Source organism: Phaeobacter sp. CAU 1743 (assembly GCF_039839315.1).
Taxonomy (GTDB): Bacteria; Pseudomonadota; Alphaproteobacteria; order Rhodobacterales; family Rhodobacteraceae; genus Phycobacter; species Phycobacter gallaeciensis_A.
Genome location: NZ_JBDOQR010000022.1, coordinates 1 through 55,938 on the forward strand (window position 1 = coordinate 1; position 55,938 = coordinate 55,938).

Sequence of the window (55,938 nt, forward strand, 5' to 3'; positions counted from 1 at the left end):
GCCCTCACGGGCATGCTGGCTGCGGGTGAGTTCGGTCCAGGCCATCGTGGTCTCCGTTCAGTGTCGTACCCGAACAGAAACACAACCTCCTGAACTCACTCAATTAGTTTCAAATCGGGCTCTCAGCACTAAATGCATAGGCCCGCGCGGCTACTGCCAGATCCCGCGCCATTTCCCGGACCGAGACCGAGGCCGCCGCCGGGCGCAGCTGCATCAGGCAATGTAACTGGTCCTTGGGAGAGAAGAGACCCGCGCTTTCGGTGGTGATCTGCACCTTCATGCCGGGCGCCGCCTCCTGCACCGCTTCCATCGCCGTGCGATAGCGCCCGACGTCCAGGGAATGCTGGCCCTCCTCATCCCGCACATGCAGGTGCAGCGCCCCTGCCCCGGCCACATAACAGTCCGCGGCCGTCTGCGCGATTTCCTCAGGTGTCACCGGCAGGTTCAAATGATCCCGCTTGCCACGCCGTGCCCCACTCGGGGCAACCATCACTGTGAACTCCGCCACGCCCATTCTCCGCTGGCCAATGCTGCGCCCGACCATGATGGGAAAAATGCACGCTCTCAATCAACACACGAAAGAACACACGTTCTTTTGATCTGCACCGGATCGCGATATACTGGGAAAACCCGCGTTTATCCCCGGATCACCCACCCCGGAACACTGCCACGCCCGATTTTCGGGCAACCTGCCGGGCCACATGCGGAAAACCGCTGGAGCATAACGGCGCACCCAAGGCAAAGAACGGAAGTTCTGCCCTTGAAAACAGGGGCCTGATGCGGGCGGCGCAGGAAACTCGCTGCACTGGCCACAAAGCTCATCACCATCTGGACCTAGTGCAAGCGGCAGATTTGGCGTTTCGTCAAACTCAGAAAAGTCCGGCTTGCTGTTTTGCGGGCCGGACCAGAACACCACTATTTAGGGAAGGACATGTCATGGACGGCACGTTCAACGAAAACGACCTCAGCCGGGTGATTGACGCCGACAAGGCGCATGTCTGGCACCACCTGATCCAGCACAAACCTTTTGAGACCAGCGATCCCCGGATCATCGTCGAAGGCAAAGGCATGCGGGTCTGGGACCAGAACGGCAAGGAATGGCTGGACGCGGTCTCCGGTGGGGTCTGGACGGTGAACGTCGGCTATGGCCGTGAGGAAATCTGCAAAGCGGTCTATGATCAGCTGATGAAGCTTTGCTATTTCGCGCAGTCCGCAGGTTCTATTCCCGGCTCACTCTTTGCCGAAAAGCTGATCGAGAAGATGCCCGGCATGAGCCGCGTCTACTACAACAACTCCGGCTCCGAGGCGAACGAGAAAGCTTTCAAGATGGTGCGCCAGATCGCGCACAAGAAATACGGCGGCAAGAAGCACAAGATCCTTTACCGCGACCGCGATTACCACGGCTCCACTCTGGCGGCGATGTCGGCGGGCGGCCAGGATGAGCGCAACGCCCAATACGGCCCCTTTGCCCCCGGTTTCGTACGGGTGCCCCACTGCATGGAATACCGCAAGCACGAGTTGGGTCTTGAGCATCTGTCGGGCGAGGAATTCGGCATCGCGGCCGCCAACCTGATCGAAGAGGTGATCCTGCGCGAAGGCCCCGACACCATCGGCGCCCTCTGTCTGGAACCCGTCACTGCTGGTGGCGGCGTGATCGAGGCCCCCGAAGGCTATTGGCCGCGGGTGCAGGAGATTTGCAAGAAATACGACATCCTGCTGCACATCGACGAGGTGGTTTGCGGGATCGGTCGTACCGGCACCTGGTTCGGCTACCAGCATTACGGCATCCAGCCCGATTTCGTCACCATGGCCAAGGGCGTCGCCTCGGGCTATGCCGCGATTGCCTGCATGGTCACCACCGAAGAAATCTTCGAGATGTTCAAGGACGACGCGGACGATCCGATGAACTATTTCCGTGACATCTCCACCTTCGGCGGCTGCACCGCTGGTCCCGCTGCCGCGCTGGCCAACATGCAGATCATCGAAGACGAGGGCCTTCTGGACAACTGCACCGCCATGGGCGAGCGGATGATGAACAACCTCAAGGCGCTGCAGGAAAAACACCCCGTGATCGGCGATGTGCGCGGTAAGGGTCTGTTCCTCGGCGCCGAACTGGTCACCGACCGCGAAAGCAAGGAACCGGTGGACGAGAAACAGGCACAGGCCGTAGTGGCCGAGGTCGGCGCCCAGGGCGTTATCATTGGCGTCACCAACCGTTCGATCCCCGGCAAGAACAACACCCTCTGCTTTAGCCCAGCGCTGATCGCAACGGCCGAGGATATCGACGCCATCACCGATGCGGTGGACGTGGCCCTGACCAAGGTCTTTGGCTGATCAGGCCAATTGGACTACTTAGATTTTTGAAAGGCGGCCCTTTGCACCGGGCCGCCTTTCCTCTTTTGTGGCGGGGCGACACAGCACAAGGAAGCCCGCCATGCCCGGCCCTCTCTGGATGACAGCATCCACCCTGACCTCGGACAAGGTGACACTGGCACCGCTCACACAGGATCACGCCCCGGATCTGGCAGAGGCTGCGGACGATGGCGCCCTGCACCGGCTCTGGTACACTGCGGTTCCCGCACCGGACCGGGTCCCGGCAGAGATCGACCGCCGCCTCACGCTTCAGGAGGCAGGATCCATGGTGCCTTTCGCCATCCTCGACCCACAGGGCCGCGCCGTGGGCATGACTACCTATATGAATATCGACCACGGCAACCGCCGCGTCGAAATCGGCTCCACCTGGTACCGCAAATCGGTACAGCGCACCGGGATCAACACCGCCTGCAAGCTCATGATGCTGCGCCACGCATTCGAAGACCGCGATGCCATCGCGGTGGAATTCCGCACCCACCGCCTGAACCGGCAAAGCCGCGCCGCCATCGAACGGCTCGGCGCCCAGCTCGACGGTATCCTGCGGGCGCATATGGTCATGCCCGACGGCAGCCTGCGTGATTCCGCTGTCTACTCCATCACCGCCGCCGATTGGCCCGCGGTCCGCGCAAACCTGGAATTCATGACCCAAAGGTGATCCCCCCGCGGGTCAAGGAGGCCGCAAGGCCCCGCCGTCAGGCGGCTTGTCCTTGACGCGCAAATCTTAAGACACTCGAAAACGGCCCTTACGGGGCAGACCTGCCCCGTAAGGGCCATCTCAGCAAGAAAGAGCGCCGCGCGTCAGCGCGGCGCCTGGCCCAACGGGAGAGGGGCAATCTTCGATTGCCGCGATCCGGGCGGGAGCGCCCCGCCCGCGCCCCCTCACAGCATCTGAAACAGAATGCCGGACAGGATTGCACCGCTGACCCCCAGCCCCAGATAGGCGGCAAAGACCTGCGGCTTCACCAGCGACCAGACCGCTGCCATGGCCGGGATCGAACTCACCGCACCGGCAATCATAAAGGCCATGGCCGCCCCTGCGCTCATTCCCTGCTCCATCAGCCCCGCCAGCAGCGGCGGCGCCACGTAGGAGTTGAGGTAGGCCGGCATGCCCACCAGCGCGGCCACGGCAATCGGCACCACGCCTTCACCGCCGACCAGACCCGCAATGACATCCGCCGGGACATAGGACACCAGCAGCGCCTCCAGGACATAGGCCAGCGCCAGCCACTTCAGCAGGAACAGACCGTTGGCGACAAATTCGCTGCGGAACCGTTGCCGACGCTCAGGTTCGGACCAGAAGGCCCAGACCGGCTTTGCATCGGCCTTTGGCGCACCGCAGCCGCAACAGCTGGTTTTCTGCACCTGTTTTAGCGGGTTTGCAAAGACACCATGGCCCATCAGTGCCTTGATGGCAAAGCCCCCGAACAACCCCAGCGCCACGGCAGCAACCGCCTTGCCGATGGCAAAGGGCCAGCCCAGCGCCCCGGCAGTGATCAGCAACGTCGGCGGATCGATCAGCGGCGAGGACAGCCAGAAGGCCATGACAGCCGACAACGGCGCGCCCAAAGCCAGCAGCCCGGCGATAAAGGGAATGACCTCGCAGGAACAGAAGGGCGCCAACCCGCCAAACACCGCCGCAAGAAAGATCATCCGCACCTCGCGCCCCTCAAAGGCCCGCGCCACCAGAGCGTCGGCGCCGGTTGCCTTAAGATACGCCAGCAGCAGCACCGCAAACAAGATGTAACGACCGGTATGGGCCAGCGCATTCAGCGCAAAGATCACAATCGTCTGGAAATTTGCCGGATCCAGCACCGCAACAGAAACCAGCAGCGCCACGATCACGGCCCAGGGCGTTTTGAGCCAGCGCAGCAGCGCCTGCGAGGCCCCGAGATTTTGAGTGAGATCAGCCATCGTTTGCAGCCTCCTGCATTTGATCCGAGCAGCATTCACAGAGAATGAAGTCCGCCAGCGCCCGCAGCCGGTCAAAATCGGCCCGGCTAATCGTCGCGCGTCCCACCTTCTCCTGCACCACGACACCGGCGCCCGAAAGAAATTTCAAATGATGCGCCAGCGTCGAGGGCGCGATGCCCGTGCGGGTCTGAATGTCCTGAACCCGCAATCCATCGCGCCCTGCCCGGACCAGACAGCGCAGGACCTTCAGACGCGCCTCTGACCCCATGGCCGCAAAACCACCTGCTGCTTCTTCCCACTGCATGACATGCTCCATTAAAACCATAAAACTAGTTATTTCGATTCGACGCTCAAAATCAAGCTCAAAAAAACATCCGGGACGGTAAGTCCAGATTGCGCTCCCCCTAAGGCCAGCCTACTGTCCCGGAATGGCCATTTCCGTCGACACATTCTTTCTCAACCCGGATGCGCAGGGCACGCTTCAGGCGCAGATCCAGGAGATGATCGCCGAAGGCGTTCTGTCGGGCCGTTTCCGGGTCGGAGAGAAGCTGCCATCCTCGCGCAAACTGGCCAGCCACCTTGGCATCAGCCGCATCACCGTGACGCTGGCCTATACGGAACTTCTGGCCAATGACTATCTGACGTCGCGCGGGCGGTCTGGGTATTACGTCTCGGAAAACGCGCCGGTGCCGCCCAGTTACACGCCGCCGCAACGCTCTGATGACGCGGTAGACTGGTCGCAGGCCATTGCCCGCACCTTTACCGGTGGCGATACGCCCCGCAAACCGCGGGACTGGCGCAACTACCGCTATCCTTTCATCTATGGTCAGGCCGATGCCTCGCTGTTTGATCATGCCAACTGGCGGCTTTGCGCACTGCGGGCGCTGGGGCAGAAAGACTTTGCCGCGCTGACCAACGACTATTTCGATCAGGATGATCCCCTGCTGATCGAATATATCGCCCGCCACACCCTGCCACGCCGTGGTGTCACCGCTCGCCCCGAGCAGATCCTGATCACCCTCGGGGCGCAGAATGCCCTGTGGCTGGTGATCCAGCTTTTGCTGAACCGGGGGCGCAAGGCGGCGATCGAGGATCCGACCTATTACACCCTGCGCGATCAGCTGACCCATGTGCGCTGCCAGATGGATTGCATTCCGGTTGATGCCGACGGTCTGCCGCCGGAGCAGATCGCGGAAGACACCGACGTGATCTTTTGCACCCCGAGCCACCAAAGCCCGACCACCGCCACCATGCCCATGGCCCGGCGCAAGCAACTGCTGGAGCGCGCCCGCGAGATCGATGCGGTGATTGTCGAGGACGACTACGAGTTCGAGATGTCCTTCCTTGGCGCCCCCTCCCCGGCGCTCAAATCCCTCGATACCGACGGGCGCGTGGTCTATGCCGGCAGCTTTTCCAAATCGTTGTTTCCGGGGCTGCGACTGGGCTATCTGGTAGGCTCTGAAAGCTTCATCCGTCAGGCCCGCGCCCTGCGCGCCAGCGTGCTGCGCCACCCGCCTGGGCACATTCAGCGCACTGTCGCCTATTTCCTCTCCCTCGGTCACTACGATTCCCAGATCCGTCGCACCGCCAAGGAACTGCACAACCGCCGCCTGGTCATCGAAGAGGCCATCGCCGCGCATGGGCTGTCGATCTCGGGTGTTGGCGTCTACGGTGGCTCATCCCTCTGGATGCGCGCGCCGGAGGGCGTCGATACCGCCGCCGCAGCAGAGCGCCTGAGGGAAAAGAGCGTCATCATCGAACCCGGCGCGCCCTTCTTTGCGCCCCAACACCGCAAGCAGAACTATTACCGGCTGGGCTATTCCTCGATCCCGGCAAGCCGTATCGAACCAGGGCTGGCGCTGCTGTCCGAGGCGCTGAAACCGTCCTGAGGTTGCCGCGGCCACAGGCGCGCATGCGTTTTCTGCAGCCGTGATACACCCCCATCAGGCCGCGCCATATCTGGCCCTAATCCGGACAGGTATCTGGCCCTAACCCCTCCCCTTCCGACAGCCTAAACCGGATATAACGCCCGGCGCCGGCCCGGCCCTGTCAGCGTCTCATCAGGAGAACACACCATGAAAATGACCACCGAGGAAGCCTTTGTCAAAACCCTGCAAATGCATGGGGTTGAACATGCTTTCGGGATTATCGGCTCGGCGATGATGCCGATTTCGGACCTCTTTCCCAAGGCAGGCATCACCTTCTGGGACTGCGCGCATGAAGGCAGCGCCGGCATGATGGCCGATGGCTACACCCGCGCCACCGGCAAGATGTCGATGATGATCGCCCAGAACGGCCCTGGCATCACCAACTTTGTCACCGCCGTCAAAACCGCCTACTGGAACCACACCCCGCTACTGCTGGTCACCCCGCAGGCGGCGAACAAGACAATCGGTCAAGGCGGTTTCCAGGAAGTCGAGCAGATGAAACTGTTCGAAGACATGGTCGCCTATCAGGAAGAGGTGCGCGATCCCTCCCGCGTGGCCGAAGTTCTGAACCGGGTCATCATGCAGGCCAAACGCGCCTCGGCCCCGGCGCAACTGAACATCCCGCGCGATATGTGGACCCAGGTCATCGACATTGCTCTGCCCGCCATCGTCGAATTCGAACGCCCCACCGGGGGCGAAACCGCGCTAGCGCAGGCGGCTGAGCTGCTGTCGAACGCCAAGAACCCTGTGATACTGAACGGTGCCGGTGTGGTGCTGTCCAAGGGTGGCATCGCCGCCTCCAAGGCGCTGGCCGAACGTCTCGATGCCCCCGTCTGCGTCGGCTACCAGCACAATGACGCCTTCCCCGGATCGCATCCGCTGTTCGCAGGTCCGCTTGGCTACAACGGCTCAAAGGCCGGTATGGAACTGATCAAGGAAGCCGATGTGGTGCTCTGCCTTGGCACCCGGCTCAACCCCTTCTCGACTCTGCCCGGCTATGGGATGGAATACTGGCCCACCGAAGCCAAGATCATTCAGGTCGACATCAACCCGGACCGCATCGGCCTGACCAAACCGGTCACGGTCGGCATCGTTGGTGATGCTGCCAAGGTGGCAACGACGATCCTGAACCAGTTGAGCGACAGCGCAGGCGACGAAGGCCGCGCGGATCGCAAGGCGCGGATCGCCGAAGCCAAGTCCCGCTGGGCGCAGCAGCTCAGCTCGATGGATCACGAGGATGACGATCCCGGTACCACCTGGAATGAACGCGCCCGCGCCGACAAACCGGACTGGATGAGCCCCCGCATGGCCTGGCGCGCGATCCAATCGGCGCTGCCCCGCGAGGCGATCATCTCTTCCGACATCGGTAACAACTGCGCCATCGGCAACGCATATCCGTCCTTTGACGAGGGCCGCAAATATCTGGCGCCGGGACTGTTCGGTCCCTGCGGATACGGCCTGCCTGCTGTGGTCGGCGCCAAGATCGGCTGCCCAGACGTGCCGGTCGTGGGCTTCTCCGGCGACGGTGCCTTTGGCATCGCCGTGAACGAGCTGACCGCGATCGGCCGCGATGAATGGCCCGCTGTCACTCAGGTGGTATTCCGCAACTACCAGTGGGGCGCAGAGAAACGGAACTCGACCCTGTGGTTCGACGACAACTTTGTCGGCACCGAGCTGGATCAGCAGGTCTCTTATGCCGGGATCGCCAATGCCTGCGGCCTGAAAGGCGTCGTCGCCCGCACCATGGACGAGCTGACCGCGGCGCTGGCACAGGCGGTCGAGGACCAGAAGAACGGCATCACCACCCTCATCGAGGCGATGATCAACCAGGAACTGGGTGAACCCTTCCGCCGCGACGCCATGAAGAACCCGGTCGAAGTCGCCGGGATCTCTGCCGACGACATGCGTCCGCAGCAGGTCGGCTGAACGCAATGATGCTGCCCTTTGATCTGCCATTTGATCTGAATGGAGGTCTGGGCGCCTATCTGGCCGCCGCATTGTTTGTGGCGGCCTTTATCCGTGGCTATTCGGGATTTGGCTTCTCGGCGATCTTTATCATTCTAGCAGCGCTGGTGACCAACCCACTGCCGCTGATCCCGGTGGTCTTTGCTTGTGAAATCACGATGACCGCCTTTCAGGCGCGCGGCATCCGGCCTCATATCGACTGGCAGCGGGCACTGTTGCTGCTGGGCGGGGCCGCCATTGCCACGGTTCCCGCCATCGCCATCATGTCCCGCCTGGGCGAAGATCAGGCCCGGCTTGCCATATCGGCACTTGTGCTGATGCTAAGCCTCATCCTGCTCAGCGGCTGGCAGCTGCGCCGCCCCATCGGGGGCAAAGGCAACCTCGGCGTCGGTCTTGTGGCCGGCATTGCCAACAGCGCCGGTGTCGGCGGCCTGCCCGCTGCCGCGTTTCTGACCGCTCAGCCGATCCCCCCTGCAGTATTTCGCGCCACCATGATCGTGTTTCTGACAGGTATCGACATGATGGCCCTGCCGGTGATGGCGGCAAACGGGCTGACCGGGGTCGACACGCTTTACGGGGTGCTGCTTGCCTTTCCCATCCTTGGCGCCGGGATCTGGACCGGCAGCCAGCGCTTTGCCAGCGCCGACCAGAAGAATTTCCGCCGCGGTATCGTGCTGTTGCTGACCGTTCTTTCGGTGCTGAACATCGTGCGGGTGCTCTGATGGCCGATGCACGGGTTCTGATCCTCAATGCCGGATCCTCTTCCATCAAATTCGCTGTCTTCGACAGCGCGTTCGAAGAGCAGGTGCAGGGTCTTGCCGACGGGATCGGCGGCGCCTCGCGGCTGATCGTGGACGGCGCCGAGACCGAAATCCCCTTTATCGACCATAAGGCCGCGCTTTCGGCCATCCTGAACGCGCTGGCGGATCGCGGCATCACGGCAGGTAGCCTGACGGCGGTGGGTCACCGGGTGGTGCATGGCGGACGCAATCTGACCGCCCCCACCCGCATCACGCCCGAGGTCAGCGCCGAGATCGCCGATTGTACCCCGCTGGCGCCGCTGCACAATCCACATAGCCTGGCCGCCATCGACACCATGGGGGAACTCGCCCCGGACCTACCGCAGTTCGCCAGTTTCGACACCTCCTTCCACGCCACCAATCCCGATGTGGCGACCCGTTATGCCATCCCGCGCATGATCGAGACCAATGGCATCCGCCGCTATGGCTTCCATGGGCTATCCTACGCGGCACTGGTGCGGCGCCTGCCGGACCTCTCTGGTGATAAACTGCCCGCCCGGTTGCTGGCCTTTCATCTGGGCAATGGCGCCTCGCTTTGTGCAATCCGGGGCGGGCAATCCATCGCCACCACCATGGGCTATTCACCGCTGGACGGGCTGACCATGGGCACCCGGTCGGGCGGCATCGATGCCAACGCAGTTCTGCGCCTCGTGGAAGACAACGGGCTGGAACGCACCAAGGCGATCCTCAACCACGAAAGCGGGTTGCTGGGCCTATCGGGTGGCAAATCCGACATGCGCAAGCTGATGCTAGACCCCAGCGCCGACAGCGCCTTTGCCATCGATCACTTCTGCTACTGGACCCTGCGACACGCGGGCAGCCTGATTGCCGCGCTCGAAGGTCTCGACGCCATCGCATTCACCGGCGGTATCGGAGAGAACGCCACCGCCATCCGCGCGCGAGTTCTGCGGAGCCTTGAATGGATTGGTGTGCGCATGGACCCCGATGCCAATGAGGCCCGCCAGATGGCGCTACATTGCCAGTCTTCAGCGGTAAAGATCTGGGTGATCCCAGCTGACGAAGAGCGCCAGATCGCCATGGACGCCCTTACCCTGATGCCGGAGGCGACATGAGCCGCGCCCAGCATATCCCTCAGACCTGCGCGGCGGTCAGCACCGTTGCCGCGACGATGTCGTCAACGCTGGCGCCCCGACTAAGATCGCAGACCGGGCGGGCAAAGCCCTGCAGGAACGGCCCCAGCGCCTGCGCACCTGCCAGTTCCTGGCACAGCTTGTACCCGATATTGCCCGCATCCAAGCTGGGAAAGATCAGCACATTGGCATCCAGAGCCTCGATCCCCTTCTTGGCAGCGATGGCACCGTTCAGCGCCGCATCCGCCTGCACCGGCCCAGCAAAGCCTGCAAGCTCGGCTGCTTCGCGCACCCGCGCCACGCTGTCGCCGTCACCCGATGTGCCGGTGGAAAAGGACAGCATCGCCACCCGCGCCGTGCCCAGCAGGGCCTTGGCGGAGGCCGCCGAAGCGCGTGCGATATCGGCAAGTTGCGCCGCATCGGGTGCTACATTCACCGCGCAGTCAGCAAAGACCAGTTCGCGCCCATCCGGGAACACCATCAGGAAGAACGACGAGGGCAAGGACACCCCGTCGGCCAGCCCGATGCCGATGCTGGCGGCCTCGATCACCCGGCGGGTGGGAACATCGGCGCCTGCGACCATCGCATCTGCCTCGCCCAGCGCAACCATCGCGGCGGCACGGTACAAGGGTTTGGAAACCATGCGTTTTGCGATCACCTCTTTCAGACCGCGCGCGGTAACCAAGGCCTCCACATGGGCCTCGGACGGCTCCGCCAGCGGCAAGGGTTCGCACAGGCCTTCGGCCCGCAGGCGCTGCGTGGCCTCTGCCACCCGTGCGTCTTCCATTTCCGGGAAAACCACCCGCGCCCGCCGTGCCTTTGCCGCTTCAAATGCATTTTCCAGAACAGTCATATCATTCTCCCTTGCCACACGAAGGAGCCAGCAATGAGCGAAAACGTCAAGATCAACCGCGGCCTGAAGGGCGTCTACTTTGAACGCTCCGGCGTTTCAGATATTGATGGGGCCAAGGGCGAGTTGAGCTATCGCGGCTATTCCATCCACGATCTGGCTACCCATTCCACCTTTGAAGAGGTCTGTTACCTACTGATCTACGGCGAGCTGCCAACCGCAGGGCAACTGGCGGATTTCGATGCCGATCTGAAAGCGGCGCGGGTGCTGCCGGATGAGATCCACGCAATCATCCGCGCCTGCAAGGACGGCCACCCGATGGATGTGCTGCGCACCTGTGTGTCGGCCCTTGCAGCGTTAGAGCCTGCCAGCCAGCAGGTCGGCGAGGAGGCCTTCCTCGCCAATGGCGTGCGTCTGACCAGCCAGGTGCCGATGATCATCGCCGCGCATGAAGCAATCCGCAACGGCCGCAATCCGGTGGCGCCGGACATGACACTGGGTCATGCAGCCAACTGGCTGTGGATGCTGAAGGGAGAGAAACCCAGCGCGGATGCCGCGCGCCTGGCGGATGTGGATTTCATTCTGCACGCCGAACACGGCTCCAACGCCTCCAGCTTTGCTGCCCGCGTCACAGTCGGGACCGAGGCTAATCTTCATGGCGCCATCGTCACGGCGCTGTCGACCCTCGCAGGTCCAGCCCACGGCGGCGCCGCCGAGGACGTGATGAAAATGGTCCACGAGATCGGCACCCCGGACAAGGCCGCCGCCTACGTGAAGGCCAAGCGCGCGGCGAAAGAAGCCGTCACCGGCTTTGGCCACCGGGTCTACCGCAAGGAAGACCCCCGCGCCCGCCACATGCGCGAAGGCGTGCGCAAGCTGGGCGAGGAAATGGGCGCCCCCGAGTGGTATGAAATCCTACAGGCGGTGGTCGAGGCCATGTCTCCCTATGCACGCCATGGGCTCAATGTGAATGTCGATTTCTATTCCGGCGTGATCTACCAGCTGCACGGCATCCCGATGGACCTCTATGTGCCGATCTTCGCCATTGGGCGCATGCCAGGCTGGGTGATCCAATGCATCGAGCAACAGCGCGGCAATATCCTTATCCGACCGCTGACGCTGTACAACGGGCCGGAACCGCGCGGTTATGTGCCGATTGCAGATCGCTGATCCCCACCAATACGATTTCAAAGAACAGATTCCCGGAAAAGCCGGGAAAAACAGAAAACTCTCGCGCGGCAGACTGATCCGACCTAGCCTGCCCCGACGCGACGAACAGGGATGACCCATGGGTTTCAACCAGCCTCAGATCGACACCTCGCCCCCGGTTTCCGAGGAGATCCGCCAGACCACCTGCTACATGTGCGCCTGCCGCTGCGGCATCAACGTTCATATGAAGACCGGCAGCGATGGCAAGAAACAGGTCGCCTATATCGAGGGCAACCGCGACCACCCGGTGAACAAGGGTGTCCTTTGCGCGAAGGGCAGCGCTGGCATCATGCAGCACAACGCGCCCTCGCGGCTGCGTGCGCCGCTGAAACGGGTCGGCCCGCGCGGGTCAGGACAGTTCGAGGAAATCACCTGGGACGAAGCGCTGGATCTGGCGGCCTCCTGGATGGAGCCGCTGCGCAAGAATGCACCAGAAAAGCTGGCGTTTTTCACCGGCCGCGATCAGTCGCAGAGCTTCACCAGTTTCTGGGCGCAGAATTTCGGCACCCCCAACTATGCCGCGCACGGCGGCTTCTGCTCGGTCAACATGGCGACGGCTGGCATCTACACCATGGGCGGTGCCTTCTGGGAATTCGGTCAGCCCGACTGGGATCACACCAAGCTGTTCATGCTGTTCGGCGTGGCCGAAGATCATGACAGTAACCCAATCAAGATGGGTATTGGCCGGATCAAGGCGCGCGGCGCGCGAGTGATCGGCGTCAACCCGATCCGCACCGGCTATAACGCGGTGGCGGATGACTGGGTCGGCATCACGCCGGGCACCGACGGGCTGTTCATCCTCTCCATGGTGCACGTGCTGCTGAAGGCCGGTAAGATCGATCTAGATTACCTCAGCCGCTACACCAATGCGCCGGTGCTGGTAAACGCCAGCGACGGACCTGAACAAGGCCTGTTCCTGCGCGATGAGACTGGCAAGGAGTTGGTGATCGACCGCAATACCGGCAAGCTGACGCCCTTTGACCAGCCAGGCGTGCGCCCGGACCTGCATGCCACCTATCGCCATGCCGGTGTCACCCACAGGCCGGTGTTCCACCTGCTGGCCGAGCGGTACCTGTCTGACGAATACGCCCCTGAAACCGTGGCCGAGCAATGCGGTATCCCCGCCAGTCGCATCCGCGCCATCGCCGCTGAAATTGCCCGTGTCGCCTTTGACGAGGCGTTCGAGCTTGATCAGGAATGGACCGATTTCCGCGGCGAGACTCACAAGACGATGGTGGGGCGCCCAGTGTCCTTCCACTCCATGCGCGGGGTGTCTGCTCATGCCAACGGGTTCCAGACCTGCCGCGCGCTGCACGTCCTGCAGATCCTTCTGGGCACGGTCGAGGTTCCCGGCGGTTTCCGCTTCAAACCGCCCTACCCCAAGCCCGCGACCGCGCATCCCAAACCGCACTGCGGCGTCAAACCCGACTGCGCCCTGGACGGCCCCCATCTGGGGTTTGTGCATGGCCCCGACGATCTGGCCCTGTGCAAAGACGGCAGCCCAGCCCGCATCGACAAGGCCTTCACCTGGGAAAACCCGATGAGCGCCCACGGGTTGATGCATATGGTGATCTCCAACGCCCATGCAGGCGATCCTTACAAGATCGACACGCTGTTCATGTATATGGCGAATATGTCGTGGAACTCCTCGATGAACACCCGCGGGGTGATCGAGATGCTGACCGACCGGGATGACAACGGCGAATACGTCATCCCGCGCATCATCTACTCGGACGCCTATTCATCCGAAATGGTGGCCTATGCCGACCTGATCCTGCCTGACACCACCTATCTGGAGCGGCACGATTGCATCTCGCTGCTGGATCGCCCGATCTGCGAGGCGGATGCCGCCGCCGATGCCATCCGCTGGCCGGTGGTGGAACCCGACCGGGATGTGCGCGGGTTCCAGACTGCGCTGGTGCAACTGGCGAACCGGATGAAACTGCCGGGCTTCACCAATGAGGACGGCAGCGCGAAATATCAGGATTACGCCGATTACATCGTCAACCACGAGCGTAAGCCCGGTATCGGCCCACTGGCGGGATGGCGCGGCGATGGCGAACAGTCCGGGCGCGGCGCGGTGAACCCTGAACAACTCGACCGCTATATCGAGAACGGCGGATTTCACGTCAGCCACATCCCGGATGCGGCGCTCTATTACAAACCGTGGAACAGCGCCTATCAGGACTGGGCCGTGGGCATGGGGATCTATGACAAGCCCGAACCCTATCTGTTCCAGCTGTATGTGGAGCCGATGCGGAAATTCCAGCTGGCCGCCGAAGGATATGGGGAGCGACAGCCCCCCGACCATCTGCGCGACCGGATCAAGGCCACGATGGATCCGCTGCCGATCTGGTACGAGACCGATCAGCAGGGCAACGAAGGTTTCACCATCAACGCCCTCACCCAGCGGCCCATGGCGATGTATCACTCCTGGGGCAGCCAAAACGCCTGGCTGCGGCAATTGCACGGGCGCAATCCCCTGTATGTGCCAACCAAACTGATGCAGCAAAACGGCTTGTCGGATGGCGACTGGGCGCGGGTCACCTCTCCGCACGGAGAGATCACCGTGCCGGTGATGGAGATGGCCGCGCTCAATGAAAACACAGTCTGGACCTGGAACGCCATCGGCAAGCGCAAGGGCGCCTGGGCACTGGATAAAAACGCACCAGAGGCCACAAAGGGCTTCCTGCTCAATCACCTGATCCACGAGCTCTTCCCCCCCAAGGGCGATGGTCTTCGCTGGGCAAACTCGGATCCGATCACCGGACAGGCTGCCTGGTTCGATCTGAAGGTGAAGATCGAAAAGGCCGCCCCGCCAGACGACATCGCGGAAAGCCAGCCCGCACTTGATCCGATTGCATCTCCGGTGGGCACCGGTCCGGACACACTGACATGGAAGGTAGGCAAATGACCGAGCTTCCCACACAGACAAATCGCAAGATGGGGCTGGTGATCGACCTTGATACCTGCGTCGGCTGCCATGCCTGCGTGATCTCCTGCAAAGGCTGGAACACCGAAAACTACGGCGCGCCGCTGTCGGATCAGGATCCCTATGGCGCCGATCCCTCGGGCACCTTCCTCAACCGGGTACATTCCTATGAGGTGCAGCCACAGTCCACAGGCGCCCAGCCCGCCCCCGCTGCCCAGCTGGTGCATTTCCCGAAATCCTGCTTGCATTGCGAAGACGCACCCTGCGTCACCGTCTGCCCCACCGGCGCCAGCTACAAACGGGTCGAGGATGGCATCGTGCTGGTCAACGAAAGCGACTGCATCGGCTGCGGCCTCTGCGCCTGGTCCTGCCCCTATGGCGCGCGTGAGCTGGATCTGGCTGAGGGGGTGATGAAGAAATGCACTCTTTGCGTGGACCGGATCTATAACGACAACCTGCCCGAAGAGGATCGCGTTCCGTCCTGCGTGCGCACCTGCCCGGCGGGCGCGCGGCATTTCGGCGATCTTGGCGATCCCGATAGCGAAGTCTCGCAACTGGTCGCAGCGCGCGGCGGCATGGACCTGATGCCGGAAATGGGCACCAAGCCTGTGAACAAATACCTGCCGCCCCGCCCCAAGGACCGGATCGAGGATCAGATCGACGTGCTGGCGCCGCTTCTGGCCCCCGTCGCGGAGGAACCCAGCGGTTTCCTTGGCTGGCTCGACAAGGCGCTTGATAAACTGCCCGGAGGAGAACGCTGATGCATCCGGCCCCTTCCGTCATCATCTTCACCACCCTGTCCGGCCTCGGCTTTGGCCTGCTGGCCTTTCTTGGCCTTGGCATGCCTTCTGTCACCGGCTGGGTCGCCCTTGTCTTCTATCTCATCGCCTATGCGCTGGCCGTGGGCGGGCTTCTGGCCTCGACCTTTCACCTCGGCCATCCCGAACGCGCCTGGAAAGCCTTCAGCCAGTGGCGCACAAGCTGGCTCAGCCGCGAAGGCTGCACTGCCGTCGCCGCGCTGCTGGTCATGGGGCTGTATGCGGCTGGGGCTGTTTTCTGGGACGCTGACTGGCGCCTCCTCGGCCTTCTGGGCGCTGCGCTCAGCATCGGCACCGTTTTCACCACCGCGATGATCTATACGCAACTAAAGACAATCCCGCGCTGGCACAGCCCGCTGACGCCGCTGGTCTTCCTCAGCTTCGCGATCGCGGGCGGTGCACTGCTGGCCGGACAAGAGAGCCTCGCGCCATGGCTGCTAGCACTCGCAGGCGCGATCCAGCTGGCCTATTGGGCCAAGACGGACAAGGCGCTGGCGCACTCCGGCACCGACATTGGCACTGCCACGGGGCTGGGGAATCGCGGCAGCGTGCGCGCATTCGAGCCGCCCCATACCGGCAGCAATTACCTGCTTCGGGAATTCGTCTATGTGGTGGGCCGCAAACACGCGCTGAAGCTGCGCGTCATCGGCTTTGGCCTGGGGTTCGCGCTGCCGATTGCCCTGATGGTAATGCCGTTTGACAGCGTGATGATGAAACACCTGATGGCAGGCGTCGCGGTGCTGGCGCATATCGCAGGGATTGCCTGCCTGCGCTGGCTGTTCTTTGCCCAGGCTGAACATGTCGTCGGCCTCTACTACGGCAAACGCTGAACGCATCTGATTTGAACAACAAAAAAGGCGGCCCCGAAAGGAGCCGCCTTCTTAAATCGGAAAACCGGTTGGCCTTACAGCAAGCCCGCGTGCTTCATGGCCGCGTCGATCGCTGCCTTGGTGCTGTCTTCCAGCGTGGTCAGCGGGCAGCGGACCTCTTCGCTGCACAGGCCCAGTTTCGACAGGCCGTACTTCGCGCCCACAAGGCCTGGCTCGATAAAGATCGCCTCGTGCAGGGGCATCAGGCGGTCCTGGTATTCCAGCGCGGTCTTGTAGTCGCCTGCAAGGGTCGCGGCCTGGAACTCAGCGCAGAGTTTCGGCGCCACGTTTGCGGTGACCGAGATGCAGCCAACGCCGCCATGGGCATTGAAGCCAAGCGCGGTTGCATCCTCGCCCGACAGCTGGATGAAGTCGGGACCACACGAACCGCGCTGCTGGCTGACGCGGGCCAAATCGCCGGTGGCATCCTTGACGCCAACGATACGGGGCAGCTTGGCCAGCTCGCCCATGGTGGCCGGTGTCATGTCGACGACCGAGCGGCCCGGAATGTTGTAGATCACGATCGGAATATCGGCGCAGTCGTGCAGGGCCTCAAAATGCGCCACCATGCCGCGCTGGGTCGGCTTATTGTAATAGGGCGTCACCACCAGCGCCGCATCTGCACCGATACGCGCCGCAAACTCGACAAAACGAATCGCTTCGACGGTATTGTTGGAGCCAGCGCCCGCGATGACCGGCACCCGGCCTGCCGTCGCCTTGACCACCTCGGCGATCACGGTCTCGTGCTCTTCATGGCTCAGCGTCGGGCTTTCGCCTGTGGTGCCAACGGGCACAATACCGGTCGAACCCTGCTCGATATGCCATTCTACCAAGTGTTTGAGCGTATCCAGATCCAGCTCGCCGTTGCGAAACGGGGTGACGAGGGCTGGCATAGAGCCTTTGAACATGGGCACGCTCCCTTAGTTGCGAATGGTCGGCAGGCAAAGCGCCGCCGGAATAGTGGACTTGACCGGGTTTTGAGTTGATACCGGCGCGTCACGGATTATCGTCACAGCCTCTATCCCCGGTTCACGAGAAAATGCAAGACATGACACGCATTCTGGCCTTCATTCTGCTGCTCCTGCCCCTGCTTACTCCGCAGATAGCCCGGGCAGACAGGCTTGCTGACGCTCTGGAGCTGATCCGGGGGCAGCAATGGGACGCTGCCGGAGAGATGGCAGGCCCCGAAGCCACCGTCGCCCGCGACGTGATCGAATGGCACCGTCTGCGCGCGGGCGAAGGCTCGGCGCGCGATGTCATGGCCTTTTTGGCGCGTCGCCCCGACTGGCCCGGCCTGCCCTATCTGCGGGAAAAAAGCGAAGCGGCACTGGCCACGGCCGACCGCGAGACCATTCTGTCATTCTACTCTGGCAACCGCCCCCAGACAGCCGAAGGCGCGCTGAGCCTTGGCCGCGCGCTGATCGCGGCGGGGCGCCGGGGCGATGGTGAGGCCGAAATCGTCATGGCCTGGCGCACCATGCCGATGACGCCCGAGGTACAGGACGCCTATCTGGCCGATTTCAGCGCCCTTTTGAAACCGCATCATACGGCGCGGCTGAACCGGCTCTTGTGGGACCGCCACCACGTCAGCGCGCCGCGCATGCTGGATCTGGTACCGGACGGTTCCCGCAAGCTGGCCGAGGCCCGTCTGGCCCTGCAGCAGCGCACCCCGGGCGTTGATGCCAAAATCGCGGCGGTCCCGGCGGATCTGCAGGATGATGCCGGCCTGGCCTACGACCGGTTTGACTGGCGCGACAAGAAGGGCCGCCGCGAGGACGCCATCCAGATGCTGATGGATCGCAGCACCAGCGCCGACAAACTGGGAGTGCCGGAAAAATGGCTGCGCCGCCGCCGCGATCTGGCCCGGCAAGACATGCGGGACGGCAACCACGAACGCGCCTACCAACTGGCCGCGCATCATTTTTCCACCCCTGAGGCGGGCTATGGCTATTCTGACTGCGAATGGCTGGCTGGCTATATTGCCCTGCGCAAGCTGAACGATCCCGGTCTGGCCGCAAAGCATTTCGAGCGCTTCCTCGCCTCGGTCGAAACCCCGATCTCGGTCGGGCGCGGCGGCTACTGGTTGGGCCGTGCCTATGCCGAGATGGGAGAAGTGAACAGGGCGCATGATGCCTATTCCCGGGCTGCCGCCTATCAAACCTCCTTTTATGGGATCCTCGCCGCCGAAGCGCTTGGCCGCCCCTTTGATCCGGATCTTGCCAATCCGCCTGCGCTGCCAGACTGGCGCAGTGCCCCCTACCTCAATTCTTCGGTCACCGAAGCGGGTCTGCTGCTGCTGCGCGCCGGAGAGGATGTGCTGGCCGAACGGTTCCTCACCCACCTGACCGAAAGCCTGCCGTCCGAGCAGGCCTTTCAGCTGGGTCAAATGGCGGTGGAAATGGACCGGCCACACCTGGCAGTGATGATCGGCAAACGCGCGGCACAATCCGGGATCGAGCTGAAGGGCGCCTATTACCCGCTGCACCCGGTGGCGAAAAAGGACCTGCCGATGGCGCCCGAGATGACCCTGGCCATCGCCCGGCGCGAAAGCGAATTCGACCCCGGTGTGATCAGCCACGCGGGCGCACGCGGGCTGATGCAGGTGATGCCCGCCACAGCAAAACTGGTCGCTAATGAACTGGGCATCCTGTCCGAGCACGAGACCGCCCGCCTGACCGCTGAATGGGACTATAACGCAACTCTTGGCGCGCAGTATCTTGCCCGTCTCGCCGAAGAGTTCGGTGGTAACGTGGTGATGATGGCAGCTGGCTATAACGCAGGCCCGCATCGCCCTGCGGCCTGGATGGAACGCTATGGCGACCCCCGCGACGGCACCCCGAACATCATCGACTGGATCGAGCACATCCCCTTCAACGAGACCCGCAACTACGTGATGCGCGTCACCGAAAGCCTGCCGGTCTATCGTGCACGGCTGGGGCAGACACCGCTGCCGGTGCCGTTTTCGCGGGAGTTGACCGGATCAACTCTGGCGGCGTTCGCGCCATAGGGTGAACAGCCCCGCCGCCACCACGATCCCGGCGCCCAGCGCCACGTTGAACCGGATGGTTTCCGAAAAGATCACAAGCCCCAGCATAGCTGCCCAGGGCAGTTGCAGATAGGCAAAGGGCTGAACCGCGCTTGCCTCTGCCGCCTCATAGCAACGGATCAGCAGGTAGTGCCCCAGAGCGCCGGTCAGGCACAATAGCCCCATCCAACCCCAGTCCGGCGTGCTCATCGCCTCCCAGTTCCACAGGCCGATCGGCGTCATAAAGACAACGCCGACAACGCCCACGTAAAAGAAACTGGTGGCCGAATTGTCCTTGCGCGCGGCATAGCGCGTCAGAAGCCCATAAAGAGCGAACATCAGTGCAGCCAGCAGCGGTACCAGTGCAGCCGGTTGGAACACGCCGATCCCAGGCTCCAGAATGATCAACACCCCAAGGAAACCGATAAGAATGGCGCTCCACCGCCAGATCCCGACCTTCTCCCCCAGGATCGGCCCGGACAGGGCCGCGATCATCAAAGGGTAGGAAACAAAGACCGCGTGGCTTTCCACCAGCCCCAGCAGGGTAAAGGCCAGAACCATGACACAGATTTCCGCCGCGCAGACAAAGCCGCGAAAGATCTGTAGCCAGATCTGCCGGGTCCGCGCTACCTTTTTCAGACCGCCCGGCTGCCGCAAAGCGATGGAGACGACAAACAGAGACAGGAACCAATAACGGATCATCACCACCATGTAGACGTTGTATTCCCCGGCCAGATGTCGCGAGATCCCGTCCTGAAGCGCGAACACGATGGTGGCGCCAATCATCAGCATCACACCCAGCCGCGTGTTATTGCCTGCCTCGTGGACTTCTACGCTGCTCATACCAGTTCCGCCTTTGTCATATGCCGTTTGCGCCCATAGCCGGGGATGCGTGTGACGGCAAAGCCCGCCGCCTCCAGGCCCCGGCGCACGAAACCCGCCGCCGTGTAGGTCGCGGCGCTGCCGCCCGCGGCGGTGTGCCGGGCCACTTCGGCCATCAGATCCTCACCCCACAGCTCCGGGTTCTTGGCCGGGGAAAACCCGTCCAGAAACCAGGCATCAGCACGCCCCGTCCACTCTGGCAGCGACAGGCGCGCGTCGCCAGTGATCATCTCGAAGCAAAGCGTGCCCAGATCGCAACTGCCCTGTCCCGTCCAGACCGCGAGGAACCTTTCAGCCCAGGGTGCGACCGCAGGAAAGGCCTCCAGCGCCCGGGCCATATCGGCAGGCACCATTGGGAAGGCTTCGAAACTGGTGAATTGCAATGCGCCCACCTGCCCGCTTTCCTCCCAGAGCTTCCAGGCGGCGAGCAGGTTCAGACCGGTCCCGAACCCCAGCTCGGCAATATGGAAACCGGGGCGGAACCGCGCAGGCAGATCATTCCCGGCCAGGAACACATGCCCCGTCTCCGCCAGCCCGTCGTGAATCGAAAAATAGGGGTCATCGAACTGATCGGACACCGGAATGATGCCATCACGCCAACTGAGCCGGGCCTGCTGGTCTGCCATGCTGTTTTCCCCTAAGTGATGTCACGGAACGGCGCGACACTGGCGAAAGGGCGGGCGAATGGCAATGGCAGATATCACGGTGCGCGGCGCGGGCATTTTTGGTCTTTCGATCGCCTGGATCTGCGCCCGGCGCGGCGCAAGGGTACAGGTAATCGACCCCTTCGGCCCCGGCGCCGGTTCCAGCGGCGGCCTTGTCGGTGCCCTCGCCCCGCATGTGCCGGAAAACTGGAATGCCAAGAAACAGTTCCAGTTCGAAAGCCTTTTGATGGCACAAGATTTCTGGCGCGATGTGGAACATGCGGGCGGTGTCTCCCCCGGCTATGGCCGCACCGGCCGTCTGCAGCCCATCAATGACGATCGAGTGCTGGACCTGGCCCGCCAGCGCGAAAGCACCGCTGCCCAGCTTTGGCGCACCGATGCCAGGCAACAGGCCGAATGGCGCATTTGCGCGGCAGAGGAGTTTGGGGGGTGGGCCCCACCCAGTGCCACCGGCCTTGTGATTCACGACACGCTCAGCGCCCGCATGCATCCGCGACGGGCCTGCGCCGCGCTCGTCGCAGCGTTGAAGGCACAAGGTGTGACTGTAGGCGCAGACGGTACCGATCAGGGTGAGGTTGTTCACGCCACCGGCCATGCAGGGCTACTGGACCTGAACCAAACGCTTGGCAAAACCGTGGGAAAAACCATCGGCAACGGTGTCAAAGGACAGGCCGCCCTGCTGCGCCATGATGCCGGAGAGGTTCCCCAGCTGTACGCCGACAGCCTGCACATCATCCCGCATGCGGATGGCACAGTGGCCATCGGCTCCACCAGCGAGCGGGAGTTCGAAAACGGCACGGAGACGGACGCTCAGCTCGACGACATCCTTGCACGCGCCCGCGCCGCCGTTCCCATTCTCCAAGGCGCCGAGCTCATCGAACGCTGGGCCGGGGTGCGCCCGCGCGCAAGATCCCGGGCGCCAATGCTTGGCCCCTGGCCGGGCCGCAGCGGGCATTTCATCTCCAACGGAGGCTTCAAGATCGGCTTTGGCATGGCCCCCAAGGTCGCCGAGGTCATGGCTGATCTCCTGCTGGACCAGATCGATGCCATCCCTGCAGGCTTCCGCGTCGAAGACAACCTCTGACACCGCCGCCTCTGCCCCACCGTTTCGCTCCGGGTCAAGGGAGGCGCAGCCTGCGCGCATCGCGCGCCTTGCCCTTGAGGCGGAGCGGAACATCCCAAACTGGAACAGGCGCTTTTGAGGGCAGATCTGCCCCTCAAAAAGCTTCTCAGCAGTTTTTTTCACGCCGCGCAGCGGCGCCGGGCCCAACTGGCAGCGCCCTATTCGCAGAATATGGCCCGGCAGGCGGGAGCCTCCCCCTCATGCGAACTCTGCCGTGGCGCTCATGCATTGTCGTCCATCCGGGGCTCTGACCCACAGATCCGCACCATTGCGGCAAAACGTAGCCGTTTCAAAATGCATCAATGGCGAGGAAGCGCGAAAGGCAAAGCGGCGCAAGGCACCCCCCACCTCCTCGGCCAGCAACATCAGGTGTTGCGCCAAAAGCGGACCATGCACCACCAGACCGTCATAGCCTTCGACATCGCGCGCATAGTCGAGATCATAATGGATCCGGTGCCCGTTGAAGGTCAGCGCCGAATAGCGGAACAGCAGCGTCGATGAAAACGCCGCCTCCCGCGCATCATGCTCGTCCGTCCGCGCCTCAGGCGGCACCGGTTTTGGCGCCTGTGGGTCCGGATCCTCGCGATAGACAAGATCCTGCCATTCGGTGAGGCACAGTTGTCCCTCCTGCCAGATCTCATGGCGCAGGGTCACGAATGCCAACGGCCCGCTGCGCCCGTTTTTATGTTCGGCCTTTTCCAGAACCGAGCGTTTTTCTGCCGGACTGCCCGCCCGCAGGAGCGCGTCGAACTGCAGCTGCCCGCCAGCCCACATGCGCCGCGGCAAGCCCAGATCCGGGATAAGCCCGCCCGTTCCGCCGACCCGCGGATGACCATCGCGGCCCAACGCCTCGGGCGGCTGCGGGGTCCAGAAGTACAGCTGATGAAAGAACGGCGGCAGAACGCTGCCCTCGGTGATGTCCGCTTCCTGCCCCAGCGCCACCTGAAAGGCTGCGGCGCGGGCCGGGTCCATGACATCGGTTTGCCGGATTTCAGAGCTGGTATAGGGGCCAGGTTCGGTAAGGGGGGCGGGATTTGTGGGACTGAATTCGCTCATCCCGTGACCTTAGCCACGTCTTCGGAAAGGACAAGCCGCCGAAGGCCGGGAGGACCACTGGCGCGCCCCTGCCCTTTGCGGTTTGATCAGCGCTCGATTTCGCGGCGCAGGTTCTGCATCAGCGTTTCCAGCGTGCCCCGGTAGATCTCGCTTGTCAGCTGGCCGCTTTCGTCGAACTCCTTCGACGAATTGGCCAGATGCACCTCGGGCCCGGACACAAGGCGCGGCTGAAACGGCACCATGAAACCGCGCAGCACCATCTGCGCCCGCTCACCACCCGAGCGGCCACCCGCCGCCGACATGACTGCCACGGGTTTACCCGCCCAGGGCTTGCCCTTGGTACGGCTAACCCAATCCAGCGCGTTCTTCAGAACCCCAGAGGGGCCTTTGTTATACTCCGGGGTCGAGATCAACACCGCATCCGCCGCAGCGATCTGATCAGCCAAGAGCTGCACCCCGGCAGGCACACCATCGCGATCTTCGTCATCGCCATCGTACAGCGGCAGGTTCAGGTCGCCCTCCACGTAGGAGCAGGCACCGAACAGACGCACCGCCTCTTTCAGCAGCATGCGATTGGTTGCAGCCCCACGTAGGGATCCGGAGAGAGTGAGAAGTAGCGGATCGGACATCAGAACATTCCTTGACTAACACATTGGCACGCAAGGCCCTGTCATGGGCCTGACTTACCAATAGCTTAAGCAAAGACCGGGATGCCTCATACCCGAATGACCGCGCAAGTGTTGTGCATCAACTGGCAAAGCCCGCGCCCGGGGGCGCGGAAATGCACAGCCTGCGCGCGTCCTAGCGCAGATCACCCGGCCTGCCAGGTTCAGCCGCCGGTGGGGATGACGACGATTTCCACCCGCCGGTTCTGCGCCTTGCCAGCTTCGGTCAGATTGCTGGCCACGGGCTGCTCTTCGCCGCGCCCGATGGTGCGGATCCGGTTGTAGGGCACACCGCCAGCCTGGATCTGATCGGCCACGGCATTGGCGCGACGCTCGGACAGGCCCTGATTATAGGCCGCATCGCCGTCACTGTCGGTATGGCCGATGACCTGCACGGTGCTGTTGGGATAGCGCACCAGACTGTCCGCCACTTTCAACAGGTCAGAACGAACCGACGGGCTGATTGCGGAACTGTCGGTGGCAAAGGTCAGATCATTCGGCAGCGATACCACCAACCTGTCGCCGGTGTTAACGATCGAGATGCCGTCGCTCGAAATCGACTGACGCAGCTCGGCCTCCTGCTTGTCCAGTTGGCTGCCGATCAGCCCGCCCGCAATCGCCCCGACCGCAGCGCCGCCCAGAACGGCGCCCGTCTTGTTGCTGGAATTCGAGAGGGCTCCGATACCCGCACCCAGAATGCCGCCTGCGATCAGGCCCTGCTTTTCCTTGCTGGGCGTCCCATCGCTGTTCAGCAGTGCCGGATCGGTGCAGGCGCCAAGGCCCAGCGCAACCGTCACTGCCGCAACCGTCGAGAATTTCAAAATCGTCATTTTGCCAACCTTATTGCCTGTTTCGCGCGCCTCTGTCCGGGCTTGGCTCGTCCTTGCCCGGCGAAGTCTCACGCACCGCTGATTTCATTTGATTATATCATCGCTGCGACGCTGCTGCTCAAGCGCAGAGTGCAAAACCTAGGCGGTTTGCCGCCCAGTTCCTTCGGCTTCGCCTGCCACAGCCGGAAAGTCCGCTTCCTTCTCCGACGCGCTGTCATCACGCGCGGCCTCAAAAGCCAGCATCGCGCGTTTGACCGGCACTCCCCAGTGATAGCCACCGATATCGCCGCCCTTGCGCAGGACCCGGTGGCAGGGAATGAGCCAGCTCATGGGGTTCTTGCCCACAGCCGTCCCCACGGCCCGCACCGCGCGTGGGTTATCAATGGCACGGGCGAGTTCGGAGTATGTGGTGACATGGCCCGACGGGATCCGCAGTAGCGCCTCCCAGACCTTTATCTGCAGCGGCGCGCCCATCATGTGCAGCGCAGCCTCGCCTTTTTGGGCAAAGATCGCCTCGGCCAAGGGGCGCAGCATCATCGGGTCTTCGACATAATCGGCATTTGGCCAGCGCGCGCGCATATCGGCCAGGGTCGGCTCAGCCCCGGTTTCGGCCGCAAAAGCGAGACCACAGATCCCCTTCTCGGTGCCCATGACAAGCGCCAAACCGAATGGACTGTCGAACCAACCCCAACGGATTGTCAGCCCCGCGCCTTTGCGGGCGTATTCGCCGGGGCTCATCGCCTCCCAGCGCAGAAACAGATCGTGCAGCCGCCCGGAGCCGGACAGCCCCACCGCGTGGGCCGTTTCAAGGGTTGAAAACCGCTCTTGCAGCAGGCTCTTGGCGTGGCCCAGCCGCAGATATTGCTGATAACGTTTGGGCGAAACACCGACCCAGGCCGAAAACACCCGCTGGAAATGCGCAGGGCTCATGTTCATGTGGGCGGCCAGCTCTGCAAGACCCAGGTCCTCTCCGCCTGCGTCGATCAGCTCAATGGCCCGGCCTATGACGCCATAGTGATAGCTCTGTTCACCCGCTTCGCGCATCTTTCCCTGTTCTCCTGCAAAGGGTCCAGCAACACAGTAGAGCGGACACCGGCGACCAGCGACCCGGAATTTGCGCATTGCGGGGGCCCGAGCGATCTGTTGCAAGCACAACAGCGCCTGCGGCACGATGAAACCATTGGAGTTTTTTCATTTGCGCCCTTCGCCGCAGACCGGCAAAAGGAGCAGCATGGCCAAGCAACTCGACTATCATACACTGCGCGAAATCTTTTCGCGTTTTCAGGCCGCCGAGCCGGAACCCAAGGGCGAATTGGATCACGTCAACGCCTATACGCTGGTGGTGGCCGTCGCCCTGTCGGCGCAGGCGACGGATGCAGGCGTCAACAAGGCAACGCATGAGCTGTTCAAGATCGCCGATACGCCGCAAAAGATGCTCGACCTCGGCGAAGAGGGGCTGATCGAACATATCAAGACGATCGGTCTTTACCGCAACAAGGCCAAGAACGTCATCAAGATGGCCCGCATTCTGGTCGACGACTACGGCGGCGAGGTGCCCAATTCCCGCGCCGCATTGCAATCCCTGCCCGGTGTAGGCCGTAAGACCGCCAATGTGGTTCTGAACATGTGGTGGCATTACCCGGCACAAGCGGTGGATACGCATATTTTCCGGGTTGGCAACCGCTCGGGCATCTGCCCGGGCAAGGATGTGGACGCGGTCGAACGCGCCATCGAAGACAATATTCCGGTCGATTTCCAGCAGCATGCCCATCACTGGCTGATCCTGCACGGCCGCTATCACTGCAAGGCACGCAAGCCGATGTGCGGCACCTGCATCATCCGCGACCTGTGCCAATATGAGGACAAGAATCTATGAAGACCTACCAGATTGTCGGCATCGGCAATGCCGTCGTCGATGTGATCAGTCAATGCGATGACAGCTTTCTCGATCACATGGGGATCGAGAAAGGCATCATGCAGCTGATCGAACGGGATCGCGGCGAAGTGCTTTATGGTGCGATGGAAGGCCGCGTGCAAACCCCCGGTGGCTCGGTCGCCAATACCATTGCCGGCGCAGGTGCGCTTGGCATCGATGCGGCCTTTATCGGGCGCGTGCATGACGATGCTCTGGGCCGGTTCTACGCCGACGCGATGAACGAAGACGGCGTCGATTTCGTCAACCCGCCGGTCCCGGGGGGCGAGCTGCCGACGTCGCGCTCGATGATCTTCGTCTCCCCGGACGGGGAGCGGTCGATGAACACCTATCTTGGCATCTCATCCGAGCTCAGCTCTGCAGATGTGCCGAATGAGGTGGCCGGGCAGACCCAGATCATGTTCCTTGAGGGCTATCTCTTTGACAAGGACAAGGGCAAGACCGCCTTCATGGAGGCCGCCCGCGATTGCCGCAAGGGTGGCGGCAAGCCCGGTATCGCCATCTCAGACCCCTTCTGCGTCGAACGCCACCGCGCCGACTTCCTGTCGCTGATCGAGAATGAACTGGAATTCGTGATCGGCAACGAAGCCGAAATCCGCTCGCTGTTTGAAACCGAAGATCTGGAGGAAGCCCTGGCCAAGACCGCCGCAATCTGTCCGCTGGTGGTCTGCACCCGCTCCGGCGACGGGGTTTCGGTGATTGCGGGCGAGACCCGCATCGATGTTCCGGTCACCAAGGTCGTGCCCGTCGATGCCACCGGTGCTGGCGATCAGTTCGCGGCCGGGTTCCTCTTCGGTCTGGCCACGGGCCGCGATCTGGAGACCTGCGCCAAGATCGGCAACATCTGCGCCGCCGAGGTGATCAGCCATATCGGCCCGCGTCCCGAAAAGGACATGCGCGCGGTGCTGCAGGCCGAAGGGCTGCTCTAAGTCACAGAGCCAAATCCGTGGGCGGGAAAACTCCCGCCCATCGAATATGCCCCAAGGGGCACTCCCTTTCGTCGGGCGTAGAACGCAAGGGCATTAGCCCGCGCAGGGCCTCAATCGCTTCCGGCCGAGATCAATGCCTTGGACAGCAAGCCTTTGAACTGGTCCAGCTCCTCTGCCTTTAGCCCTTTAAGCAGCCCCGACTGGGTGGCCACATGCGCCTCCAGGGCCTCGTCGATCAGCGCACCGCCCTTTTCGGTCAAGGCAATCAGGAAACTGCGGCTGTCCGCCGGGTTCACCTTGCGGCGCACCAGCCCGTCTGCCTCCAGCCGGTCAATCCGGTTGGTCATCGTGCCCGAAGCCACCATCGTCGCCTTCAAGAGATCCCCTGGAGACAACTCATATGGCGCGCCCGCCCGGCGCAGCGTCGCCAGCACGTCGAATTTGGCGGCGTTGAGACCAAAACGTTGAAACGTCTTCTGCATCTCTGCCTGATAGGCCAAATAAAGGCGTCCCACCCGGCCGATTATTCCCATGGCGGACACATCAAGGTCCGGCCGCTCCCGTTCCCATTGCTGGGTGACAAAATCCACATGATCCATCTTTCCTGTTTTGCGGAGAGACATCTTGACGTCAAGATTAAATATTGTTACTTCGATGTCGAGATAATTTTGGAGAAGACCCCATGCTGTCCCGCGACCTCTTTCTGACCGCGCTGGCCCCTGCCATTTGGGGCAGCAGCTATATCGTGACGACCAACCTCTTGCCCGGTCATTCACCCTTTGTCGTGGCGCTATTGCGCGCTTTGCCGGCGGGGCTGTTGCTGCTCCTCTTCGTGCGCAGGCTGCCACCACTCAACTGGGTGCCAAAGCTCATGGTACTTGGCGCGCTGAATTTCTCTCTGTTCTGGAGCTTCCTGTTTCTCTCCGCCTACCGCCTGCCCGGCGGGGTGGCTGCGACCCTGGGCGCGATACAGCCGCTGGTCGTGGTCTTCCTGTCGGCGCTGGTTCTGCAATCGCCCATCAGGCCTGCGTCGCTCCTGGCGGCGGCGCTCAGCATCGCAGGGGTTGCCCTGCTGGTGCTGACGCCCGCGGCCAAGCTGGACATGGTCGGAGTTCTGGCAGGCCTTGCTGGCGCCCTGTCTATGGCGGCCGGGGTTGTGCTGACCCGCAAATGGCAGCCGCCTGTGCCGCCCCTAACCTTTACCGCCTGGCAGCTGACTGCAGGGGGAATCCTGCTGATGCCCGTCACACTTTGGGCAGTGCCCGAAATGCCGGTCTTCACCGCAGAGAACATCCTGGGCCTTGCCTATATGAGCCTGATCGGCGGCGCGCTGACCTATATTCTGTGGTTCCGGGGCTTGTCGCGCATCGAACCCTCAGCCGTATCGCTTCTGGGGGTACTCAGCCCGCTGACGGCTGTCATCCTGGGCTGGCTCTGGATGCAGGAAACCCTCAGTATCTACCAGCTGACCGGCGCCATCTTTGCCCTGTTCAGCGTCTGGCTGGGTCAGGCTGCAGCCAAACCGGCACGCCCGCGCCCCGCGCCTGCGGAGTGACCCCGTCTACTACTGCGGCGCCAGAGGCACACAAGCCTTGCCGCGGTGGCAGTCCAGCACCTGCTTGCGAAAGCTGTGCACATCGCCGCCAAAGGCAAAGCTGCCGCAGGGATCGAAACGGACGATCAGGTCCCTGCCCCGCTGTTCGGCAAAAATCAGATACTCGACACCGGATTTGGCCTTGCCGCACCACGGCCCCATGCATTGCACCTCGATCACCACATCGGCGCGCACGGCTTGATCGAAATCCCGTGCCCCCAGAAGGTCCCCGTTGAAACTTCCGCGAAACTGGGTGACCGGCGGGGCCGCATTAGGGTTTCCGGCAGGCGGTCGTGGCAGGCGACGTTCATCAAAAGACAGGCGCCCCTGCAGGATTGCGTAGGAGCGGTTGGAATTCGCCGCCGCAAGATAGGCATCCGGAACGCCCCAGGGCACACAGCTGAGCGCGGAAGCAGAGGTGGCAGCGCCGAGCGCCACACAGGATACAAACAACGACGCCGCCCGGCGAACCAGCTTGGGAAGTCGTACCATTCTATAAGTACCTTTCGAATTCCTCGACCACCCGCGCATAGACCTCGCGCTTGAAGGGGACGATCTTCTCCACCAGATGCTCTACCGGCTGCCAGCACCAGGCGGAAAATTCCGGATGTTCGGTGTCGATTCTGACCTGATCGTCAGTGCCCAGAAACCGCATCAGGTACCATTTCTGCTCTTGTCCGCGATAACGCCCACCCCAGAAGCTGGGCACCACGTCATGTGGCAGATCATAGGGCAGCCAGCCTTCCGATTCGGCGACAATCTCGACCAGAGAGGGCAGAACGCCGGTTTCTTCCTCCAGCTCCCGCAGGGCCGCGGTGCGCGGGTCCTCACCCTCGTCGATCCCGCCCTGCGGCATCTGCCAGGCATCCTTGTAGCGGTCCGCGCGCTGTCCGACAAAGACCGCCCCGTCGGTGTTTATCATCATAACGCCGACGTTGCGGCGGTAGGGCAGCTTGGCGATGTCTTCCGGTGTCATAGGCATTCCCTGGGTCTGTTCCCGGCGATTAGACCTGCTGCCGCCGGGGCACGCAAGGGGGTGACGCCGCGTTGACAGGTGACAAACGCCCGCCGTGGCGCGATCCTGCCCGGCAAACGATAGGGAGAGTGTCATGACTGCGTACCCAAACCTTCTGGCGCCGCTGGATCTTGGCTTTACCACGCTGAAAAACCGCGTGCTGATGGGGTCCATGCATACGGGCCTTGAGGAGACCCGCGACTGGAACCGGGTGGCGGAATTCTACGCCGAACGCGCAAGGGGCGGCGTTGCCCTGATGGTGACCGGCGGCATCGGTCCCAACCTCGAAGGCTCGGTCCTGCCCGGGGCCGCGATGATGACCACCGAAGAGGACGTGAAGAACCACAGCATCGTCACGGACCGCGTGCACACGGCAGGCGGCAAGATCGCCATGCAAATTCTGCACGCCGGGCGCTATGCCTATGGGCCAAAATGCGTGGCGCCCAGCGCCATCAAATCGCCGATCTCGCCCTTCCCGCCGACCGAGCTGGACGAGGACGGGATCGAGAAACAGGTCTCGGACATCGTGAATGCAGCCCGGCTGGCAAAAGAGGCTGGCTATGACGGGGTCGAGATCATGGGCTCCGAAGGGTATTTCCTGAACCAGTTCCTGGTCACCCATACCAACAAACGCACCGACCGCTGGGGCGGATCTTATGAAAACCGCATGCGCCTGCCGATCGAGGTGGTGCGCCGCACCCGCGCGGCGGTCGGCAGTGATTTCATCATCATCTACCGCCTGTCGATGATCGATCTGGTGCCGGATGGCTCGACCCATGATGAAGTGGTGCAGCTGGCGCAGAAGATTGAGCAGGCGGGCGCTACGATCATCAACACTGGCATCGGCTGGCACGAGGCGCGCATCCCTACCATCGCAACATCGGTGCCGCGCGCCGCCTTTGCCTGGGTCACCAAGAAACTGATGGGCAAGGTCTCCATCCCCGTCATCACCTCGAACCGGATCAACACGCCCGAGGTCGCCGAAGACGTCTTGGAAGCCGGCTGCGCCGATATGGTCTCGATGGCTCGCCCGCTGCTGGCGGATGCGCATTTCGTGGCCAAGGCCGAGGCCGGGCAAGCCAGCCATATCGCGCCCTGCATCGCCTGCAATCAGGCCTGTCTGGATCACACGTTCGGGGGCAAGCTGACCTCCTGCCTGGTGAACCCGCAGGCCTGTCACGAGACCGAACTGGTGATCGAAAAGGCCGCTACGCCCAAAACTGTCGCCATCGTTGGCGCTGGTCCTGCGGGCCTCTCGACCGCCCTCACCGCTGCTGAGCGCGGACACAAGGTGACGCTGTTTGACAAGGCGGATGAAATCGGTGGCCAGCTCAACATGGCCAAGCAGGTGCCCGGAAAAGAAGAGTTCTGGGGGCTGGTGGACTGGTACCGCGCCATGGTCGCAGATGCCGGTATCTCGCTGGAGCTGGGCCGCGAGGCCCAAGCCGAGGATCTGACCGGGTTTGACGAGGTGGTGATCGCAACCGGCGTCATCCCGCGCGATCCGGGTATTCCCGGGCAGGACCGCGACAACGTGCTGAGCTATATCGATGTGCTGCGGGGCAAGGCCCCGGTGGGTGCGCGCGTCGCTGTGATCGGTGCAGGCGGGATTGGTTTTGATGTCTCCGAATACCTGCTGCACGAAGGTACCAGCCCGACCACAGATCTGCCGCTGTGGATGAAGGAATGGGGCGTCACCGATCCGGCCGAGCACCGCTCCGGCCTTGCCCCCGAAGGGCCGCAGCCCGAGGCTCCAGCCCGCCATGTTACCTTGCTGCAGCGCAAGGCCGAGCGTCATGGCAAAAGGCTCGGCAAGACAACCGGCTGGATCCACCGCGCCGCGCTGAAGATGAAGGAGGTCGAATTCGTCGGCGGCTTGAATTACGAGCGGATCGACGATGCGGGCCTGCACGTCAGCTTTGGCGAGGCGCGGGAAAACCCAACTGTGATCCCGGCCGACACCATCGTGCTTTGCGCGGGTCAGCTTTCGGAACGCTCCCTGGCCGATGCGCTAAAGGCGAAAGGCATCACCGCCCATGTGATCGGTGGCGCCGATGTCGCAGCGGAACTCGATGCCAAACGGGCGATCAACCAAGGCACCCGCCTCGCCGCCACCCTCTGACGGGTCCGGCAGGTCACGATCAGCAGCGGTGCGCTCCCGCATCCGCTGGCAGCCCGATTGCACCGCCCCACTTGGCGGCCTTGGGCGTGGCACCGCGCGATGCGCGGTGCCGTGGCACCGCGCGATGCGCGGTGCCACGCCCAACGGGAGCTGGTCTTTTTCAAAAGTCCAGGCGACAGGCGGGAGGAACGCGCCTCTCGTTGCTATGATGGCTCGCCTCTCCAAGCCTCAAGCGGATCGGAAATCCTGTCCTACAGGCGCATTCTACCGCCTGTTCAGCCGTGCACCTCGAGGCTGTCTTCAGGCGCCTGATCGCGCTCTTCCATACCATAGTCCCGGACCACCCCGGCCACGCGCAGGCGATACCCGGCAAAGAGATTGTCCCGCCCCTGTTTCTGTGCGCCCCGATGTTCAGACAGCGCGCGCCAGCGCGCCACCGCCTCTTCATCCTCCCAGAAGGACAGCGACAGCAGCTTTTCGGGGTTCGTCAGGCTCTGAAACCGTTCGACCGAGATGAACCCCTCCATATCCTCCAGCAGATCCCGCATCCGGGCTGCGACCTGCAGATAAGGCTCCTTCTTACCAGCTGCCGGTGTGACTTCGAAAATTACCGCGATCATGCGCTGTCTCCATGTGGTTCAGAAACCCGTTTGAGCCACGTCCTGTCCTCGCGGACAAGGAATTTCTCCCGCTGGGCAAATGCGTAGTTCTCCCGCCCCAGAGGATCCTCTGCCAGACGGGCACGGTAGTCTTCATAGGCGGCAAGACTGTCCACGTTATAGATCCCGTAGGCCAGCGTTGACGACCCTTCGTGCGGCGCGAAATATCCGATCAGGTCAGCGCCACAGCGCGGGATCGCCTGCCCCCAATTGCGGGCGTATTGCGCAAAGTTATCGCGCTGGGTGGGATCGATGTGATAACGGATGACGCAGGTCAGCATGGGAAACTCCTCTTGAGATCGTGATTGGATGGCAGGGATTTACCGCCCCCTGCCCGACAAAGGCTTCGGTGCGGAGCGAAGCATCGCCTTTTGTCCAGCCCCCGGCCCCTCCCGCGCCTCAGGATTTCGTTTCGCAAGCGTAAACGATGCAGTAAAAACCCCGCAATTATCCCAAGCTCGCCCCGTTCTTGCCCGAATTGCCCGTCAAAACCTGAGGTCAGACAACAGGACGAGGACGGGCAACGATGGATCGACTGACCGAAATGGAGGCCTTCGCAAATGTTGTGGACCAGGGCGGGTTCACCGATGCGGCGCGCAAGATGGGGATCTCCAAATCCGCTGTCTCCAAACACGTCTCCAGCCTCGAAGCCAGGCTTGGCGCACGTCTTCTGAACCGCACAACCCGGCGGGTATCGCCGACCGAAATCGGGCTGGCCTATTACGACCGGGCGCGGCGCGTCCTGAATGACGCAGGCGAAGCCGATGCGCTGGTGACCTCGATGCAATCCGCGCCCTCGGGCCTGCTGCGGATCTCGGTTGCCACCGATTTCGGCGTCAATCACCTGTCGCCGGTCCTGTCCGAATTCCTGCGCGATTTCCCCGAGATCACCGTCAACATGGTGCTGAACAACCGCTATGTCGAACTGATCTCGGAAGGTTTTGATATGGCGCTACGGATCGGCGAGCTGGAAGACAGCTCTCTCAGAGCCCGCAAGCTGACCGAAACCACCAAACGTATGATCGCCTCGCCCGCCTATCTGGAGCAATACGGGCGGCCGCAAAAGATCGACGATCTGAACACCCACAAGTTGCTGCATTATTCCAACCAGTCGAGTGGCAATGTCTGGAAGATCACCGCCCCCTCTGGCGAGAAACGTCAGGTTCGCACGACCGGCTGGCTGTCGGTGAACGACGGACAATCGCTTCTGAATGCGGCCATCTCCGGCCTCGGCATCGCCTACCTGCCTAGCTACCTCTACTCGGAAGCCATGTCAGAGGGGTTGATCGAAGACGTGATGCCCAACCTGCCGGTCGAGACTCTGGGCATCTATGCCGTCTACCCGCCTGGGAAATTCACCCAGCCCAAGGTGCGCGCCTTCATTGATTTCCTTGTCCATGCCTTTGCCGACCGCGACCCGGTGAAGTGGTGACTGGCCCCTGAAACACACGACCCTCCCTCGTGAAACTGCCCCCCGCACACTGCGGGGGGCTTTTTTGTCTTGGGAGCAAGATCTCAGATCTCGATCACCAGATGCGGCGTCCCGTCCGAGGTCCGCTCCCGCGAGGTGCCCGAGGGGCCGACCGTGCCCCGGATTCGTTTGCGGAAGTTCGAGAAACTGTCGAATGTGACCACGTCGACCGCCTCGTCCAGATCCAATTCCAGCCGGAACCAGCCGGGCCGCAGCATTTCGACGGCCAGAACCGTTGCCGCAAAGGGCTGCGACAGATAGGTCCCCTCAATCCGCCCGCCGGGGGTAAATCCCTCTGGCGGCCGGTTGCCCATCGCGGCGTGAAAGGTATTCCAGTCGCGAAACCCATGCTGACGTGCCACCAGCTCAAGGCTCTGACTGTGGCTGATCTCGCGCCCTTCGGCCTCCAGCCCCATGCGCAGACGTTTGGCCTGTGCTTTGGCCTCAACCAGTGTCGGTAGTGTTGCGCTCATGACCGCGCCTCCTCGGTTGTCGTGAATACGCCCCAGCTGAGCCGGGTGCTGCGCGCCCGTGTCCACAGGACCCAGACCGCCAACAGCAGCAGCAGAACCTCAGACGATGGCCCCGCCCACCATATCGCCATTTCACCAAACCACAGCGGCAAGGCAAAGGTCAGTGGAATGGCAAAGGCAAAGGGCTTTGACAGACTCAGCACAGCAGCGCGTCGCGCGTCACCGATGGCCTGGAAATGGGCCGCCAGCATCATCAAAGGTCCCGACAGGACAAACAAGGCCAGCATTACCGACATGATAACGGCCACCTTTGCCACCACGGCAGGGTCGGTCACAAAGGCCGCTGCGATCTGCGGCGCAAACAGGCTGAAAACCGCCTGCGCAGACAGGCAGAACCCCAGTGCCACCAGAACGGCGATCTGCAGACTGTTATCACTGCGCTGCCACAGCCCCGCGCCAAAGTTGTTGCCGGTGATCGTCTGCATCGCTTGCGACACCCCCAAGAGCGGGAGGAAGGCAAAGGTGACGACCCGCGTCACGATCCCATAGGCTGTGACCGTAACCTCGTAGTCCGGACTGCCCACCATCTGCAAAGCTGTCAGGATTGCCGAGGAGCCAAGCGCAATACCAATAAAGCCAAGGCTTTGCGGAGCGCCCAGCGCCAGAATGCGCCCGCTGCCCTGTAGGATCACGTTGCGCAGCACCATGACCGGATGCAGCAGGGTGCCACGACTGTGACGATAGGCAAGGATCACGCCCAGCGCCAAAAGCTGCGCCTCGACCGTGCCATAGGCCGAACCGGCAACGCCAAGATCCAGCACTGCGATCATCAGGTAGTTGAAACCGATATTGCCTATCGACACCAACAGGCTCATCGCGGCCATCATGCCCACATGCCCCTCGTTGCGCAGGGCGTCAGAATTGACCGCCAGCACAAAGGTCAGCGGCGTGGCAAAGATCAGGATGCCAAGATAGCTGGCCGACAATTCGGCAAGCGCGCTGTCGCCGCCGGTGACCAGCCAGATCAGCAGCCCACCCAGGCCAAGGTAAAGCAGGATCAGTATGCCCCCCACGACTAGGGCCAGCCAATGCGCAGCGGCATAGATACTCTCGGCCTCATCAAAGCGGGAGCCGCCAAGGTGGCGGGCCAGAAGGCTCGACATGCCGGCAGAGACCAGCGTGGCGCAGGCCACGATCAGCATGTAAAACGGAAACACCACGGTGACCGCCGCCAGCGCCTGCGGGCCGACGAAATGCCCCAGAAACAGGGCATCGGCGACCGTCAGCAGGCCGTTCATGCTCATGACGAATATGATGGGTATCGCGGTTTTCGCGAAAATGACCGGCAATCGCCCGGTCAGAAATGTATTGGGAGTCGGATCTTGCATCGCTCTGAAGCCCTCATGCGTCGATCTCGCTCAATGGATGGGACCCGCGTTACCACCCGCGCGAGACGCGGAGAAGGTGACAGAAACAGTAGCAATAAACAGAACTTCACCTCGACGAGTACACGTCTGCGGGGGGCGGGCGTCTGCGGCCTGCCCTTGGGGTAGAGCAGGCTTTTGCGCCGGTCAAGCCCTTTTCCGGCGGCCAGTGATGGCCCTGCCTCAGGGTTTTTGCCGTGGCAGCAACACCGCCTCGACCCGGCGGTTTGCCTCCCGCCCTTCGGCCGTGAGGTTCGATGCGACCGGCACCAGATAGCCGACACCGGCCACCTCAATCCGGGTTTCATCCACCCCAGACTTCTCCACAAGATGGGTCTTCACGGCCTCGGCCCGGCGCCGCGACAGGTCGGTGTTGTCCTGCAACCCGCCAACCGTATCGGTGTGACCAACCACAACCACGGAATAGTCTGGAAATTCGGCTAGGAACTCGGCAAGTGCTTTCAGGCTTTCATAATTTTCCTGGCCCAGCGCCACATCTCCGGTCCCGAAATCAAGCCCCGGCAGGATCGCCCGGCCCTGCTCCAGCAATGCCTGCGCCAGATCGGTAGGGTCGGCATCTGGCAGGCTTTCGGTGCCTGCTCCGACAGCTTCTGCCGTCTCGGCCTGCTCTGCTGGAATGGATGGGGCCAGTTCCAGCGCCGCGGCTTCGGGCGGTGAGACCTCGATGATCTGAAGATAGGCCGAGGTGCCACTGCGCGAGGCCAGCAGAGTCACGGCGCTCTCCCCCTTCACGGCGGACAGGAAGTGATAATCGCCAATGCTGACGGCCATATCCGGGGCTGGAACCACCTCAATGCCGAACCGGAAATCAAAGCCGCCGCACTGGCGCGCCTCGCATTGAAAGAGCAGCTCGTATCCTGTCTCCAGCAACTGCTCCCGCAAGGGCGCCAGAACCTGCAAAACAGTCGCCTCGCCCCGGATCCGATAGGTGCGGCGCAAAATCCGCCCTTCGATCGCGCGGGACGGCACCCCATCGGCGCCCACAGGGCCGGTTGGCAAGGCATAGGTGCCCAGTGGGGTTTCCCGCAGCGCTAGCGCCTGGGCGCCGACCGGTAAGGACATTTCAGCCTGGGCCAAAGGTGCCGAGACAAAAAGCGCGGCCCCGGCAAACAGGGCCGCCGCCAATGATATGAAAAACCGCCCAATCACCGGTACTGGGCGTGGTAATCGTCGTTCGGGACCATAGCGGTGCCGCTGGCCACCCGGTTTGTCATGTTGAAGAAGGCTGCCACATTGGCAATGTCCCAGATGTCACGATCGCTGAAACCAACATCGCGCAGAGCCTGCCGGTCGGCCTCTTCGACCTCGGCGCTGGCGCGGGTCAGTTGCAGGGCAAAATCCAGCATCGCACGCTGGCGCGCATCCAGCGGCGCGACCCGGTAGTTCATTACCAGCATCTCGCCCAGCTTCGGATCACCCGACAACTGACGCACCGCCGCGCCATGTGCCGCAAGGCAGTAGAAACAGCGATTGTAGGAAGACACCACCACCGCGATCATCTCCCGCTCCAGCTTACTCAGGTTGCTGTCGCCCAGCATCAGATCGTTATAAAGCGCGGTGAATGTGTTCAGCTTTTCGATGTCAAAGGCATGCGCCCGCAGCACATTGGGCACCATGCCCAGTTTGTCCTGACAGATATCGAAATACTTCTGCGTCGCAGGCGGCAGCGGATCCACCTGCGGCAGGTCAAGCGCTGTTGGGTTTTGCTGATCGGTCATGGTCTTCTTTCTCCTCCCTCAAGGTTTGTGCCTGTAGTGGTACTGCCCGCTGCAGGTCATTCCAAGTGAGGCATAAAGACCATTCGCCCCGGCGTTCGCCTTGGTGCAGACCAGTGCCAGCTCGCGCGCGCCCTGTTCAGCCGCCCAAAAGGCCGCCTGCCGCACCATCCATGCGCCCATCCCCTTGCGCCGCTGATGCGGCAGGATTTCCAGCGCGTGCACCATGGCAACCTCATCGTGGATAGCCACGAACCCCGCCCCGGCGGGTTTGTCGTTGAACCGCCCAAGCAGTGCCGTCTTCGGCCCCGGTGCGCGCTCCATCACCGCCATACGCCCCGGCCCGATGCCACCCGCGATCCAGATCTCGCGCTGGATTTCCAGCGGCTCCCAAACGCAGAAGGTGGTGACCCGCGGGATCGGCACATCGGTCAGCTTTGCCGGTGGGCAGGTCCAGATATTGACCGGATCCTTGATCTCATACTCCAGCGCCGCCAACTGCGCATCCAGCACATCATCGCCATCGCGGATCATGAACAGGGGCTCCTGCCCCATGGCGCGCATGGCCTCTTCGGCAGCGGCAATCTGATCCTTGTTGACCGGACCATTGGTGGTGGCCGCCGATACCCGGCTGCCGCCACCCTGCCCTTCGCGCAGGGTGATTGGGCCAAGATCGCGTTTTGAGGCCGCTGGCCAGGTGCCATCAACCACAGCGTAATACAGGGGATCGGTGCTCACAGGTCCAGCTCCTGTGCAAGGCGCGTGACCGCCGCGTCGACGCGGGCTCCATCGGCGCCGCGCACAACCACATTGGCCCCGAAAGCCCCGTCCTTCTGAAACGGGTAGCAGCCGATCGACAGATCAGAGAAATCCGCTGCCAGTGCCGAAAGATTGCCTGCGATCTCGCCCTCGCCGCGCATCACGCGCAGGGTCTGTGACAACAGCGGGCTGCCGCCGGTCAGGGTGGGCAGGACGCTGGCCACCATCGCCTCGAACACAGACGGGACCCCGGCCATCACATGCACGTTCTTGAGCGTAAAGCCCGGCGCCGCCGACACCGGATTGTCGATCAGCGCAGCGCCATCCGGGATTCGGGCCATGCGCAGGCGTGCTTCGTTCAGCTCGGTTCCCGATTTGTCGTAATGGGCCTGCAGGATCGCGCGAGCGTCATCCCGGACATCTAGATGCGCGCCAAATGCCTTGGCGATGCAATCGGCGGTGATGTCATCATGGGTTGGCCCGATGCCGCCGCTGGTGAAGACATGGTCATGGGTTTCTGACAGCGCGGTGACACCTGCGATAATCGCCACCTCGTCGTCGCTGATCATGCGAACTTCACGCAGGTCGATGCCGTGTTTGGTCAACTCTCCGGCCAGAAAATGCATGTTCGAATCGCGCGTGCGCCCCGATAGGATTTCGTCCCCGATAACCAGCATTGCAGCGGTTGGATTGCCCATGGCGCCTCTCCTCTTGATCCGGTGTTAAGGCAGGTATAGGCCCAAGAACATGCGCTTTGGAACCCCTCTGATCCCCGCCCGGCTGATCCGCCGCTACAAACGTTTCCTTGCCGACTGTCGGCTGGAGGATGGACGCGAGATCACAGCCCATTGCGCCAACCCCGGATCGATGATGGGGCTGGCCGAACCTGGGATGAAAATCTGGCTGGAGCCGAACGACGATCCGAAGAAGAAACTGAAATATGGCTGGCGCCTGGTCGATCACGAAAACGGCCATTTCACGGGCGTCGACACATCGGTTCCGAACCGCGCATTGAAAGCCGCGCTGGAGGCCCGCGAGATTGCCGAGCTTGCCGCCTATGAAACCGTGCGGGCCGAGGTGAAATACGGCGAGAAGAGCCGTATCGATTTCCTGCTGAGCCAGCCAGGTCTGCCCGATTGCTATGTCGAGGTGAAAAGCGTGACCCTGTCGCGTCAGCCAGGTCTGGCGGAATTTCCCGACAGCGTCACCGCGCGCGGCACCAAACATCTGGGAGAGCTGGCCAGTATGGTGGCCGAGGGGCACCGGGCGGTGATGCTCTACCTCGTGCAGCGCACCGATTGCGACCACTTCCAATTGGCGGCGGATATCGACCCGGCCTACGCCGCGGCCTTTGATGACGCGCAGGCAACCGGGGTCGAACGGCTGGTCTGCACCACGCGGATTTCACCCGATGGCGTGTGGGTGGAGGCAGCCAAAAGGCTGCACTCCTGAGAAATTGCAAAGGGCTGGGCTCAGCCCATGACGTAAAAGCAGAGCTTGTTGCCGTCCGGATCGCGCACATAGGCGCCATAGAAGAAGTCCGGCACACGCTCGCCCGGTTCGCCTTCGTCGGTGGCGCCAAGGCTGATCGCCTTTTCATACATCACCTGCACGTTGTCCTTATCCCCGGCCGGAAAGGCCAGCATGCCGCCGTTGCCGCTGGTGCAGACATCGCCGTTATGCGGGGTGCAGACGGCCAGCATCGGCGCCGTACGGTCCTTGCCGATAAAGGCGATGCGGCCTGCGTCCATCAGGACTTTGGCGCCTTCAGCCGCGAAGAGTTCAGTGTAGAAATTTTTGGCGTTCTCCATATCCGAGACACCAATCGTGACGTAGCCGATCATGATGTTTTCCTGTCGTTGATTTCAGATTCGGTCGCACGCTCGGGGAAAGCTGTGGCGTATTCAAATCACGAAACCGGCACCTGCAGGTCCGCCCCTGCCTGCCTGATATGCAGGGGATGCAGCGGCCTTGTAGTCACTGCACCGCCCCCTCTGGCCCTTTTGGCCAAGACCGCTTACATAGCAAGACAACAACACCCGAGGGAGCTCCGCCCGATGAGATCGAAAGACGGCCGCACCACCAAGGACGGCATCCGCATTCACGAACCCGCCGATTTTGCGGGCATGCACACGGCGGGCGCTCTGGCCGCACGCATTCTGGATGATATTGCCCCCCATGTCTTTCCCGGCCAGACCACTGGCGAAATTGACCGCATCATCACCCAGATGGTCGAGGATGCAGGCGCGAAATCCGCCACCATCGGCTACAAGGGCTACCAGCACGCCAGCTGCATTTCGGTGAACCACGTGGTCTGCCACGGCATTCCCGGCGACAAGAAGCTGAAGGACGGCGATATCCTCAACATCGATGTGACGGTGATCGTCGATGGCTGGTTTGGCGACACCAGCCGCATGTATGTGGCAGGCAAGCTGTCCCGCAAGGCCGAGCGGCTGATCCAGGTCACCCATGATGCCCTGATGAAGGGGATCGAAGCGGTGAAACCCGGCAATACCTTTGGCGACATCGGCCACACCATTCAGGCCTATGTCGAAGCCCAGCGCATGAGCGTGGTGCGCGATTTCTGTGGTCACGGACTGGGGCAGGTATTTCACGCGCCGCCCAATGTGCTGCACTATGGCCGCCCGGGCACCGGGCCGGTTCTTGAGGAAGGCATGTTCTTCACCATCGAACCCATGGTGAACCTGGGCCGCGCCGAGACCAAGATCCTCGCCGATGAATGGACCGCCGTCACCCGCGACAAATCGCTGTCAGCACAGTTCGAACATTCGATCGGGGTTACCGCGGATGGGTTCGATATCTTCACCCTGTCGCCTGCGGGCAAGTTCCACCCGACCTACGGCTGATCAGGTTAGCCCAATCAGGGCTGGCACCTCCTGCATGCCGGTAAACACCTCTGCCCCCTGATCGGCCAGCTTTGCGCCCTGCCCGTGCGGCGCAAAGCCAAGGCAGCGCATGCCGGCCCGGGATGCGGCCTGCGCACCGGTCGCACTGTCCTCGATCACCAGACAGGAGCGCGCCTCTGCCCCGAAATGGCTGGCTGCGGCCAGAAACAACCCCGGTTCCGGTTTCGCAACGCCCAGCGCATGGGCCGAGAACATCGCTTGCGGATGGAACCGCTCCCACAGCCCGTTCTGTCCGAGCGTGATGCGCATCTTCTCTTCGCTGCCGTTGGAGGCAACGCAAGTGGGAATGCTATGCTGATCGAGCCGCGCCAATAGATCCGGGATCCCCGGCACCAGCCCAACGCCTGCACGCAGCCGCGCATAGGTCTCGGCGTAGATTTCCTCGACCCAGCCCTCTGGCAGATCCGCGCCAAGCCCGCGGGCCTTCTCCATCACCCCCGCCATGGTGCCGCCAACAAAATGCCCCATGGCCTCTGGCAGGGTCAGCGACAGGCCGTGGCGCGCCAAATTGTCCACCATGGCCTGATTGGACACGGTTTCGCTGTCCACCAGCACCCCGTCGCAGTCAAAGATCACCAATTGCGGCGTGGGAAATGTCTTGGGCATCTGAGGCTCCTTCAATGCAACCTGAACAAATACCGCTAAGGGCTATTGCCTGAACCGTCACATAGCAAATCTAACACAGGCCGTTTCCTGCCCACCCCATTTCAACCTGAAACACTTCGCCACATCAGGGAGATATGGGTATCGCCGTATTTGCGGCTGTCCTGCGCCTCATACCCCTCGGGCGGCGTCATCGGAGCATTTTCCTCCCAGACGATGAGGGCGCCAGGCGCGATCCAGCCGCCAGCATCGGCTACGGCAAGCGCCTTTTGACCCAGATCCTTGCCATAGGGCGGATCGAGGAAGATCACGTCATAGGGGGCATCGGGGTTCTGCCCCAGCTTCAGGGCGCTGCGGCGGATCAGGGCCGTGCGATCCTCGGCCCGGCAAATACCGACATTCTTGCGGATCAGCCCCTGCGCCACGCGTCCATCATCGACAAATGTGACCACAGCCGCGCCGCGCGACAGCGCCTCGAGCCCCAGCGCGCCAGTTCCGGCAAAGAGATCCAGCACCCGGGCGCCGTCGATGGCACCGGTGTGCATCAGCACGTTGAACAGGCTTTCGCGCACCCGGTCGGTCGTCGGGCGCAAATGTGCGCCCGCATCGCCCTTGCCCACGGCCGCCAGCGCGCGACCGCGAAACTCACCCGCGATGATCCTCATGCCCGCAGCAGCGGTTTCAAGTCTGCTTCAGGGTCGGCGACCACGGATTTGTCAGCCGTTTTACCCGCATCGATCAGCCGTTTGCCGACCATATAGGCGCGCGGATCGTTCATCGCGTCGACCGCCACCAGCTGATCACCTTTGTAATACCAGAAGGACACGCTTTGCCCCTCGCCCTGACGGGTGACCACGTTGTCATAGCCGCTGTTGAGGCCCGCGATCTGCAGTTTCACATCATATTGGTCGGACCAGAACCAAGGCTGTGCCGCGTAATCCTTGCCTGCACCCAGCATGTTCTGGGCCACAATTTCGGACTGGTCGATGGCATTGGGCACGCTTTCCAGCCGGATACGTTCCCCCTTGTAGGGGAACGAGGCGCAATCGCCCGCCGCCCAGATCGAAGGGTCCGAGGTCCGCCCCTGCGCATCGACCCGGATGCCGTTTTCAATCGTCAGCCCGGCCTGCTCGGCCAGGGTGGTCGCCGGGGCGATGCCCACACCAACCACCACGAAATCCACGTCCAGCGTGCTGCCATCGCCCAGAACCGCCCGGGCAACCTTCCCGTCTTCGCCTTCCAACCGCTCCAGCCCCGTGCCTTCGCGGATGTCGACACCGTGCCCCTTGTGCAGGGCGCGGAAATAATCGGAGGTCTCGGGCGCTGCCACCCGTTGCAGGATGCGATCTGCCATCTCGACCAGGGTCACCGACAAGCCACGCTTGGCGCAGACCGCTGCGGCCTCCAGCCCGATATAGCCACCGCCCACGATCAGCACCCGCTTGCCTGTCCTCACATGCGGCGCCATGGCATCCACATCGGACAAGCCACGGACAACGAATACCCCATCAAGATCGCCGCCGATGACGGCCGGAAGGCGGCGCGGATCGGAACCGGTGGTCAGGGCCAGCTGATCATAGGTGATCACCTCATCCCCAAGGCTGACCGTCTTTGCCGCCGGATCAATCCCTGTGACGGTGGCGCCCAGTTTCAGGGTGATGTCATTGTCGGCGTAAAAACTCTCGGGGCGCAGGAACAGGCGCTCTTTCTCCATCTCACCCAGCAGGTAAGCCTTGGACAGCGGCGGCCGCTGATAGGGCAGCGCGGTTTCGGCTCCGATCAGGGTGATCTCACCGTCAAATCCATCTTTGCGCAATTTGGCCACAAGAGACGATCCCGCCTGCCCTGCTCCGATTACCACGATGTGGCTCATGTCCCCTCTTGCCTCCTGCGCATGTTCTGGTCACGGTCTGACCGGACCCTATATGGGGGACCATAGATAACGCAATCACGACAGAAGAGGAACGCGCGATGATTTCAGTCGGAGACACCCTGCCGGACGCCACCCTGGTGCAAATGGGGGCCGAAGGGCCCGAGCCGGTGCAGATGGCCGAGAGGGTCAAGGGCCGCAAGGTTGCCATCTTTGCCGTTCCGGGCGCCTTTACCCCGACCTGCCATTCCGCCCATGTGCCCAGCTTTATCCGCACCAAGGATCAGTTCGATGCCAAGGGCGTGGATGAGATCATCTGCATATCGGCAAACGATCCCTTCGTGATGAAGGCCTGGGGCGAAGCAACCGGCGCGGACAAAGCAGGTATCACCATGCTGGCCGACGCCCAAAGCGAATTTACCGATGCCATCGGCATGCGCTTTGATGCGCCGCCCGCCGGGCTGATCGGTCGCTCGCTGCGCTATGCGATGCTGGTCGAGGATGGCAAGGTGACGATCCTCAACCGCGAGGAAAACCCCGGCCAGTGCGAACTCTCTGCCGGTGAGGGCCTGCTCGACGCGATGGGCTGAGGCGGCGGTCTCTCCGCGGCACGGATGCGCCAGATCAGGATGGGGATGGCGCTCTTCGCCACCCCGAATTTCGGACCAACCCATCTGCAGAAAACTAATGCAGCCCGTTCATTTCGACCACTGGAACGGGCTGCATTTGTCAGATCGCGGCGCCTGATGGCGCGCCTCTGGAAATCGTTTCACCGGCCCGGCTTGCCCTGAAGCAGCCCGTGACCTTCCAACAAAACATTGTTTTTCAAGAATATATTTTTGTTAAACGTCCGCAAATTACAAAGCGTCAGGTCCGCATTCCTTACCAAAAGTTCAACGCCTCGTTTGTCTGCGGCTCAGATTTGATGTTACGCTCCTCAAGGAGGAGACAGATCAAAAATCACTTTCACCCCAGTGATCGATATGTGATGGGCGGTTTTTCAACCCCGCCGGGGTCGGCTGCGACACATGAGCCGCCGAAAATTTCAAACTGAGAGAAAGGACAACCGAGTGTTCAAGAAAATCATGGCGCCGGTGGACTTGGCGCATCAAGGGCATCTTGAGAAGGCCCTAAAGTGCACGTCAGATCTCGCAAAGCATTACGGGGCAGAAGTCGTGTTTGTTGGGGTGACCGCCTCTACGCCCAGCGCCACTGCGCATAATCCGGCCGAATATGCCGTCAAACTCGATGACTTCGCCAAGGCACAAGCGGCAGAGCACGGGTTCACCGCATCGGCAGTGCCGGTGGTCAGCCACGATCCGACCACGGATGTCGACGATGCGCTGCTGAAAGCCACCAAGGACACGGGTGCAGACCTGGTAGTGATGGCCAGCCATCTGCCCAATGTGCTCGACTATATCTGGCCCTCGAATGGCGGAAAAATTGCCGAGCATGCGAAATGTTCGGTGTTTGTCGTGCGCGGCTGACCACAGAGCCGCGAACAGCATTTGTAAGATCTGATAAAGGGAGGCCTCCAAAATGGCCGACGAAACGACCAACCAGGGCATACCCGAGCCCGAAGGGACAGCAGAAATCATCGATACCGACTACACGATTGGTCAGGACAATATCGAAACGACAGTTGGACCGTTCGGGCTCGATGTTCACAACCCGGTTTTCCTGATTTCCGGGCTTTCCATCGTAGCCTTTGTTTTCTACGCGCTGGCCCTGCCAGAGCAATCCGCCGATATCTTCGGCAGCTTGCGCCCCTATCTGACCAGCACCTTTGACTGGTTCTTCCTGGGCGCGCCAACATTTTTGTCCTATTCTGCCTGCTGCTGATCGTGCTGCCTCTGGGCAAGGTGCGGCTTGGCGGTGCGGATGCGACACCGGATTACAGCTATATCGGCTGGTTCGCGATGCTGTTCGCCGCCGGCATGGGCATCGGCCTGATGTTTTATGGCGTCTCGGAACCGATGAGCCATTATTCGACCTCAATGGGTGGCATTGCCACTGGAGAGGATGGCGCGCGGACCGATTGGGCACCGCTGGGGGCAGCCGCCGGGGATCAGGCGGCTTCGGTCCGCCTGGGCATGGCAGCAACGATCTTCCACTGGGGACTGCACCCCTGGGCGATCTACGCGGTTGTCGCTCTGGCACTGGCGCTGTTTTCCTACAACAAGGGGTTGCCGCTCACCATTCGCTCGGCTTTCTACCCGATCCTGGGCGAACGTGTCTGGGGCTGGCCGGGGCACACCATCGACGTGCTGGCGGTTTTCGCCACCCTGTTTGGCCTTGCAACCTCGCTTGGTTTTGGTGCGACACAGGCGAATGCAGGTCTGAATGAGCTTTTCGGCATCCCCGTGGGATCGACGACCGAGGTTGTTTTGATCACCGGCATTACGGCAATCGCACTGATCTCGGTGATCCGCGGCCTCGACGGCGGGGTGAAAGTGCCGTCCGAAATCAACATGGGGCTTGCGGCCCTGCTGTTGCTGTTCGTGTTGATCGCCGGACCCACGATCGCGATCCTGACCGGCTTCGTGGACAGCCTTGCTGCCTACATCCAGTATCTGCCCGCATTGTCCAACCCCATTGGCCGCGAAGACACCAACTTCAGCCAAGGCTGGACCGCCTTCTACTGGGCCTGGTGGATCAGCTGGTCGCCCTTTGTCGGCATGTTCATCGCCCGCGTCAGCCGTGGCCGCACCGTGCGCGAGTTCATCATTTGCGTACTGCTGATCCCCTCGATGGTCTGCGTTCTGTGGATGAGCGTCTTTGGCGGCACAGCCATCCAGCAGGTCATTCAGGATGGCGTCACCACCGTGACCGAAGCGCCGCTTGAGCTGAAACTGTTCAAGATGCTGGCCGAACTGCCGCTGGCCTCGATCACAAGCTTCCTTGGGATCATCCTGGTGGTTGTGTTCTTCGTCACCTCTTCGGACTCCGGCTCGCTGGTGATCGACACCATCACCGCAGGCGGCAAGGTCGATGCGCCGGTTCCACAGCGTGTGTTCTGGTGTGTCTTCGAAGGCGCGGTGGCGATTGCCCTGCTCATCGGCGGCGGTCTGGCCTCGCTTCAGGCAATGGTTATCTCGACCGGCCTGCCCTTTACCGTGGTACTGCTTCTGATGTGCTGGGCGATCTGGCGTGGTCTGATTGCGGAAACACGCGCATAGGTCACCCACCACATGTGAGAGAAACGAAAGGGAGCCCACATTTGGGCTCCCTTTTTCGTGGTGGCCCCAGGTAGACAGTCAGCGTGGCGCTGCCACTCCCTGACACAAAGCCTTGCCCCCGGTTCACGCCGCCCGACGACGAAGCCTCTTGGCATCAACCGTAAGATGGTAGGCTTGGCAGGTTTCGCCTTCGATCTCAAAGCGCAACCCGGCCGGGGTAATGTTGATCCCCGCCTGACGCGTCAGCAACGCAGCCGAAACAGAGGTCAGGCAAAGGAACGCATCAATGTTCCAGTCCTTCGCCAGTCGGGCGAAGTTCACCCCCAACTGCCCGCGCACACGCATGCGTTCGCGGCTGCTGAGCCTATCATCGACGAAGACCCTGCTGACCTCCCAGATCTTCGGGTCCTGTGGTGCGGGCGCATCCAGAATGTCCGCAGGAAGATCCGGCAACAGGCCCAGTTGCGCATCGCGCAGCATATAACTCGCGCTGCCGCAGCGTGCGGTGGTGGGCGTCACCCGGAAACCGCCACGGATCGACATGCCATCATGAATCGCGCAATAGATGCTCTCCGGGGTATCATATTGATCAAACTCAAGCCCGCGCACGTGGGGCAGGTCCCAGCCCCGCGCCTCGACAAAATGATGATAACGCGCGCGCAGGAGCTCGGTGAACAAAGCACCGGTCTCTCCTAAGTTGTCGAACGATATTTCTGTCGACTGCATCGGGTTGTCCCGCCGCCTTTTTCCATATTCTCAATGTACCGCTGAAAACTTTCAGCAAATTTGAATCAACTCTCACAAGAAATCGTAAATTTTAAATTAACCGTGATAAGGGTTGCGCTCTCAACATCGCACAACCTTTGGGCAAGTGCGCGTTATACGCGCCTTTTCTGTAAGGGTGGCTCAAGAATAAGCGCCATTCAGCCGACGCCCAGGCAACGATGCGGGACATTTCCCACCGGGACAGATTTATTTCAGAGAATATGAAAGCGCCGTCGGCTGCGGCCGAACTTGACCAGCAGGCCTATATTGCGGGGTGGAACGATCAGACAGCAGGCACGCCCAGCACCGGAACCGGATCATTCCCCACGGCATCGGTTAGGATCGCAGCCTCTGGCCACCGCACCCCGCCCCGCGCACCATAGCCAGCGGGGTACGATCAGGCGGCACGGATGAAGCGCTCGGTTGCGACTCTGCGGATTTCAGACAGCAACACGGACTTCTTGACCGGCTTTGCCAGATACCCGGCCGCCCCAAGTTTGAGGAACAATTCCTGATCCTCTGGCGCTGCATTGGCTGTCAGCATGATCACCGGCGTGTTGCCCATTCTCCCGCCACGACGTGCCAGCTCCGCCAGGGTTTCGCGCCCATCCATCACCGGCATCTTCATGTCGAGCAACACAAGATCCACCGATCGTTTCTCAAGACAGGCCAGAGCTTCGACACCATTCCCTGCCTCGACGATCTCAATGTCGCTGTTTTTCAAAAAGGCACGCACCACCACCCGGTTCGACGCGGTATCATCAACCAGCAAGATCGAGCGAACACCAAGATCGCTGCGGTCTTCATCCGGGGTTTGCGGCGACAGGGCCTCGATCTCCGAATTCTCAAGAACCCGGACCGGGCATGTAAAGGTGAAACAGCTTCCGCGGCCAGGGCTGCTCCTGACTGTAATTTCACCCTCCATCATATGCGCAAAGCGCCGCGCAATCGACAGACCAAGACCCGTGCCCGGCACGCTGAGGGCGTTCTTGTCCTCTGCCCGGTAGAACTCCGTGAACAGTTGAGCAGTCTGATCCGGCGTCATGCCGCGTCCGGTATCCGACACCTCAACGGTGAGAACCGTCTGACCATCGACCTGTTCGCCGCGCGCACCGACCAGCACCTGCCCTGTCTCGGTGTACTTGACCGCATTCGACACCAGGTTCCCGATGATCTGGCGTACACGCAGCGCGTCAAATTCCGCATAGGCAGGCATGTTGTCTTCGATATCGACGATTAGTTGCAGCCCCTTTTCATCGGCGGGCGCCCGGAACATTTCAACCGCGCTGGAGATTTCGGACCTTGGCTCCGCATTTGTCAGGTTCAGCTCGAACTGTCCGGATTCGATTTTCGCGTGATCCAGAACATCGTCCAGAATACCGGTCAGCGCCTGGGCAGACTTACGCAGCAGATGGGTGCGTTCGCGCAGCGTCTGCCGGTCGGTGCGTTCATCCTCGATCAGTTCGGACATGGCGCAGATGGCATTGAGAGGGGTGCGGATCTCATGGCTCATCGCCGCAAGGAACCGGCTCTTGGCCCGGCTTCCGGCCTCTGCTTCGCGCAAGGCCTCGCGCAGGCGGCCGGTCAGCCGGTGCTGCACCCACATGGCATGCAGCATATAGGCCGACCCCAGAACCACCACGATGGTCGCGATCACAATCTCCACCGGGCTTGCGAAATTATAGAGGAAGCTACCAATCATATAGCCAAAGACGCAGAGGATCGGCACCGCCGTCAGAATGCCAAAGAACATCCAGGCAGAGCGCGCCACCACACTGTGATTGAGCGCGATGATCAACAGCATTGAGCCCATCAGCTTGGGAAAGGGTTCCGACTGAAGAAACAGAAGCAGCGGGATCGCATTGAATACCCAGACGCCAGCGAAGGCAGATCCGGCAAACAGAAGGACCGAACCGATTGTGACCTCTTTACTCAGCCTCTTGTAGACGTAGACGCCGATGATCTCGATCAGCCCATAGACCAGATATATGGTGGCCACCACTGGGATTGGCACGAAGAAAAGGGATAGGAGCGAGACAAGCGTAATCGACGCGAAACGGGATGGCAGATCCGCGCGGACGAGATCGTTCTGAGTGGCTATGGCGCTTTTGACGTCTGGCGGCAAAGCAAACATACGCATCCTCCTTCCATTGTCCGTTCCCTCGTTCCTTGTGATGGCTAACGGACGCCGAAGGTCTTCAATCGCCCAACGGAACACGGGCGACTGAATAACTCTACGTTGAGATTACGGCCAAATGATGACCAGCGTTCAAAATAATACGCACTGACGGCGAATTATCGCCGATCTATGCTCCCATTGCGTGTCCAGCGGGCGAATACCCCCGTTACCCATTGGTGTCGCAACCGCAGGAAGTCCCGCCCGAACAGGGGGCAAGGGGCCGCAGCGTCCCGTACCCTTTGCCCGGGCACCTCTCTCTTCTTCCTGCCAACGTTGTGGAGGAAAGCTCGAAGGGGGGGGCAGCATCCCGCCGAAGCTGCACCCAGGACAGCCGCAAGCCAAGTGAGCATTTGCGAACTGTTTCCATAACGACACTCCGGTTTTCCATCACCTGCAAGACGGTTACTTGGTATGGCGACAAACGGCATCGACAGAAAACATTGCGTTACGACCTCTCACCTCAAAATCTCGCAAAAAAGTGATGCCTGAGCAAAGCGGTTGAATTACAGCACCAAATAAGAACACACAAAATTGTGATCAAATATTAGGTCACTTCATCAAACCCGCCTTGGCTGGGAGCACAAAACCCGAAACTGCTCCCTCCCCGCGGTCGGCAAACTGCAATCACGATTGGCAAATATCTGATTTACATCGCTCCCTCCTTGCTATGCGGAGCAATACAATCGCCATCACACATAATTGAACCAAAACTTTTACGCGCACCACAACCAAACAAGTACCTCATTAGGTGCATAAATTTTTCTGAAATTTTTCGCCGCCGCACCCTTCACCTCTTGTGAAATCATTAAACATATCAGCCTCAAGAATTGCCGAGAACCCTCACCAAAAATATCGGAGTTCCTAAATGTCATTCAAAAAAACAATGCTTGCAGCCGCCGCTTTTGCGGCCTTCCCTTTTATTGCACAGGCTGAACAGGGGGTAAGCGCGAACAATGTCTCTTTTGCCCAGGTCGCAGCCTTTGAAGGTCCGGCGGCCGCTCTTGGCCAAGGTATGCGCCTGGGGATTAGCGCCGCGTTCGAAGAGGCAAACGCCGCAGGAGGCGTGCATGGCCGGACCCTGACACTGGACAGTATGGATGACGGCTATGAACCCGATCGCTCCGCGGCGCTGGTCAAATCGGTGGTGGATGCAAACGACCACATCGGGTTGATCGGCGCTGTCGGCACCCCGACGGCTTCTGCGACCCAACCGATCGCGACCGCGGCAAATGTACCATTTATTGGTCCTTTCACCGGCGCCGGCTTCCTGCGCGATGCAAGCCACGGCAACATCTTCAACGTGCGCGCGACCTATGCCACCGAAACCGAAGCATGGATTGAATACCTCGTCGACCAGCAGGGAATGAAATCCATCGCACTGCTCTATCAGGACGATGGCTTTGGCCGGGTTGGCCTCGCGGGCGTGACCGCCGCCCTTGAAAAGCGTGGCATGACGATTGCTGCGGAAGGCACCTATACGCGCAACACCACCGCCGTCAAAAAGGCCCTGCTTACCATCCGCAAGGCAAAGCCGGACGCGGTCGTCATGGTTGGCGCTTACAAACCCGTGGCGGAATTCATCAAGCTCTCGCGCAAACTGAAGCTCGACGCGACCTTCGTGAACATCTCCTTTGTGGGATCCGAAGCCCTGGCACAGGAGCTGGGCGATGAAGGCGAAGGCGTCATCATCAGCCAGGTCGTCCCCTTCCCGTGGGACAGCTCCATTCCGGTAGTGGCACAATACACCGAAGCCTTGAAAGCCTATGACGCCGCAGCCAAGCCGGGCTTCGTATCGCTCGAAGGTTACATCGTCGGTCGTCTCGCCATCAAGGCACTGGAGGATGCGGGCAAGGACCTGACCCGCGAAAGCTTCCTGGCGGCGCTGTCTGGCCTGTCCACGGTGGACCTTGGCGGCGCCAAGATGGTCTTTGGCGCCGACGACAACCAGGGCATGGATGACGTCTTTCTGACCCGGATCACCGCGGATGGTGGTTTTGCACCTGTCGTGCCGGGCGGCGGATCCTGATCTCCAAACGCGCGACCTCTGACCGCGCAAGATAGGCGCCTGCCCGATACGCGGGCAGGCGCAGACCAAAGTTTCATCGCAAAGGTGCGTTCGCCTCGCTGAACAATGATCCAAGAATGGTGCCTTGGGCGGTATCACCAGACGTCGACAAAACTTGCACCTGCTCGCCTATGGCAGGCGGCGCCCAAACGCTGATCGCACCTGCCCGCAGCGCTAACCACGGCAGCCAGCCGCTTTCGCTTTCACCGCCAAAACTGACCTTGGCCCGTGCTCTGCCCGCGTCCACGGCAGTCACCACACCAAAGCGCACAATACCCTCGCGCGCCTGCTCGTTTACCGCCGCGCCGTAACTCATTCCGGCCCCTCCACGCTGTCGGCATAGTCAGCCTCATTGCCCGGCCCGATATCCGGCGCCCAGCCGACCTTGACCACCTCAGGCACAACGCCCTCGCCCGGCCAGACGCTTGCGCCCAGATCAATCTGCTGATCCCATTCGACGGCCCAGACCTCGAACTTGTCAAACTCAGGGTCGAACGCATCCGGCCCGATATAAGTCACTTGCGCCGGGCTGACCGTCTGCCCCCAGCGCTGGCGATGGATCTTGACCCCAAGCGCGGCCGCCAAGCGGCGAACCTCGCGCTTGACGCTCTCTGTGCGAAAGCCCAGGACAACACGCGCGACCCATTTGGAGACGAATGGCACCTGTTCCGTGCCCGGATCTTCATCGGGCGCGCCTTCCATGTCGACCAGCTCGACCAGCACCGCAGGGATCAGCAAGTCCTTGCGGTCTTCGTCATAGTCGCCGACGGTGACGAGCGCAGGGAAATCCGCCCTGATCTGGGCGAGTATCGCGTCATGCAGAGCGTTCAGTTCAACGGTTCGGCTCATTTCTGACCCACTCCATAGATCGTGCGGGCGCGTACCTCAGAAAGAAAATTCCGCATCAGCATCTCGTTGAAATCTTCCGTGATCTCCACGATCTTGCTCTCCGCTCGCGCCTGGATGGGCATAACCTCCTCTTTGATCGGCCATGCCCTCCGCCCAGCCCGTCGCATAATAGTCTGCTTCCCTTTCCTGTTGCGGCCAACAAACGCACCCGGAAAATCCTGCCCTGCGTAGTTCGCTCCCGTAGCGGTACGCGAGGCCCGACCTTTGAAAGCTGAAACACGCATGTCATTCAATCCGAACCACATCCGAACTTCACCCAGATCATAGGCCCCCCGTTTAAACCGAAACCCGTATAGCCGCTTTCGAATCTCTGCCGCCGTGCGCAACTCCAGCTCGGTTCGCAGATCCTTTCGCGCCCGGGTCTTTATGGCCTGAGCTGTCCGCTTCAGCGCGCGGGAAAACGCGGCTCGCAAAACGTCCTTGTCCGCATCGAACTCTTCCGCGATCCTGCGCAACTCGCTCTCGTCTGGTTGAAAGTAAAGCACAGCATCACTCCGTCGCCATGTGCAGCACCGCAAACCCGGTTCCGTCAGGCTGCGGATCTGTCAGCAGGTAATAGGTCCGCCCCTCGATCACGACGGCATCCTTGTCGCGCAGATCGGCAACGTCACCCGCCTTGCAAGTCAGACGCGGATCGGAGCTGTCAGCCTCATACTCGCCAATCTGGGCGTTCATATAAGGCTCGTCGAAGATCCCGCGGATGGTACGAGAAACGCCCTCCCGTGGCGTGACAACAGCCTCAACGGCGAAATCATCAAGCGACAGGAAGGCGTCGGGATTGTCCCAGCTCGGCGCAGGCATCAGGCAGTGGCTTTGGCCTGGCCGGTGGTTCCAGCTTTCTTTGCGCCGGTCGCGGCCTTTTTGCTGGTCGTTTCCTGGTCGGAAATCTTGCCGCGCTTATACAGGCCATACGCCTCGCTGTCGGTCAGATCGACGGTGTCGTCGGGCTTCTTGATCCCCTTGTCCCAGACAAACGCGCTGGTGACGGTGTAGGTTTTCTTCTGGGGCTTCTTCTGTTCAGCCATGTGGTCAGATCCTTGTTTCGGGATTGGAGCCCCGGCCCGACCGGGCCGCGGCTAAATCAGGTTGCGGCTTAGGTGGCGTCGGTGCCGTAGCAGAGGCCCGCCGGGTGGCGATGCACAAAGTCGACGTCCTGCATGGCAACAATGCGCAGGCGGCCACGGCGGCTGTGCGTCTTGTCGTCGATGTTGAGATCCAGACCGCCCCACATACCGACGATGACGTTGCTGAAATCACCGTGGAAGACATCGCCGTCGGCGATCTGGTTTGTCACTTCGCCGCGATATCCGTTGACGGTGTTGTCGCTCTCCCAGATCGGCGCGCCATTGGTGCCGCTGAATTTCTGGGTGGATTTGAAGTGACCGCGCATCTTGGCATTCTGCACATAGGCCATGCTATTCACATCGGCATTGGCAGCAGAGATATCGCTTTCCATCTGGATCACCTCGGCCCAGGTCGGCATTGCCGATCCACCGCCCGACGCTGCACCGCCAAAGTCAACGACATTGACGCCATTAGCATTTGCGATCCCCAACGGTTCATCATTGGTGCCAGACCCATAGAAGCCTGCCAGATCAATAGTGGTAGCGAGCGCCTGCGCCAGATCGCTCCGAACCAGCGCCTCCATGTCAATGCTGGCCTGCTGCCGCATCCGGCGCGTCAGCTCTGAATACGCCGCTACCGTCTTCGGCGACAGTTGACGCTGACCAAGGGAAAGCAGATCCTCTGTGGCCTCGGCATCCTCGGTAAGCCAATACCCGGTCGCGCCGCTTTCCTGCGTCGGAATATCCGGGTTGCCCACAAGCCCCATCATAGGGGTTGCGAGCCGCAGCATCGTTGTGCGGTTGCGAAGCATCTGAATAAAGCTCTGCGCAAGCAACGGGTTTGCAATGGCGTTTCCGCCGGTATCCGCTGCGGTTGCGCCACCGGAACCGGTGTTGAGCGGGGCACGCATCAGCACGTCCATCGGAACCATGATGCCATGAGCATCACGCCCCTGCGCCTCGGCAGCGGCGTCTGAAACCTCGAACTCGAACGCTGCGGCCTCCTGCGCGCTGCGGTCAGATGGGTTCGCCAGCGCGCGAATGGCGCGCATAAACGAAAACTGTTCTGTTTCGCTATCGGTCAGGCCAATGCCGGAACGCTCGGAAATCTGGCGGTTTTCATTGCTGCGCTGGTGCAGGTGATCAAGCAGACGCTCGCGCATGTCGGACACACCATGGCGCCCGGCGATCATTTCGTTTGCCAGGTCAGCGGCACCGTATTCGCGGCCCAGCTCGGTCAGCTCGCGCACGCGGGTCGCTTCCTGCTCCT

56 protein-coding genes and 1 pseudogene (1 of these 57 only partly in view) are annotated in these 55,938 nt (G+C 61.8%); 23 read left to right on the forward strand and 34 right to left on the reverse strand.

Annotated elements, in window-relative coordinates; genetic code table 11:
• Nucleotides 1-109: 109 nt before the first annotated feature.
• Complete coding sequence (locus tag AAFO90_RS10440; protein ID WP_347509363.1) at nt 110-508, reverse strand: 3-keto-5-aminohexanoate cleavage protein; 399 nt, start codon at nt 506-508, stop codon at nt 110-112.
• Between the two features lie 428 nt (nt 509-936).
• Between AAFO90_RS10440 and AAFO90_RS10445 the strand changes: the two genes are divergently transcribed.
• Nucleotides 937-2,334, forward strand: coding sequence for an aminotransferase class III-fold pyridoxal phosphate-dependent enzyme (locus tag AAFO90_RS10445; protein WP_347509364.1), 1,398 nt, complete (start codon nt 937-939; stop codon nt 2,332-2,334).
• Nucleotides 2,335-2,434: 100 nt separating this feature from the next.
• The gene (locus AAFO90_RS10450; RefSeq protein ID WP_347509365.1) at nt 2,435-3,028 is read left to right on the forward strand and encodes a GNAT family protein; all 594 of its coding nucleotides are present in this window, start codon (nt 2,435-2,437) and stop codon (nt 3,026-3,028) included.
• A 224-nt stretch (nt 3,029-3,252) separates the two neighbouring features.
• On the opposite strand, the gene AAFO90_RS10455 is transcribed toward AAFO90_RS10450, so the two are convergent.
• Entirely contained in the window at nt 3,253-4,284 is a 1,032-nt protein-coding gene (locus AAFO90_RS10455; protein WP_347509366.1) for a permease, read from the reverse strand.
• Nucleotides 4,277-4,588, reverse strand: coding sequence for a metalloregulator ArsR/SmtB family transcription factor (locus AAFO90_RS10460; RefSeq protein ID WP_274832649.1), 312 nt, complete (start codon nt 4,586-4,588; stop codon nt 4,277-4,279). The genes AAFO90_RS10455 and AAFO90_RS10460 overlap by 8 nt, the downstream gene beginning before the upstream one ends.
• A gap of 124 nt (nt 4,589-4,712) precedes the next feature.
• On the opposite strand from AAFO90_RS10460, the gene AAFO90_RS10465 reads away from it, so the two are divergent.
• From AAFO90_RS10465 to AAFO90_RS10480, 4 genes are all read left to right on the forward strand, one after another.
• Nucleotides 4,713-6,173 (forward strand): PLP-dependent aminotransferase family protein, encoded by a 1,461-nt coding sequence (locus tag AAFO90_RS10465; protein WP_347509367.1) that lies wholly within the window; start codon nt 4,713-4,715, stop codon nt 6,171-6,173.
• Nucleotides 6,174-6,359: 186 nt separating this feature from the next.
• A complete protein-coding gene (gene xsc / locus AAFO90_RS10470; protein WP_347509368.1) occupies nt 6,360-8,138 on the forward strand; it encodes a sulfoacetaldehyde acetyltransferase in 1,779 nt (592 codons plus the stop codon).
• Between the two features lie 5 nt (nt 8,139-8,143).
• A complete protein-coding gene (locus tag AAFO90_RS10475; RefSeq protein WP_347509369.1) occupies nt 8,144-8,899 on the forward strand; it encodes a TSUP family transporter in 756 nt (251 codons plus the stop codon).
• Nucleotides 8,899-10,050, forward strand: coding sequence for an acetate/propionate family kinase (locus tag AAFO90_RS10480; protein WP_347509370.1), 1,152 nt, complete (start codon nt 8,899-8,901; stop codon nt 10,048-10,050). Before AAFO90_RS10475 ends, AAFO90_RS10480 begins: the two co-directional genes overlap by 1 nt.
• 19 nt (nt 10,051-10,069) lie before the next feature.
• Here AAFO90_RS10480 and AAFO90_RS10485 read toward each other — a convergent pair whose 3' ends face one another.
• Nucleotides 10,070-10,921 carry a phosphate acyltransferase gene (locus tag AAFO90_RS10485; RefSeq protein WP_347509371.1) on the reverse strand — a complete coding sequence of 284 codons (852 nt, stop codon included), beginning with the start codon at nt 10,919-10,921 and terminating at the stop codon, nt 10,070-10,072.
• A gap of 33 nt (nt 10,922-10,954) precedes the next feature.
• Between AAFO90_RS10485 and AAFO90_RS10490 the strand changes: the two genes are divergently transcribed.
• From AAFO90_RS10490 to AAFO90_RS10505, 4 genes are all read left to right on the forward strand, one after another.
• Entirely contained in the window at nt 10,955-12,088 is a 1,134-nt protein-coding gene (locus AAFO90_RS10490; protein ID WP_347509372.1) for a citrate/2-methylcitrate synthase, read from the forward strand.
• A gap of 118 nt (nt 12,089-12,206) precedes the next feature.
• Entirely contained in the window at nt 12,207-15,041 is a 2,835-nt protein-coding gene (locus AAFO90_RS10495) for a molybdopterin oxidoreductase family protein (RefSeq protein WP_347509373.1), read from the forward strand.
• Nucleotides 15,038-15,820: a 4Fe-4S dicluster domain-containing protein gene (locus AAFO90_RS10500; RefSeq protein WP_347509375.1), complete on the forward strand. Its 783-nt coding sequence runs from the start codon at nt 15,038-15,040 to the stop codon at nt 15,818-15,820. The genes AAFO90_RS10495 and AAFO90_RS10500 overlap by 4 nt, the downstream gene beginning before the upstream one ends.
• Nucleotides 15,820-16,707 (forward strand): DmsC/YnfH family molybdoenzyme membrane anchor subunit, encoded by an 888-nt coding sequence (locus AAFO90_RS10505; protein ID WP_347509376.1) that lies wholly within the window; start codon nt 15,820-15,822, stop codon nt 16,705-16,707. The genes AAFO90_RS10500 and AAFO90_RS10505 overlap by 1 nt, the downstream gene beginning before the upstream one ends.
• Before the next feature lie 74 nt (nt 16,708-16,781).
• On the opposite strand, the gene dapA is transcribed toward AAFO90_RS10505, so the two are convergent.
• Complete coding sequence (dapA, locus tag AAFO90_RS10510; RefSeq protein WP_274829772.1) at nt 16,782-17,654, reverse strand: 4-hydroxy-tetrahydrodipicolinate synthase; 873 nt, start codon at nt 17,652-17,654, stop codon at nt 16,782-16,784.
• Nucleotides 17,655-17,794: 140 nt separating this feature from the next.
• Between dapA and AAFO90_RS10515 the strand changes: the two genes are divergently transcribed.
• Nucleotides 17,795-19,753, forward strand: a complete 1,959-nt coding sequence (locus AAFO90_RS10515) for a lytic transglycosylase domain-containing protein (protein ID WP_347509377.1) — start codon at nt 17,795-17,797, stop codon at nt 19,751-19,753.
• On the opposite strand, the gene AAFO90_RS10520 is transcribed toward AAFO90_RS10515, so the two are convergent.
• Together AAFO90_RS10520 and mnmD are read right to left on the reverse strand one after the other, a co-directional pair.
• Nucleotides 19,727-20,614, reverse strand: coding sequence for a DMT family transporter (locus AAFO90_RS10520; protein ID WP_347509378.1), 888 nt, complete (start codon nt 20,612-20,614; stop codon nt 19,727-19,729). The two genes, AAFO90_RS10515 and AAFO90_RS10520, sit on opposite strands and share 27 nt — an antisense overlap.
• The gene (gene mnmD, locus AAFO90_RS10525; RefSeq protein WP_347509379.1) at nt 20,611-21,279 is read right to left on the reverse strand and encodes a tRNA (5-methylaminomethyl-2-thiouridine)(34)-methyltransferase MnmD; all 669 of its coding nucleotides are present in this window, start codon (nt 21,277-21,279) and stop codon (nt 20,611-20,613) included. Before mnmD ends, AAFO90_RS10520 begins: the two co-directional genes overlap by 4 nt.
• A 58-nt stretch (nt 21,280-21,337) precedes the next feature.
• On the opposite strand from mnmD, the gene AAFO90_RS10530 reads away from it, so the two are divergent.
• Nucleotides 21,338-22,402, forward strand: coding sequence for an FAD-binding oxidoreductase (locus AAFO90_RS10530; protein ID WP_347509380.1), 1,065 nt, complete (start codon nt 21,338-21,340; stop codon nt 22,400-22,402).
• Nucleotides 22,403-22,639: 237 nt separating this feature from the next.
• On the opposite strand, the gene AAFO90_RS10535 is transcribed toward AAFO90_RS10530, so the two are convergent.
• The 4 genes from AAFO90_RS10535 to AAFO90_RS10550 form a co-directional block, all read right to left on the reverse strand.
• Entirely contained in the window at nt 22,640-23,413 is a 774-nt protein-coding gene (locus AAFO90_RS10535; protein ID WP_347509416.1) for an acyl dehydratase, read from the reverse strand.
• A 170-nt stretch (nt 23,414-23,583) separates the two neighbouring features.
• Nucleotides 23,584-24,126 (reverse strand): NAD(P)H-dependent oxidoreductase, encoded by a 543-nt coding sequence (locus tag AAFO90_RS10540; RefSeq protein WP_347509381.1) that lies wholly within the window; start codon nt 24,124-24,126, stop codon nt 23,584-23,586.
• A 200-nt stretch (nt 24,127-24,326) separates the two neighbouring features.
• Nucleotides 24,327-24,992 (reverse strand): OmpA family protein, encoded by a 666-nt coding sequence (locus AAFO90_RS10545; protein ID WP_065271359.1) that lies wholly within the window; start codon nt 24,990-24,992, stop codon nt 24,327-24,329.
• A gap of 138 nt (nt 24,993-25,130) precedes the next feature.
• A complete protein-coding gene (locus tag AAFO90_RS10550) occupies nt 25,131-26,036 on the reverse strand; it encodes a bifunctional helix-turn-helix domain-containing protein/methylated-DNA--[protein]-cysteine S-methyltransferase (RefSeq protein WP_347509382.1) in 906 nt (301 codons plus the stop codon).
• 187 nt (nt 26,037-26,223) lie between these two features.
• On the opposite strand from AAFO90_RS10550, the gene nth reads away from it, so the two are divergent.
• On the forward strand, nt 26,224-26,868 hold the full coding sequence (gene nth, locus AAFO90_RS10555; RefSeq protein ID WP_065271361.1) for an endonuclease III: 645 nt from the start codon (nt 26,224-26,226) through the stop codon (nt 26,866-26,868).
• On the forward strand, nt 26,865-27,854 hold the full coding sequence (locus tag AAFO90_RS10560) for an adenosine kinase (protein WP_065271362.1): 990 nt from the start codon (nt 26,865-26,867) through the stop codon (nt 27,852-27,854). The genes nth and AAFO90_RS10560 overlap by 4 nt, the downstream gene beginning before the upstream one ends.
• A gap of 110 nt (nt 27,855-27,964) precedes the next feature.
• Here AAFO90_RS10560 and AAFO90_RS10565 read toward each other — a convergent pair whose 3' ends face one another.
• Nucleotides 27,965-28,453, reverse strand: coding sequence for a MarR family transcriptional regulator (locus AAFO90_RS10565; protein WP_274866816.1), 489 nt, complete (start codon nt 28,451-28,453; stop codon nt 27,965-27,967).
• A gap of 83 nt (nt 28,454-28,536) precedes the next feature.
• Here AAFO90_RS10565 and AAFO90_RS10570 point away from each other — a divergent pair, with 83 nt between their 5' ends.
• Nucleotides 28,537-29,409 (forward strand): EamA family transporter, encoded by an 873-nt coding sequence (locus AAFO90_RS10570; protein WP_274834925.1) that lies wholly within the window; start codon nt 28,537-28,539, stop codon nt 29,407-29,409.
• A 9-nt stretch (nt 29,410-29,418) separates the two neighbouring features.
• On the opposite strand, the gene AAFO90_RS10575 is transcribed toward AAFO90_RS10570, so the two are convergent.
• Nucleotides 29,419-29,940 (reverse strand): hypothetical protein, encoded by a 522-nt coding sequence (locus AAFO90_RS10575; protein WP_274829782.1) that lies wholly within the window; start codon nt 29,938-29,940, stop codon nt 29,419-29,421.
• 1 nt (nt 29,941) lies between these two features.
• On the reverse strand, nt 29,942-30,424 hold the full coding sequence (locus AAFO90_RS10580; RefSeq protein ID WP_274832632.1) for an RNA pyrophosphohydrolase: 483 nt from the start codon (nt 30,422-30,424) through the stop codon (nt 29,942-29,944).
• Nucleotides 30,425-30,557: 133 nt separating this feature from the next.
• Between AAFO90_RS10580 and AAFO90_RS10585 the strand changes: the two genes are divergently transcribed.
• A complete protein-coding gene (locus AAFO90_RS10585) occupies nt 30,558-32,585 on the forward strand; it encodes an NADPH-dependent 2,4-dienoyl-CoA reductase (RefSeq protein ID WP_347509383.1) in 2,028 nt (675 codons plus the stop codon).
• A 275-nt stretch (nt 32,586-32,860) separates the two neighbouring features.
• On the opposite strand, the gene AAFO90_RS10590 is transcribed toward AAFO90_RS10585, so the two are convergent.
• Both AAFO90_RS10590 and AAFO90_RS10595 read right to left on the reverse strand, forming a co-directional pair.
• Complete coding sequence (locus AAFO90_RS10590; protein WP_347509384.1) at nt 32,861-33,205, reverse strand: antibiotic biosynthesis monooxygenase; 345 nt, start codon at nt 33,203-33,205, stop codon at nt 32,861-32,863.
• Nucleotides 33,202-33,525, reverse strand: coding sequence for an NIPSNAP family protein (locus tag AAFO90_RS10595; RefSeq protein ID WP_274829784.1), 324 nt, complete (start codon nt 33,523-33,525; stop codon nt 33,202-33,204). Before AAFO90_RS10595 ends, AAFO90_RS10590 begins: the two co-directional genes overlap by 4 nt.
• 245 nt (nt 33,526-33,770) lie before the next feature.
• On the opposite strand from AAFO90_RS10595, the gene AAFO90_RS10600 reads away from it, so the two are divergent.
• On the forward strand, nt 33,771-34,676 hold the full coding sequence (locus AAFO90_RS10600) for a LysR family transcriptional regulator (RefSeq protein WP_065271369.1): 906 nt from the start codon (nt 33,771-33,773) through the stop codon (nt 34,674-34,676).
• A gap of 83 nt (nt 34,677-34,759) precedes the next feature.
• On the opposite strand, the gene AAFO90_RS10605 is transcribed toward AAFO90_RS10600, so the two are convergent.
• From AAFO90_RS10605 to AAFO90_RS10630, 6 genes are all read right to left on the reverse strand, one after another.
• Nucleotides 34,760-35,188 (reverse strand): glyoxalase superfamily protein, encoded by a 429-nt coding sequence (locus tag AAFO90_RS10605; RefSeq protein WP_347509385.1) that lies wholly within the window; start codon nt 35,186-35,188, stop codon nt 34,760-34,762.
• Nucleotides 35,185-36,576: an MATE family efflux transporter gene (locus AAFO90_RS10610; RefSeq protein ID WP_347509386.1), complete on the reverse strand. Its 1,392-nt coding sequence runs from the start codon at nt 36,574-36,576 to the stop codon at nt 35,185-35,187. Before AAFO90_RS10610 ends, AAFO90_RS10605 begins: the two co-directional genes overlap by 4 nt.
• A 219-nt stretch (nt 36,577-36,795) precedes the next feature.
• Nucleotides 36,796-37,695 (reverse strand): OmpA family protein, encoded by a 900-nt coding sequence (locus tag AAFO90_RS10615; protein ID WP_347509387.1) that lies wholly within the window; start codon nt 37,693-37,695, stop codon nt 36,796-36,798.
• Nucleotides 37,696-37,778: 83 nt separating this feature from the next.
• On the reverse strand, nt 37,779-38,351 hold the full coding sequence (locus AAFO90_RS10620; protein WP_065271372.1) for a peroxidase-related enzyme: 573 nt from the start codon (nt 38,349-38,351) through the stop codon (nt 37,779-37,781).
• Nucleotides 38,352-38,369: 18 nt separating this feature from the next.
• A complete protein-coding gene (locus AAFO90_RS10625; RefSeq protein ID WP_274840164.1) occupies nt 38,370-39,086 on the reverse strand; it encodes a GNAT family N-acetyltransferase in 717 nt (238 codons plus the stop codon).
• Entirely contained in the window at nt 39,083-39,805 is a 723-nt protein-coding gene (locus AAFO90_RS10630) for a molybdopterin-binding protein (RefSeq protein ID WP_347509388.1), read from the reverse strand. The genes AAFO90_RS10625 and AAFO90_RS10630 overlap by 4 nt, the downstream gene beginning before the upstream one ends.
• Nucleotides 39,806-39,854: 49 nt before the next feature.
• On the opposite strand from AAFO90_RS10630, the gene sfsA reads away from it, so the two are divergent.
• Nucleotides 39,855-40,559: a DNA/RNA nuclease SfsA gene (gene sfsA / locus AAFO90_RS10635; RefSeq protein WP_347509389.1), complete on the forward strand. Its 705-nt coding sequence runs from the start codon at nt 39,855-39,857 to the stop codon at nt 40,557-40,559.
• A gap of 20 nt (nt 40,560-40,579) precedes the next feature.
• Here the strand turns inward: sfsA and AAFO90_RS10640 are convergent, their stop codons facing one another.
• Nucleotides 40,580-40,951 (reverse strand): VOC family protein, encoded by a 372-nt coding sequence (locus tag AAFO90_RS10640; RefSeq protein ID WP_347509390.1) that lies wholly within the window; start codon nt 40,949-40,951, stop codon nt 40,580-40,582.
• Between the two features lie 213 nt (nt 40,952-41,164).
• On the opposite strand from AAFO90_RS10640, the gene map reads away from it, so the two are divergent.
• The gene (gene map, locus AAFO90_RS10645; protein WP_065271377.1) at nt 41,165-41,974 is read left to right on the forward strand and encodes a type I methionyl aminopeptidase; all 810 of its coding nucleotides are present in this window, start codon (nt 41,165-41,167) and stop codon (nt 41,972-41,974) included.
• Here the strand turns inward: map and AAFO90_RS10650 are convergent, their stop codons facing one another.
• From AAFO90_RS10650 to AAFO90_RS10660, 3 genes are all read right to left on the reverse strand, one after another.
• Nucleotides 41,975-42,640, reverse strand: coding sequence for an HAD family phosphatase (locus tag AAFO90_RS10650; protein ID WP_347509391.1), 666 nt, complete (start codon nt 42,638-42,640; stop codon nt 41,975-41,977). It lies immediately after the preceding gene.
• 101 nt (nt 42,641-42,741) lie between these two features.
• Nucleotides 42,742-43,302 carry a 16S rRNA (guanine(966)-N(2))-methyltransferase RsmD gene (rsmD, locus tag AAFO90_RS10655; RefSeq protein WP_347509392.1) on the reverse strand — a complete coding sequence of 187 codons (561 nt, stop codon included), beginning with the start codon at nt 43,300-43,302 and terminating at the stop codon, nt 42,742-42,744.
• Nucleotides 43,299-44,510: an FAD-dependent oxidoreductase gene (locus AAFO90_RS10660; protein WP_347509393.1), complete on the reverse strand. Its 1,212-nt coding sequence runs from the start codon at nt 44,508-44,510 to the stop codon at nt 43,299-43,301. The genes rsmD and AAFO90_RS10660 overlap by 4 nt, the downstream gene beginning before the upstream one ends.
• A 98-nt stretch (nt 44,511-44,608) precedes the next feature.
• Between AAFO90_RS10660 and AAFO90_RS10665 the strand changes: the two genes are divergently transcribed.
• From AAFO90_RS10665 to AAFO90_RS10675, 3 genes and pseudogenes are all read left to right on the forward strand, one after another.
• Nucleotides 44,609-45,097 carry a peroxiredoxin gene (locus AAFO90_RS10665; protein WP_065271381.1) on the forward strand — a complete coding sequence of 163 codons (489 nt, stop codon included), beginning with the start codon at nt 44,609-44,611 and terminating at the stop codon, nt 45,095-45,097.
• Between the two features lie 480 nt (nt 45,098-45,577).
• A complete protein-coding gene (locus AAFO90_RS10670; RefSeq protein WP_347509394.1) occupies nt 45,578-45,994 on the forward strand; it encodes a universal stress protein in 417 nt (138 codons plus the stop codon).
• Nucleotides 45,995-46,046: 52 nt separating this feature from the next.
• Nucleotides 46,047-47,686 (forward strand): annotated as a pseudogene (locus AAFO90_RS10675) (BCCT family transporter).
• A 123-nt stretch (nt 47,687-47,809) separates the two neighbouring features.
• On the opposite strand, the gene AAFO90_RS10680 reads toward AAFO90_RS10675, so the two are convergent.
• Together AAFO90_RS10680 and AAFO90_RS10685 are read right to left on the reverse strand one after the other, a co-directional pair.
• On the reverse strand, nt 47,810-48,412 hold the full coding sequence (locus AAFO90_RS10680; protein ID WP_347509395.1) for an acyl-homoserine-lactone synthase: 603 nt from the start codon (nt 48,410-48,412) through the stop codon (nt 47,810-47,812).
• 436 nt (nt 48,413-48,848) lie between these two features.
• A complete protein-coding gene (locus tag AAFO90_RS10685) occupies nt 48,849-50,585 on the reverse strand; it encodes an ATP-binding protein (protein WP_347509396.1) in 1,737 nt (578 codons plus the stop codon).
• A 910-nt stretch (nt 50,586-51,495) separates the two neighbouring features.
• Here AAFO90_RS10685 and AAFO90_RS10690 point away from each other — a divergent pair.
• Nucleotides 51,496-52,656, forward strand: a complete 1,161-nt coding sequence (locus AAFO90_RS10690) for an ABC transporter substrate-binding protein (RefSeq protein ID WP_347509397.1) — start codon at nt 51,496-51,498, stop codon at nt 52,654-52,656.
• A gap of 73 nt (nt 52,657-52,729) precedes the next feature.
• On the opposite strand, the gene AAFO90_RS10695 is transcribed toward AAFO90_RS10690, so the two are convergent.
• The 6 genes from AAFO90_RS10695 to AAFO90_RS10720 form a co-directional block, all read right to left on the reverse strand.
• On the reverse strand, nt 52,730-53,011 hold the full coding sequence (locus tag AAFO90_RS10695) for a phage baseplate assembly protein V (protein ID WP_347509398.1): 282 nt from the start codon (nt 53,009-53,011) through the stop codon (nt 52,730-52,732).
• Nucleotides 53,008-53,544 (reverse strand): hypothetical protein, encoded by a 537-nt coding sequence (locus tag AAFO90_RS10700; RefSeq protein WP_347509399.1) that lies wholly within the window; start codon nt 53,542-53,544, stop codon nt 53,008-53,010. The genes AAFO90_RS10695 and AAFO90_RS10700 overlap by 4 nt, the downstream gene beginning before the upstream one ends.
• Nucleotides 53,541-54,089, reverse strand: coding sequence for a phage tail protein (locus AAFO90_RS10705; RefSeq protein ID WP_347509400.1), 549 nt, complete (start codon nt 54,087-54,089; stop codon nt 53,541-53,543). Before AAFO90_RS10705 ends, AAFO90_RS10700 begins: the two co-directional genes overlap by 4 nt.
• 4 nt (nt 54,090-54,093) lie before the next feature.
• On the reverse strand, nt 54,094-54,405 hold the full coding sequence (locus AAFO90_RS10710) for a head-tail joining protein (RefSeq protein ID WP_347509401.1): 312 nt from the start codon (nt 54,403-54,405) through the stop codon (nt 54,094-54,096).
• A complete protein-coding gene (locus AAFO90_RS10715) occupies nt 54,405-54,629 on the reverse strand; it encodes a hypothetical protein (RefSeq protein WP_347509402.1) in 225 nt (74 codons plus the stop codon). The genes AAFO90_RS10710 and AAFO90_RS10715 overlap by 1 nt, the downstream gene beginning before the upstream one ends.
• 68 nt (nt 54,630-54,697) lie before the next feature.
• Nucleotides 54,698-55,938: the 3' portion of a phage major capsid protein gene (locus tag AAFO90_RS10720; protein WP_347509403.1), read on the reverse strand. The gene runs 862 nt beyond the window's last position; the window shows 1,241 of its 2,103 coding nt (coding positions 863-2,103); its start codon lies off the right edge, out of view; it ends in the stop codon at nt 54,698-54,700.

Coding starts and splice junctions, on each gene's coding strand:
- AAFO90_RS10445 (WP_347509364.1), top strand. CDS start 937: ATGGACGGCACGTTCAACGAAAACGACCTCAGCCGGGTGATTGACGCC.
- AAFO90_RS10450 (WP_347509365.1), top strand. CDS start 2,435: ATGCCCGGCCCTCTCTGGATGACAGCATCCACCCTGACCTCGGACAAG.
- AAFO90_RS10455 (WP_347509366.1), bottom strand. CDS start 4,284: ATGGCTGATCTCACTCAAAATCTCGGGGCCTCGCAGGCGCTGCTGCGC.
- AAFO90_RS10460 (WP_274832649.1), bottom strand. CDS start 4,588: ATGCAGTGGGAAGAAGCAGCAGGTGGTTTTGCGGCCATGGGGTCAGAG.
- AAFO90_RS10465 (WP_347509367.1), top strand. CDS start 4,713: ATGGCCATTTCCGTCGACACATTCTTTCTCAACCCGGATGCGCAGGGC.
- xsc (WP_347509368.1), top strand. CDS start 6,360: ATGAAAATGACCACCGAGGAAGCCTTTGTCAAAACCCTGCAAATGCAT.
- AAFO90_RS10475 (WP_347509369.1), top strand. CDS start 8,144: ATGATGCTGCCCTTTGATCTGCCATTTGATCTGAATGGAGGTCTGGGC.
- AAFO90_RS10480 (WP_347509370.1), top strand. CDS start 8,899: ATGGCCGATGCACGGGTTCTGATCCTCAATGCCGGATCCTCTTCCATC.
- AAFO90_RS10485 (WP_347509371.1), bottom strand. CDS start 10,921: ATGACTGTTCTGGAAAATGCATTTGAAGCGGCAAAGGCACGGCGGGCG.
- AAFO90_RS10490 (WP_347509372.1), top strand. CDS start 10,955: ATGAGCGAAAACGTCAAGATCAACCGCGGCCTGAAGGGCGTCTACTTT.
- AAFO90_RS10495 (WP_347509373.1), top strand. CDS start 12,207: ATGGGTTTCAACCAGCCTCAGATCGACACCTCGCCCCCGGTTTCCGAG.
- AAFO90_RS10500 (WP_347509375.1), top strand. CDS start 15,038: ATGACCGAGCTTCCCACACAGACAAATCGCAAGATGGGGCTGGTGATC.
- AAFO90_RS10505 (WP_347509376.1), top strand. CDS start 15,820: ATGCATCCGGCCCCTTCCGTCATCATCTTCACCACCCTGTCCGGCCTC.
- dapA (WP_274829772.1), bottom strand. CDS start 17,654: ATGTTCAAAGGCTCTATGCCAGCCCTCGTCACCCCGTTTCGCAACGGC.
- AAFO90_RS10515 (WP_347509377.1), top strand. CDS start 17,795: ATGACACGCATTCTGGCCTTCATTCTGCTGCTCCTGCCCCTGCTTACT.
- AAFO90_RS10520 (WP_347509378.1), bottom strand. CDS start 20,614: ATGAGCAGCGTAGAAGTCCACGAGGCAGGCAATAACACGCGGCTGGGT.
- mnmD (WP_347509379.1), bottom strand. CDS start 21,279: ATGGCAGACCAGCAGGCCCGGCTCAGTTGGCGTGATGGCATCATTCCG.
- AAFO90_RS10530 (WP_347509380.1), top strand. CDS start 21,338: ATGGCAATGGCAGATATCACGGTGCGCGGCGCGGGCATTTTTGGTCTT.
- AAFO90_RS10535 (WP_347509416.1), bottom strand. CDS start 23,413: ATGGACCCGGCCCGCGCCGCAGCCTTTCAGGTGGCGCTGGGGCAGGAA.
- AAFO90_RS10540 (WP_347509381.1), bottom strand. CDS start 24,126: ATGTCCGATCCGCTACTTCTCACTCTCTCCGGATCCCTACGTGGGGCT.
- AAFO90_RS10545 (WP_065271359.1), bottom strand. CDS start 24,992: ATGACGATTTTGAAATTCTCGACGGTTGCGGCAGTGACGGTTGCGCTG.
- AAFO90_RS10550 (WP_347509382.1), bottom strand. CDS start 26,036: ATGCGCGAAGCGGGTGAACAGAGCTATCACTATGGCGTCATAGGCCGG.
- nth (WP_065271361.1), top strand. CDS start 26,224: ATGGCCAAGCAACTCGACTATCATACACTGCGCGAAATCTTTTCGCGT.
- AAFO90_RS10560 (WP_065271362.1), top strand. CDS start 26,865: ATGAAGACCTACCAGATTGTCGGCATCGGCAATGCCGTCGTCGATGTG.
- AAFO90_RS10565 (WP_274866816.1), bottom strand. CDS start 28,453: ATGGATCATGTGGATTTTGTCACCCAGCAATGGGAACGGGAGCGGCCG.
- AAFO90_RS10570 (WP_274834925.1), top strand. CDS start 28,537: ATGCTGTCCCGCGACCTCTTTCTGACCGCGCTGGCCCCTGCCATTTGG.
- AAFO90_RS10575 (WP_274829782.1), bottom strand. CDS start 29,940: ATGGTACGACTTCCCAAGCTGGTTCGCCGGGCGGCGTCGTTGTTTGTA.
- AAFO90_RS10580 (WP_274832632.1), bottom strand. CDS start 30,424: ATGACACCGGAAGACATCGCCAAGCTGCCCTACCGCCGCAACGTCGGC.
- AAFO90_RS10585 (WP_347509383.1), top strand. CDS start 30,558: ATGACTGCGTACCCAAACCTTCTGGCGCCGCTGGATCTTGGCTTTACC.
- AAFO90_RS10590 (WP_347509384.1), bottom strand. CDS start 33,205: ATGATCGCGGTAATTTTCGAAGTCACACCGGCAGCTGGTAAGAAGGAG.
- AAFO90_RS10595 (WP_274829784.1), bottom strand. CDS start 33,525: ATGCTGACCTGCGTCATCCGTTATCACATCGATCCCACCCAGCGCGAT.
- AAFO90_RS10600 (WP_065271369.1), top strand. CDS start 33,771: ATGGATCGACTGACCGAAATGGAGGCCTTCGCAAATGTTGTGGACCAG.
- AAFO90_RS10605 (WP_347509385.1), bottom strand. CDS start 35,188: ATGAGCGCAACACTACCGACACTGGTTGAGGCCAAAGCACAGGCCAAA.
- AAFO90_RS10610 (WP_347509386.1), bottom strand. CDS start 36,576: ATGCAAGATCCGACTCCCAATACATTTCTGACCGGGCGATTGCCGGTC.
- AAFO90_RS10615 (WP_347509387.1), bottom strand. CDS start 37,695: ATGTCCTTACCGGTCGGCGCCCAGGCGCTAGCGCTGCGGGAAACCCCA.
- AAFO90_RS10620 (WP_065271372.1), bottom strand. CDS start 38,351: ATGACCGATCAGCAAAACCCAACAGCGCTTGACCTGCCGCAGGTGGAT.
- AAFO90_RS10630 (WP_347509388.1), bottom strand. CDS start 39,805: ATGGGCAATCCAACCGCTGCAATGCTGGTTATCGGGGACGAAATCCTA.
- sfsA (WP_347509389.1), top strand. CDS start 39,855: ATGCGCTTTGGAACCCCTCTGATCCCCGCCCGGCTGATCCGCCGCTAC.
- AAFO90_RS10640 (WP_347509390.1), bottom strand. CDS start 40,951: ATGATCGGCTACGTCACGATTGGTGTCTCGGATATGGAGAACGCCAAA.
- map (WP_065271377.1), top strand. CDS start 41,165: ATGAGATCGAAAGACGGCCGCACCACCAAGGACGGCATCCGCATTCAC.
- AAFO90_RS10650 (WP_347509391.1), bottom strand. CDS start 42,640: ATGCCCAAGACATTTCCCACGCCGCAATTGGTGATCTTTGACTGCGAC.
- rsmD (WP_347509392.1), bottom strand. CDS start 43,302: ATGAGGATCATCGCGGGTGAGTTTCGCGGTCGCGCGCTGGCGGCCGTG.
- AAFO90_RS10660 (WP_347509393.1), bottom strand. CDS start 44,510: ATGAGCCACATCGTGGTAATCGGAGCAGGGCAGGCGGGATCGTCTCTT.
- AAFO90_RS10665 (WP_065271381.1), top strand. CDS start 44,609: ATGATTTCAGTCGGAGACACCCTGCCGGACGCCACCCTGGTGCAAATG.
- AAFO90_RS10680 (WP_347509395.1), bottom strand. CDS start 48,412: ATGCAGTCGACAGAAATATCGTTCGACAACTTAGGAGAGACCGGTGCT.
- AAFO90_RS10685 (WP_347509396.1), bottom strand. CDS start 50,585: ATGTTTGCTTTGCCGCCAGACGTCAAAAGCGCCATAGCCACTCAGAAC.
- AAFO90_RS10690 (WP_347509397.1), top strand. CDS start 51,496: ATGTCATTCAAAAAAACAATGCTTGCAGCCGCCGCTTTTGCGGCCTTC.
- AAFO90_RS10695 (WP_347509398.1), bottom strand. CDS start 53,011: ATGAGTTACGGCGCGGCGGTAAACGAGCAGGCGCGCGAGGGTATTGTG.
- AAFO90_RS10700 (WP_347509399.1), bottom strand. CDS start 53,544: ATGAGCCGAACCGTTGAACTGAACGCTCTGCATGACGCGATACTCGCC.
- AAFO90_RS10710 (WP_347509401.1), bottom strand. CDS start 54,405: ATGCCTGCGCCGAGCTGGGACAATCCCGACGCCTTCCTGTCGCTTGAT.
- AAFO90_RS10715 (WP_347509402.1), bottom strand. CDS start 54,629: ATGGCTGAACAGAAGAAGCCCCAGAAGAAAACCTACACCGTCACCAGC.